We start from the raw sequence: 56958 nt of genomic DNA on the forward strand, positions 1-56958 counted from the left end.
CGAAGACAGGTGTGGCGAAGAGGACGAACGTGACGGCGAAGGTCCCGGCGGAGACAGGCTCAGCGGAGACGGGTTCGGCAGAAGAAGTCGCGGCGGTGACGGGCAGCACGAGGAAGGCCGTGACCAAGAAGGCCGCAGCCAAGAAGGGCGCCGGAAAGAAGAGCTCGTCGAAGAAGGGCCTGGCCAGGAAGACGATCGCGGCCGACGAGAAGTCCACACGGAGGACAGTGACCGCCGACACGGGCATGGATTCAGAGGCTGCTTCTCCCGAACCGGAGAAGGCGGATTCTCCCGCAATGGAGAGGGCCGGCTCTTCCGCACCGGAGCAGACGGCTGCCGCCCCCGAGACCGTGTCCACCCCGGAACCGGGCCCCACCTCGGAGCCGGCCATGCCGCCGATGCCGGCCGAGGCCGCAGAGCCGACCACGTCCTCGACCGCGCGCACCGCACCAGCTCCGGCCGTATCGCCGACTCCGGCCGACACCTCGGAGCCAGCCACACCGCTGCCCCCGTCCAACGGCCCAGAGCCGACCACGCCTCCGAACCCGCCCACACCCTCCGCACCGAACACCCCCACCCCCAGCTCCACTCCCACCCCCTCGGACATCGCCGTCTCCCCCGCCCTCGACGCCACAGACCGCGACCGGCTGCTCCGCGGAACCCACCACGCCCCCCACTCCGTACTCGGCGCCCATCCGGTCCCCGGCGGTGTCGCGTTCCGGGTGTTCCGGCCGTTCGCGCTGGGGGTGACCGTCGTGGCCGGGCAGTTGAAGGCCGAGTTGCACGATGACGGGGACGGGTTCTTCTCGGGGCTGCTCCCCCTGCGGGGCGTGCCGGAGTACCGGCTGGACGTGGCGTACGAGGGCACCGTCCAGGACACCGAGGACGCGTACCGTTTCCTGCCCGCGCTCGGTGATCTGGACCTGCACCTGATCGGCGAGGGCCGGCACGAGGAGCTGTGGCAGGCGCTCGGGGCGCGGCCGATGACGCATCAGGGAGTCACCGGCACCCGCTTCACCGTGTGGGCGCCGGACGCCCAAGGGGTGCGCGTCGCCGGCACGTTCAACTTCTGGGACGGAACAGGCGCCCCGATGCGCTCGCTCGGCGGCACCGGTGTCTGGGAACTGTTCATGCCGGGCATCGGCGAGGGCGAACTGTACAAGTTCGAGATCACCCGGCCCGACGGTTCGAAGACGATGCGCGCCGACCCGATGGCCCGCCGCACCGAGGTCCCGCCGAGCACCTCCTCGATCGTCACCGCCTCGCACTACGAGTGGAACGACGCCGAGTGGATCGCCCAACGACCCGAAGTCCCGGCCCACGAGGCGCCGTTCTCCGTCTACGAGATGCATCTCGCCTCCTGGCGCCCCGGCTTGACGTACCGCCAGCTCGCCGAGCAACTCCCCGCCTACATCAAGGACTTGGGCTTCACCCATGTCGAGCTGATGCCGGTGGCCGAGCATCCCTTCGGCGGTTCCTGGGGCTACCAGGTCACCGGCTTCTACGCCCCGACCGCCCGCCTCGGCACCCCCGACGACTTCAAGTTCCTGGTCGACGCGCTGCACCAGGCCGGTATCGGCGTCCTCATGGACTGGGTACCGGCCCACTTCCCGCGCGACGACTGGGCGTTGGCCGAGTTCGACGGCCGCCCCCTGTACGAGCACGAGGACCCGCTCCGGGCCGCGCACCCCGACTGGGGCACCCTGGAGTTCGACTTCGGGCGCCGCGAGGTCCGCAACTTCCTTGTGGCGAACGCCGTCTACTGGTGCGAGGAGTTCCACATCGACGGCCTGCGCGTGGACGCGGTCGCCTCGATGCTCTACCTCGACTACTCACGCGAGCCGGACCAGTGGACCCCGAACGAGCACGGCGGCCGGGAGAACCTCGACGCGGTCGCCTTCCTCCAGGAGATGAACGCGACGGTGTACCGCAGGGTGCCCGGTGTCGTGACGATCGCCGAGGAGTCCACCGCCTGGGACGGCGTCACGCGCGCCACGCACCACATCGGCCCCGGCGGATTCGGCGGCCTGGGCTTCGGGTTGAAGTGGAACATGGGCTGGATGCACGACTCGCTCGACTACATGTCGCACGAGCCCGTCCACCGCAAGTTCCACCACCACGAGATGACGTTCTCCATGGTGTACGCCTACAGCGAGAACTACGTCCTCCCCATCTCCCACGACGAAGTCGTCCACGGCAAACGCTCGTTGGTGTCCAAGATGCCCGGCGACTGGTGGCAGCAACGCGCCAACCACCGCGCCTACCTCGCCTTCATGTGGGCCCACCCCGGCAAGCAACTCCTCTTCATGGGCCAGGAGTTCGCCCAGGGCGCGGAGTGGTCGGAAACCCACGGCCCCGACTGGTGGCTCCTGGACCCGGCGTACGGCGCCGAAGCAGACCACCGAGGCGTACGCGACCTCGTCCGCGACCTCAACACGGTGTACCGCCACACCCCCGCCCTCTGGCAACTCGACACCGACCCGGCCGGCTTCCAGTGGGTCACGGGCGACGCCGCCGAGGACAACATCCTCGCCTTCCTCCGCTACGACGCCGACGGCTCCCCCCTCCTCGCCATCAGCAACTTCTCCCCCGTCGTCCGCCACGACTACCGCCTCGGCGTCCCCGACGACATCCCCGCCTGGCACGAAGCCCTCAACACGGACACCGCCCGCTACGGCGGCGGCGACGTCACCAACCCCGACCCCATCAAGCCCGAACCCCAACCGTGGCACGGCCGCCCGACCAGCATCCGAGTGACGTTGCCCCCACTGGCGACGGTGTGGCTGCGGCCTGCGTAGGCGTTGTAAGTGCCGGTCGGCAAAATCCAGCCCGTTGGGGGTCCCCCCTCTGGGGGAGTTTGAGGACGAGGCCCCTTCAGGGCCGATGGGGGTCTGGGGGCGCAGCCCCCAGGACGCCCACACCAACACCGCCCACCATCACACCGCCCCCGCTCCGGCCAAGCTCAGCGGCAGCGAACCCGTATGCAACACCCCCAACCTCTGCGTCGCCCGAGTCAACGCAACGTACAGATCACTCGTCCCATACCGCCCCGGCTCGACAACCAACACCGAGTCGAACTCCAACCCCTTGGCCTGCCGAGGATCAAGCAGAACGACACTCCGCGTCAGATCCGGCTCCGCACCCGCCGTCACCCCGTCCAGCCGCGCAGCCAACCTCCGATGCAGATCCCGCGGCGCGATAACGGCCAACCGCCCCTCGGAGGGGGCGAGTTCACTCACGGCCTTGGCCACCGCACCCGGCAGATCATCAGTGGCCCGCACCCAGGGCCGCACGCCAGTGGCCCGTACCGAACTCGGCGGCTCGAACCCCGGATTCTCCGCGCGGACGACCGCCGCCGCGAGGTCCATGATCTCGGCGGGGGTGCGGTAGTTGACACCGAGACGGCGGTGGTCGAAGCGGTCCTCGACATACGGGGCGAGGATCTCCGACCACGAGCCGACGCCCGCCGCTTCCGCCGTCTGCGCAGGGTCACCGACCAGCGTCATCGACCGCGTAGGACTCCGCCGCATCAACAACCGCCAGGCCATCGGCGAGAGTTCCTGCGCCTCGTCGACGATGATGTGCCCGAACGCCCAGGTCCGGTCCGCCGCCGCACGCTCGGCAGCACTCCGGTGATCCTCCTCCTCATGACGCTCCGCGAAGCGTTCCGCGTCGATGATGTCGTGCGCGGACAGCACCTCGGAGCCCTCGGGGTCACCCTCCTCCTTGTCCTCGAACTCGAAGGTCCGGGAGGCGAAGGACACGTCCAACACGCCCTGCGCGAACGACACTTGCTCCTCCCGCTCGCGCTGCGCCCGCGCCCGCCGCACCCGGTCGTCCCGTCCGAGGAGTTCCGCGGCCTCGTCGAGCAGCGGTACGTCCGCCACGGTCCACTCGCGCGTCACCGGGCGGCGGATGGCGTCCGCGTCGTCGTCGGAGACGTAGCCCACGGGGTCGGCGAGGAAGTCCGCGACGAGGTACTGCGGGGTCAGCCGCGGCCACAACTGGTCGATGGCGGCCCAGACTTCGGGGTTCTCGGCGAGTTCGTCACGGATCTGGGTGATGTCGCTGGGGTCGAGCAGGTTGCTGCCGTCGAAGGGGTCGGTGCCGATGCGTTCGGCGACCATCTCGGTGAGCGTGTTGAGGATGTGGCCTTCGAAGTGCTCCCGGGCCTCGTTGTGCGGGAGTTGGGCCTCACGGGCGCGGTCCCGGGCCACCCGTACCAGGCCGTCGTCGAGCATGAGGATCTCGCGGTCGTGCTCGATCGCGATCACCGGGTCGGGCAGCGACTGCCAGTCGCGTACGACCGCGGCGAGGACGTCGGCCATGTCGGCGCGGCCCTTCACGGAGGCCGCCGCCCGGCTGTCGGTCGCCGTCGCCCTCACTCCCGGGAACAGCTCGCCGACGGTCGCCAGCAGCACTCCGGTCTCGCCGAGGGAGGGCAGCACCTCGCCGATGTAGCCGAGGAACGCGGGGTTCGGGCCGACGATGAGGACGGCGCGCTTGGCGAGCAACTCCCGGTGTTCGTAGAGGAGATACGCGGCCCGGTGCAGCGCGACGGCCGTTTTGCCGGTGCCGGGGCCGCCCTCGACGACAAGCACCCCGCGATAGGGCGCCCGGATGATCTCGTCCTGTTCGGCCTGGATGGTCTGCACGATGTCGCTCATCCGGCCGGTGCGCGCGGAGTTGAGCGCGGCGAGCAGGACCGCGTCGCCGCTCGGGTCCTCGTGGCCGGTGCGGGTGGCGTCGCCGAGGTCGAGGATCTCGTCGTGCAGGGCGGTGACGCGGCGCCCGTCGGTGGTGAGGTGCCGGCGGCGGCGCAGGCCCATCGAGGTGTGGCCGGTGGCCAGGTAGAAGGGGCGTGCGACGTCGGCCCGCCAGTCGATCAGGATCGGGGTGAGGTCGGCGTCGTCGGAGCGGATGCCGATGCGGCCGATGTGGTGGCTGACGCCGGAGGTCAGGTCGATCCGGCCGAAGCAGAGCGAGCCGTCCACGGCGTTCAGCGCGGCGAGCAGCCCCGAGCGCTCGGCGACCAGGATGTCCCGCTCCAGCCGGGCCTGCATGGGTGTGTTGCCCTGCCCGAGCGCGTCCGTGACGGAGTCCTCGGTGGCACCGCGCAGCACGTCCACGCGTGCGTACAGACCGTCGATGAATTCCTGCTCACCGTGAATTTCATCGCTGTTTGACAATTCCACTCCCGGACCTATATACTGTGCTCACTGAGCCTCTTTGCGACTCAATTCCCGTGAAGTCGCGAACCATTGAATATACGCAAAGAAATCCCCCGAGCGCAATTGCTCGGGGGATTTCTTTGCGTATGGGTCGGACTCACAGCACGTCGGAGAGCTCCTCCAGCAGCCGGCGCTTGGGCCGGGCCCCCACCATCGCCTTCACCGGCTCACCGCCCCGGAACACCATGAACGTGGGCATCGACAGAACCTTGTAGGCGTTCGTGGTCTCCGGGTTCTGGTCGACGTTCAGCTGCACCACTTTCAGCCGATCCGCCTCCTCGGTGGCGAGGGCGCGCAGCACCGGTGCCATCTGCCGGCACGGAGGACACCAGTCCGCCGTGAACTCCACCAGCACCGGCAACTCGGCCCCGATCACCTCTTCCGCGAAATTCTCGTCCGTCACTTCCATTACGTGCGTCACGTCGATCACAGTTCATGCCCTCCCAGTTCGCACAATGGTGGTGGCTCCTCGACCGTCGCCAGCCGTACCCCGATCTCCGCCCGCACCGCCTGCAACTCCCCGATCAGGGAATCCAGTTCGGCCAGCTTCCGCCGGTAGACCGCGAGCGACGCCGGGCACGAGTCGCCCTCCGGGTGCCCGGCCCGCAGACACTCCACGAAGGGCCGCGTCTCCTCCAGGTCGAACCCGAAGTCCTGCAAGGTCCTGATCTGCCTGAGCAGCTTCAGGTCAGCCTCGTCGTACGTCCGGTACCCGTTGCCGCCCCGCCGCGCGGGCAGCAGCCCCCGCGACTCGTAGTACCGCAACGCCCGCGTCGTGGTCCCGGCCCGCGCGGCCAGCTCGCCGATTCGCATGTCTACGACGGTAATCCTTGACGTCGGCGTCAGGGCAACAGCGGTTTCCGCTCCACCGGGGAGGTCAGCACGACGGACGTCGTGGTGCGCCCGAGCGCGGAGACCGCTTCGAGGACTTCCTCCAGGTGGACGGTGTCCCGGACGGCGACCTTGAGGATCCAGCAGTCCTCACCGACGACATGGTGCACCTCGGTGATCTCGGGCCGCTCGATCAGGTCCAGGGTCCTGGGGTGCTTCAGGGTGTAGCCGCCGTGCGGGTCGACCCGGATGAACGCCTGGATGCCGTAGCCGAGCCGGCCGGGGACGACATGGGCGCCGTAGCCGCTGATCACGCCCGCGGCCTCCAGTCGGCGCACCCGCTCGGTGACCGCCGCAGGGCTCAGCCGGACCTGTCGCCCCAGCTCGCTGAGCTTGATCCGGCCGTCGGTCTGGAGGAGGTGGAGGATCTGCCGGTCCACCGCGTCGAAGGCCACCGGTGTTTCGGCGGCGACGGCTCGCGGATGCCGTGGTTCTTTCGGTGCGGTGGCCTGAACTCCCATGTCTCCCCCTTCAGATCCTGCGGGTACGCCCGAAGAATTATGGTCATGGAGAAGGCACGGGACGTACTGGTCATCGGCGGCAACCGCTACTTCGGCAAGCGGCTGATCGCGCGGCTGCTGGCCGCCGGGGACCGGGTCACGGTTCTCAACCGGGGCTCGTCGGCGCCGCCCACCGGGGTGGTGCACCTGATCGCCGACCGCGACGACGAGGACGCGCTGCGCGCCGCTCTCGGCCCGCGCACCTTCGACGTCGTCGTCGACCAGGTCTGCTACACCCCGCGCCAGGCGGCGATCGCCCGTCGCGTCTTCACCGGCCGCACCGGCCGCTATGTGATGACCTCGACGGTCGAGGTGTACGAGCACGAGGACTCGCCCGCGCTGGTGAGCGAGGCCGCCGTCGATCCGCTCGACGTGACCGTCGATCTCCAACTCCCCTGGGACGACCCGGAGTTCCTCGACACGCACTACGGCGAGGGCAAGCGGCAGGCGGAGGCGGTCTTCGCGGCGGCCGGACCGGAGTTCCCGTACACGGCGGTCCGCGTCGCCCATGTCCTGGGCGGTGCCGACGACTTCACCGGCCGCCTGGAGCATTACACGGACCGCATCCGCACCGGCACACCGATCGCGGTCCCCCGCACCAACCACCCGGCGACCTACATCCACGTGGACGAGATCGCCGACTTCCTCTTCTGGGCGGCCGGCCAGGACTTCACCGGTCCGGTCAACGCAGCCTCCCACAACCCGCTGACCACAGAGGACCTGTGCGAGGCGCTCGCCGCCCAACTCCCGTCCGGCAAGGTGGTGTTCCGGACGGCGGAGGAGGGCGAGACCGTCTCCCCTTTCTCCTTCGCCCGCTCCTACGGCATGGACAACTCCCGTGCCACGCGGCTCGGTTACCCGTTCACACACGCCCGGGAGTGGCTGCCGGGGGCGGTTCGGTAGCCGAGGACGACACCCCGAGCAACCTGCGCGTCAACTGGTCGTGGTCGGAGAGGAGTTCGTCGAGGGCCGCGCGGAGGTCGGCTGGTTCCGTGCGTGCCGACTCGCGCTCGGCCGCGATCAACACGGACCGGCGTACCAGCTCCTTCGTGAAGGACGCGGTCGTGCCCTCCGTGCGGGTGACGACCTCGTCCGCCACCTCCTTGTCCAGGTCCAGGGCGGTGCCGTAGAGGTCGAGGAGGCGGGCGCGGCCCGGGGCGTCCGGGAGGGGGATCTCCACGGCGAGGTCGACGCGGCCGGGGCGTTGGACGAGGGCCGGTTCGAGGAGGTCGGCGCGGTTGGTGGTGAGGAGGAAGGCCACGTCGGCGTCGTCGCCGAGGCCGTCCATCTCATTGAGGATCTGGAAGAGCAGGGGCTGTTCGCCGCTGCCGTGGTCGCGGGCCTCGGCGATCAGGTCGCAGTCCTCCAGGACGACGAGCGCGGGCTGGAGCATCCGGGCCAGGGCGCAGGCGGGGCCGATCAAGTCGATGCTGGTGCCGGAGAGGATGACGACCGTGAACTGCGGGAGGTGGGAGAGGAGATAGCGGATCGTGTGGGTCTTGCCGGTGCCGGGCGGGCCGTAGAGGAGGAGGCCGCGGCGCAGGTGCTGGCCGGCCGCGCGGAGTTGCTCACGGCGGCGGGCCACGCCGACGACCTGGCGTTCGACGCGCTCCAGGAGGCCCTCGGGGAGGACGATGTCGTCGCGGGTGAGAGTGGGGCGGCGGTGGAAGCGGAACGGGCCGAGGCCGTGGCCGAACTCGGAGCCCTCGAAGGACAGCACCTGGCCGCGGAAGATGTTGTGCTCGCGCACCAGCACGTCGATCTCGGCGAGCAGCCGGTCCGCGAACTCCTTGTCCTGCGCGAGGACTTCGATCTCGACCTTGTCGCGCCCGTACTCGTCGGCAGGTCCGCGCAGCAGCACGGCGAACCGGTCCTCGCCCTCCGCACCGAGGTAGAACCCGCAGGAGACACAGGCGAGTTCCTCGTCGGGCGAGACCGGCAGGTGCGCGTAGTCGACCGCGCCGATCGTGAACCGGTCGTAGCGGTCGGCGGCTTCGAGGATGTCGCCGAGGGTGAGATCGCCGCGGTTCTGCGCGCCGCGCATGCCGACGAGCTCGTAGGAACGGCCGTCCGCGGCGAACCAGTGCTCCAGCGCGAGATGCACGTTCGGGAGGTCGTACGGCGGATACGCGGCCTTGACGACAGGCCGGTCGGCGGGGGCCGTGCCGAGGTGGTCGCGGAGGCGTTTCGTGAGATTGCGGGCGGCGTCCTGTTCGTCGCGTCGAGGGCGGGCCACCGCGGCGAGGAACTCCTGGAACAGGGTGCCGATCTGCTCCGTCGACAGGGGCGAGGGCTCCCGGCCCGCGCCGTACCTGCGCTCGTACTCCGCCGCGCTCACGATCTCCAATCCGCCCGGTTCATCCATGTCTGCCTCCATAGTGCGGAAGTTCTGGCGTTTCGGACCAGAGTGTCAGACCATGACCCCGGCCGATGTCTCCACTTCCAGCAGAGACGCGCTCTCCCGCTCCTCGTCGAAGGCCTTCCGCCCGCCCCGCAGCCCGAACAGCCGCTTGGCCAGGGCGATGTAGACGACGGCGAGGATGTTGAGGACGAGGGTGGCGATCTTCAACCAGCTGATGTGTTCGGTGAGTTCGTAGATCTCCAGCGGCAGGAACGCGGCAGTGGCGACCACCGTCAGATACTCCGCCCAGCGCTTGGCGTACCAGAGTCCGCCGGCCTCGACGAGTTCGATCAGCGCGTACGCCAGCAGCAGTACGGCGACCAGGACCAGCGTGGAGTGCTTGTAGCCGAAGGTCTTCTGGATGCTGCCGACGATCGGCGAGTGGTCGAGGTCGTAGTGGAAGTGCTTGAAGACGGGCCGGAAGACGTTCAGATAGTCGTCGAAGAGCTTGCGCACCGCGTCCTGGCTGTTGCTGAACTTCCACACCGCGGCGGCGACCAGCACGATGAACACCCCGCGCACGGCCCGCTCGATCGCCAGGAACCGCAGGATGAACAGGTCCCGCAGCACCTTGCCGCGCGGCACCAGCGGGGCGTGGTCGGCGGGCCCCGAGCCGTGCGGCTCGCCGAGCACGAAGTCGCCGCAGCGCAGGCAGCGCCAGGCGACGCCGAACCCCGTCTCGACGCGCAGCCGTTCCCGCAGCGCCGGCTCGTCGGGCGCGTACGTCGCGTGCCCGTGCCGTGCGCAGGTCCGCCGGTCCCAGTCGATCTTCATGCCCATGGCCCCCGTGACTCCCACCGAACGCGAACGTGCCGTGCGCGCCGGAGATTTCCGGCACGGCACGGCACGCTAGTACATCCCTGGTGCGTCCCTGGTACATCCCTGCTGCATCCCTGTAAGGACCGGGCGGCTGAGCGACGGGGGGACACCCAGCCGCCCGGAGTCGTCGGGCGTCCGGACCGTGTTCAGGTCGGCCCGGACGCCACGCTCAGGAGGGACGCTCAGGCCTTGGCGAGTTCCTTCTCGCCGCCCTGCTCGGGCACGCCGTCGAGGTGGTCGTCGCCATCCTTCTCGTCGAGCAACGTCTTCTCGTCGAAGGGCAGTTCACCCGCGAGCACCCGGTCCACCCGCTCCTTGTCGACCTCGCCGGTCCAGGTGCCGATGAGCAGCGTGGCGACGGCGTTGCCGGCGAAGTTGGTGACCGCGCGGGCCTCGCTCATGAAGCGGTCGATGCCGATGATCAGGCCGACACCGTCGACCAGGGCCGGCTTGTGCGACTGGAGACCACTGGCCAGTACGGCGATACCGGAGCCGGAGACACCGGCCGCGCCCTTGGAGGCGACCATCATGAAGAGCAGCAGCCCGATCTGCTGACCGATGCTCATCGGCTGGTCCATGGCGTCGGCGATGAACAGCGAGGCCATCGTCAGGTAGATCATCGTGCCGTCGAGGTTGAAGGAGTAGCCGGTCGGCACGGTGATGCCGACGACCGGGCGGCTGACACCCAGGTGCTCCATCTTCGCGATGAGCCGCGGCAGCGCGGACTCGGAGGAGGACGTGGAGACGATCAGCAGGAACTCACGGCCGAGGTACTTCAGCAGCTGGAAGAGGCTGACCTTGGCGACCAGCTTGGTCAGCGTGCCGAGCACGATCACGATGAACAGGAAACAGGTGACGTAGAAGCCGAGCATGATCGTGCCCAGCGCCTTGAGCGCGTCCATGCCGGTCTCGCCGATCACCGCGGCCATCGCGCCGAAGGCACCGACGGGCGCCGCCCACATGATCATGCCGAGGATGCGGAAGACCAGCTTCTGGATGTACTCGACGCCACGCAGCACCGGCTCACCGGTCCGGCCCATGGCCTGCAGCGCGAAGCCCGAGAGCAGCGCGATCAGCAGCGTCTGGAGGACCTGGCCCTCGGTGAAGGACGACACGAAGGTGGTCGGGATGATCCCGAGGAGGAAGTCGACGGGGCCCTCGGCGGCGGCCTTGGCCTGGTCGTGCCCGACGCCCTTGACGGCCTCGGTCAGGTGCATCCCGCTGCCCGGGTGGATGATGTTGCCGACGACCAGGCCGATGGCCAGCGCCACGAACGACATGGTGATGAAGTAGCCGAGCGCGAGCCCGCCGACCTTGCCGACCTGCGCGGCCTTCCGTACGGAGCCGACGCCGAGCACAATCGTGCAGAAGATGATCGGCGAGATCATCATCTTGATCAGCGCGACGAAGCCCGTACCGAGCGGCTTCAGCTCCTTGGCGAAGTCCGGCGCGATGAACCCGACGGCGATACCGAGGGCGACCGCGATGATCACCGCGATGTAGAGGTAGTGGGTGCGGTCCCGCTTCGCGGGGGGTGCTGCGGGTGCGGCAGGTGCGGGTGCGGGGGTGCTGGCCACGGCTGCCCTCCTTGACGACGTCGTCGGCATCATCCGGCGTGCGGCTCACGACCGGCGGAACCCGGGTGGCGAGTGCGGCTCACGTCCGGGGGTTCATGGGATTCATGGGTCTTACGGGTCTTACGGGTCTTACGGGTCTTACGGGTCTTACGGGTCTTACGTTTTTACGGGTTCTACGGCGGTCCACACTGATCCGATGCGATGTGCGGCCTGCTCCGGGAGGCGGCTGCTTCCGGGGGTTGCGGTGACTATCTCCCGGCTTGTGAGGGCGGTCACCCTTACGTTCATTTAGTTCGTGCGGATCGGGAGAGGCACACTGACGGCATGCGCCTCCCGCACGTCCCCCGACCCCGCAGCCTCGCCGGCCAGCTCTTCGGCATGCAGGCCGTGCTGATAGCGGTCGTCGTCGCCGGGTACGCACTGTTCACCTACGTCAGCGACCGCAGCCAGGCCGAGGACGCGGCGGGCCGTCAGGCCATGGCGGTGGCGCGCTCGGTCGCGGACTCGCCGTCGGTGGTGGCGGCGATCGGTACGTCCGACCCCACCGCCCACCTGGAGGCGTACTCCGTGCGCGTCCAGCGGCACACACAGGTGGACTTCGTCACGATCATGAATCCGCAGGGCATCCGCTGGACGCACCCGGACAGGAACCAGATCGGGAAGAAGTTCCTCGGCCACATCGGTCCGGCCCTGAAGGGCGACTCCTTCACCGAGACCTACACCGGCACCCTCGGCGCGTCCGTCCGCGCGGTCACCCCCATCGAGAGTGGCGGCAAGGTCATCGGCCTGGTCAGCGCCGGCATCCGGGTCGAGGCGATCACCCAACGGGTCCAGGACCAGGTGACGGCTCTGATCGGGGTGGCGGCCGGTGCCCTGGCACTGGGTGCCGTAGGAACGTACGTCGTGAACGCCCGTCTCCGCCGCCACACCCACGGCATGAACGCGGCCGAACTGAGCCACATGCACGACTACCACCAGGCCGCGCTGCACGCGGTGCGCGAAGGGCTGCTGATGCTCGACGGGCAGTACCGGGTGGCGCTGATGAACGACGGCGGGCGCGAGCTGCTGGGGGTCGGCCCGGAGGTGGACGTGGTGGGCCGCTCGGTCGCGAGCCTCGGCCTGCCCGCACCGTTGACGGGCGCGCTGCTGTCGTCGGAGCCGCGCGTGGACGAGGTGCATCTGACGGCGTCCCGGGTGCTGGTGGTGAACACGTCACCGGTGTCGGGCGGTGAGCGTCGGGGAACAGTGGCGACTCTTCGGGACGTCACCGAACTCCAGTCCCTCATGGGCGAGTTGGACTCCGAACGCGGCTTCACCCAGGCGCTGCGATCACAGGCGCACGAAGCGGCGAACCGGCTGCACACGGTCGTCTCCCTCATCGAGTTGGGGCGCGCGGAGGAGGCGGTGGACTTCGCGACGGCCGAGTTGGAGCTGGCCCAGACGCTGACGGATCAGGTGGTCTCGGCGGTCAACGAGCCTGTGCTGGCTGCCCTGTTGCTGGGCAAGACGGCCCAATCGAACGAGCGGGGCGTGGAGTTGGTCGTATCGGAGGACAGCGCCCTGGACGACGGCCTGCTGCCGGATTCGCTGTCCGCGCGGGACTTGGTGACGATCCTCGGGAACCTGATCGACAACGCGGTGGACGCCGCGCAGGGGAGCCTGCGGGCGCGGGTCACGGTGACGGCGTGCACGGAGGCCGGCGCGGACGGCTCCGCGCTGGTGCTGCGGGTCGCGGACACGGGAGCGGGGGTGGATCCGGCGCACGCGGAGGCGGTGTTCCAGCGGGGCTTCTCGACGAAGCCGGCGGGGCCCGGTGGTCGGGGGCTGGGGCTGGCGTTGGTGCGGCAGGCGGTGAACCGGCATGAGGGGACGTTGACGGTGGCTGAGGCGGAGGGGGGCGGGGCGGTGTTCGAGGTGCGGTTGCCGTTGTGGGGGGACGGGTCGGGGACAGGGGTCGATTCGGGTGCGGATGCGAGTTCGGGTGCGGATGCGGGTGGTGCCCGGGCGTCGTCCCAAAGTTTCTTTTCCAAAGGTGGCGACTCATGACTACGGCCGAGCCGATCCGCGTCCTCATCGTCGAGGACGATCCCGTCGCCGCCGACGCGCATGTCATGTACGTCGGCCGGGTGCCGGGCTTCGTGGCGGTGGGCAAGGCGCACACCGGGGCGGAGGCGCGCCGGGCGCTGGAGCGTACGCAGGTGGACCTGTTGCTGCTCGACCTGCATCTGCCGGATGCGCACGGGCTGCAACTCGCGCGGTCGTTGCGGGCGGCCGGGTATCACGCGGACGTGATCGCGGTGACGTCGGCGCGGGACCTGGCGGTGGTGCGGGAGGGCGTGTCGCTGGGGGTCGTCCAGTACGTACTGAAGCCGTTCACGTTCGCCACGCTGCGGGACCGGCTGGTGCGGTACGCCGAGTTCCACGCGGCGGCGGGCGAGGCGAGCGGGCAGGACGAGGTCGACCGGGCGTTGGCTGCTTTGCGCGCGCCTTCGCCCGCGGCGCTGCCCAAGGGGCTGAGCGCGCCGACGTTGGAACGGGTGACGGTCACTCTGCGGGACTGCGGGGAGGGGCTCACCGCGGCCGGGGTGGCGGAGGCGGTGGGGATCTCCCGGATCACTGCTCGCCGGTACCTGGAGCACTTGGTGGAGGCGGGGAGGGCGGCGAGGAGTCCTCAGTACGGGACTGTGGGGCGGCCCGAGTTGCAGTACCGGTGGGTCAAGGGGTAGACGGGCGGGGCGAGTTGAAGGGCCGCGCGTAACTGAGGACCTGGTGGCCGAGGCCGACGACGATGAGCGCCTCGCCGACGGACAGGGCGAGCAGGCCGGGCGACGTCTGACCCGCGGCCCAATACACAACGAGCCCGGCGAACGGAACGACGCAGAACGCCAGCAGGTCGATCACACACTGGATGACCTTGCGGGAACGCCGGCGGGTGTCGGAACGGTGGGTGCTCTCCCACGCGAACACCCCCTCGGCTTGGGCGAGTTCGGCGAGCCGGGGCGCCAGGTCATCCCGTACGTACGTCCCGATCGAGGAGATCTTCTCGTCGTTCACGAGGTAGGTCCAGCCGAGCACGACACACACCGGCGGCAGCGCGAGCAGCATCTCGGACTGCTTGGCCTGGGCCGCGGCGGCGATGACGGCGGCGACGACGGTGAGGGTGACGTAGAGGAGGTTGTCGCGGAAGCCGATACGGGTCTTCTGCTCGTCCTTGACGGTCTGGTACTCGGCGAGGAGCAACTGGCCCACGGTGACGTCACGTTCCGGCATTGCCCTAGCCTCTCCCCCCACTGGTGCCAACACAGCAGCTGCGCAGGCGACTTGGAAGTACCTTAAGGGAGTGTCTGAGATGCCTGAGTTGCCACCCACTGTCGCGGTGCTGACCGCGCTGCCGCTGGAGTACAAGGCCGTGCACGCCCATCTCACGGACGTACGGAAGCGGGAGCATCCGCGAGGCACCCGGGCCGCGATCGGCCAACTCCCCGGAACACCCTGGTCCGTCGCCCTGGTCGAGATGGGCGAGGGAACCCTGACGGCCGCCGCGCTCACCGAGCGCGTGATGACGTGGCTGGAGCCGCAGGCGGTGCTGTTCGTGGGGGTCGCCGGGGCCCTGAAGAGCGACATCGATCTGGGCGACGTCGTGGTGGCGACGAAGGTGTACGGCATCCACGGCGGCAAGGAAACCCCGGAGGGTTTTCTCGTACGGCCGGAGGCGTGGCGGGCGTCGCACCGGCTGGCCGCGGCGGCCCGGGAGGCGCTGCGGGACGACCCCCATGCCCACCTGAAGCCGATCGCCGCGGGCGACGTCGTCCTGGCCGCACCCGAGTCCGCGCTCGCGGAACACCTGCGGAGGCACTACAACGACGCGGCGGCCATCGAGATGGAGGGCTCGGGGGTCGTCAGCGCCGTGGATCTCGCGGGTGGGGACGCGCTGGTGATCCGGGGTATCAGCGACCGGGCCGACGCGGGCAAGTCCCTTGCGGACGGGGAGGGTTGGCAGCCGCGGGCCGCGGAGAACGCGGCGGCTGCTGCGGTGGCGGTGTTGCGGGAGTTGCGGCCGTTCCGTGGTGGGCGGGTCGGGGGGTCCGACAGGGAGGTCGAGGACTCCGAGGAGGGGCCCCATCGGGGGGCTACGGGGGCGACGGGGGACACGTACGGAGGGGATCACCTCGACTTTCGGGGGAGCACTTTCAACGGGCCGTTCGTTGCCAAGCGGGTGGGACGGCAGGACGGGGAACGGTAGTACCGGGCGGGGTTCTGTGCATGGGCCCGTGCCGGTGGCTACGGCCGCGTTGCCTGCGGTGCCTGCGGGGTTCACCGGGCGGGACGAGGACTTGGCGCGGCTGTTTCCGGTACTGGATCCGGCCGCCGAGTCCGATCTGCCGGTGGTGATCTGTGCGGTGTCCGGGCTGGGCGGGATCGGGAAGACGTCGCTGGCGTTGTGTGCCGCGCATCGTGCGGTGCGGGACGGGTGGTTTCCGGGCGGGACGTTGTTCGTCGACTTTCGGGGGTACGACGAGGATCCGGTCACGGCGGATCAGGCGGTGGTCGCGCTGCTGGACGGGATGGGGGTGCGGGGGCCGGATCTTCCGCAGACGGCGGCGGGGCAGTACGGGCTGTATCGGCGGCTGTTGGCGGAGGAGCGGGGGGCGATGTTGCTGGTCCTCGACAACGCGTCGGATGCGGGGCAAGTGGTGCCGCTTGTGCCGGGGACGGATCATCACCGGGTGCTGGTCACCTCCCGGGATCGGCTCACCGAACTGGACGCTCAGCTGATCGACCTCAATGTCCTCAACGCGGAGGATGCCACCGACCTCATCGACAGATCCTTGCGGCTCAGCGACCGCAGCGACGATCGGGCGACGCGTGAACCGGAGGCTGTGTCGGAGCTTGCCATGCTCTGCGGCCACCATCCGCTCGCGCTGAGGATCACCGCGGGCATGCTGCGCAAGCGCCGACACCGGTCCGTCGCATCCCTCGTGGACGAGTTGCGCGGTGCTGAGGATTGGACGGCGGCTGTTGGACTCCGCCCGGTCTTCGACGCGGCGTATCGGCAACTGCCGCCTGAGCAAGCCCGGTTGCTGCGTCTACTGGCTCTGGCTCCGGCGGCCGAAGTCGGCAGTGAAATGGCCGCCGCAATGGCAGACCTCGACGTCGACCGGACGTTCGACCTGCTCGAAGAAGTCGCGGCAGCCCACCTTGTTACGCCTGTTCCGAGAGGGGCGGATGTGCGGTGGCGGTTGCATGACTTGGTGCGGGCGTTCGGGGTGGGTGTGGTCAAGGGGGATGCGAGGTTGTGGGGGGAAGGGGAGGCGGCGCGGGGGCGGGTGCTGGGGTTCTACGACCGGTGGGCGGGTGCGGCGGATGGCTGGCTGCGATGGCTGCCGGGGATGCCGGTGCCGGAGCAGTTTGTGGATCGGGCGGGGGCGTTGGCGTGGCTGGATTCGGAGCGGTCGGGGCTGGTGGCGGCGGTGCAGTGGGCGCGGGAGGAGCGGTACGCGGACACGGCGGTGCGGCTGTCCCAGTGTTTGGCGGAGTACTTGGGCTGGCGGCGCTTTTTCGACGACGGGATCACGGTGTGTGGTGTCGCGTTGGAGGCCGCTCACCGCGCCGGTAACCAGGTGGGGGAGGCCATCACGTGGAACAACCTCGGCGGCGCCCTGCTGGAAGTGGGTAGGGCGGGGGAGGCGGTCGATGCCCACATCCGCGCCCGCGACCTATACCGGGCTGTCGGGGACCGCCACGGCGAAGCTTTCGCGTGGGGCAACCTCGGCATCGCCCTGGAGGAGGCGGGTCGGGCGGAGGCAGCGATCGACGCCCACACCCGCGCCCGCGACCTCCTCCAGGCGGCCGAGGATCGCCCCAGCGAGGCCAGGGCATGGGACAGCCTCGGCAGCGCCCTGCGGGCGGCGGGCCGGGCGGGGGAGGCCATCGACGCTCACACCCGTGCCCGTGACCTATACCAGGCTGTCAGGGACCGCCTTGGCGAGGCCATAGCGTGGAACAATCTTGGCTTCGCCCTGCGAGAGACGGGTCGGGTGGAGGAGGAGGTTGAGGCGTACGAGAAGGCCCTGGAGGGCTACCGGGAGTTCGAGGACTGGTACGGGACGGGCCAGACCCTCTCCAACCTGGCTCGCGTCCGCCAGGATGCCGCCCGCCCCGCCGAAGCCCGCGCCCACTACCTCTGCTCCGCCGACGCCTACACCCGAGCCAACGCCCCCACCCAAGCCGCCGACGCCCAATCCGCCGCAGACGCATTGACCTGACTAGACCACTCCACTTACCTTCACCGGGCAGCCATCCGCCCAGGCCACAACGTAGTGAGCCCGTAGGAGGTCATGCCCGTGCGCCCCACCGCCGCCCTCCCCCACCGAACTGCCCTACTCACGCCCCTAGTTGCTCTCGCCGCTCTCTCCCTCGCCGCAACCACCCTCACCGCCTGCGGCAGTGGTTCCGGCAGCAGCCCCGACACCGTCAAGATCTCCTTCAAGCAGTCGACGGACAACTCCATCAAGGTGATGGACACCTACCTCGCCGACATGAAGAAGCAGTTCGAGAAGCAGTACCCGGGCAAGAAGGTCGAGCTCGTCCCGATCAAGGCCCCGGACTCGGAGTACTACACCAAGCTCCAGCAGATGCTCCGCTCGCCGAAGACGGCCCCGGACCTGGTGTACGAGGACACGTTCCTCATCAACAGCGACATCACCTCCGGCTACCTCAAGCCCCTCGACTCCTACCTCTCGAAGTGGCCGGACTGGAACCAGTTCATCGACACGTCGAAGTCCGCTGCCAAGGCCGAGGACGGGAAGACGTACGGCGTCCCGGACGGGACGGACACGCGCGGTCTCTGGTTCGACAAGGGGATCTTCAAGAAGGCGGGCCTGCCCGCGAATTGGCAGCCGAAGACGTGGGACGACGTCCTCGCCGCGGCCCGCACGATCAAGCAGAAGGTTCCCGGCGTCACCCCGCTCAACGTCTACACCGGCAAGCCGGCCGGTGAAGCAGCCACCATGCAGGGCTTCGAGATGCTGCTCTACGGCACCAACAACGGCACCACGGACCCCCTTTACGACAAGTCGTCGAAGAAGTGGATCGCCGGCAGCCAGGGTTTCAAGGACGCGCTCTCCTTCGTCCACACGGTCTACAAGGAGAAGCTCGGCCCGGACGTGTCCGACGCCCTCGACCCCAACATCCAGACCTACGTGGCCGGTGACCTCCTCCCCAAGGGCAAACTCGGCATCGCGCTCGACGGATCCTGGCTGCCCCAGGCCTGGTTGAAGGGCAGCGGTCATGAATGGCCGCAGTGGTCACAGGAGTTGGGCCTCGCGTACATGCCCACACAGAACGGCCAGGCGCCCGGCAAGGTGAGCATGTCCGGCGGCTGGACCTGGGCGATCCCCTCCAAGGCCGGCAACCCGGACCTGGCCTTCGACTTCATCAAGACGATGCAGACGAAGGCGAACGCGGAGAAGTGGTACATCGCCAACTCCGGTATCTCCGTACGGAAGGACGTCGCCGCCGACCCCGCCTACGCGACCGCCCAGCCCGGCATCAAGTTCTTCACGGACCTGGTCGCGAGCACGCACTACCGCCCCGCCTACCCGGCGTACCCGAAGGTCTCCACCGCCATCCAGGAGGCGATGGAGGGCGTGACGACGGGCGACATGTCGGTGGACAAGGCGGCGAGTTCGTACGCCGACGAGCTCAAGTCGGCCACGGACAACCAGGTCACCGAGAAGTGACCACCGCACCCCGGCAAGCGCCGGGCCCGGACCTGACGACGTCCGCCCCGGGCCCGGCGCCGCAACAGCGCGCGCACCAGCGGCACCCCCGCAACGACCACCGCGTCCTCCGCCGCGTCCTCACCCACCTCCTCCCCCTCTCCCCCGCCCTGGTCCTCCTGCTCCTCTTCCTGGCCGTCCCGATCGGCTACTGCGCCTACATCGCCTTCACCGACCTCCAACTCACCGGCCAGGCCCACTCGTCGTTCGTAGGCTTCGCGAATTTCCGTACGGCCTTCAAGGACTCGGAATTCCTCAACGCGGTCTGGCTGACGCTGGTCTTCACGGTGTTGTCGTCCCTGGTCGGCCAGAACACCCTCGGCCTGGCGCTCGCGACCCTCATGCAACGCGCCTCGAAACCGATCCGCACGCTCACGGGCGCGATCGTGATCACGGCATGGGTCCTCCCGGAGGTGGTAGCAGGCTTCCTCCTCTACGCCTTCTTCCGCCGCGAAGGCACGCTGAACGCCATCCTGGACTGGCTCCATCTCCCGTCCCAGAACTGGCTGTTCACGCTCCCGATCCTGGCGGTGTCGTTCGCGAACGTGTGGCGGGGAACGGCGTTCTCGATGCTGGTGTACTCGGCGGCCCTGAACGAAATCCCCCAGGAGATCACGGAAGCGGCCGAGGTCGACGGCGCCGGCGGCTGGCGCCGCATGTGGCACATCACGCTGCCGATGATCCGCCGCTCGATCGGCACGAACCTCATGCTCAACACCCTCCAGACCCTCTCCGTCTTCGGCCTGATCTGGGTGATGACGAGAGGCGGCCCGGGAAACAAGAGCCAGACCCTCCCCCTCTACATGTACGAACAGGCCTTCCAGAACAGCATGATCGGCTACGCCACGGCGGTCGCGCTGCTCCTGCTCCTGGTCGGCTCGCTCTTCTCGGTGATCTACATGCGCCTGCTGCGAACGGAGGTCTGACCCATGGCACTCACCCTCTCCTCCCGCCGCACCAGCCGACGCCTGGCCGCGGATGCGGGACTTCTGGTGGTCGCGGCGACCTTCGCGCTCCCACTCCTCTGGGTGGTCCTGTCCTCCCTCGACGCCCACGCGGACCTCAAGGTGAAGGCCCCCGACGGCCTGACCCTGGACAACTTCCACGCGATCCTGAACTCGGACATCACCTTCACGCCCCTGCTCAACAGCCTGATCCTGTGCGGCTTTGGGACGCTGCTGACGGTGGCGTGCGCGGCGCTGGCGGCGTATCCGCTGTCCCGCTTCCGCTCGCGCCTGAACCGCCCGTTCCTCCTGACGATCCTCTTCGCGACGAGCCTTCCGATCACGGCGATCATGGTGCCGGTGTACGCGTTGTTCGTGCAGGTGAATCTCATCGACACCATGCAGGGCACGATCTTCTTCTTCGCCGCGTCCCAACTGCCGTTCGCTATTTGGCTGATGAAGAACTTCATGGACGGCGTACCGAAGGAGTTGGAGGAGGCGGCGTGGACGGACGGGGCGTCGTCGTTTCAGTCGCTCGTGCGGATCGTTCTTCCGCTGATGGGGCCGGGCGTCGCGGTCGTGACCGTCTTCTCGTTCGTGATGATGTGGGGGAACTTCTTCGTCCCGTTCATGCTGCTGCTTACGCCGGATCAGATGCCGGCGAGCGTGAGCATCAATGAGTTCTTCGGGAATCGGGGGATGGTGGCGTACGGGCAGCTGGCGGCGTTTTCTGTTGTTTATTCGACGCCGGTGATTTTGTTGTATGTGCTGGTGGCGCGGCGGTTGGGTGGGGGGTTTGCTTTGGGTGGGGCGGTTAAGGGGTGATCTCTTCGGCCCGGGTGCGGGCTCGGGCGGCTTCGGTGGGGGCATTGGCTCGGGTGTAGGCGTCGGCGGACTGGAGGTAGTGGGTGCGGGCCTCGGCGGGGCGGCCGACGTGCTGGCGGGCGAAGGCCAGGTTGGAAAGGGTGCGGCCCGTCTCATACCAGTCGTCGAACTCCGAGTAGCTCTCCAGGGCTTTCTTGTATGCCTCAATCGCCTCCTCCACCCGGCCCGCTTCCCACAGGGTGGCACCGAGGTTGTTCCACGCCATGGCTTCGCGGAGGCGATCCCCGACGGCCTGAAACAGGTCGCGGGCCCGCGTATGCGCGTCGATCGACTCCCCGGTCCGGCCCGCCTCCCCCAGAGCGAAGCCGAGGTTGTTCCACGCGCTGGCCTCGCGGTGGCGATCCCCGGCGGTCTGGAAGAGGTCGCGGGCGCGAGTGTTGGCGTCGATGGCCTCCTCCGCCCGGCCCGCATCCAGCAGGGCGCTGCCGAGGTTGTCCCACGCGCTGGCCTCGCGGGGGCGCTCCCCAACGGCTTGAAACAGGTCGCTGGCCCGGGTATGCGCGTCGACCGCCTCCTCCGCCCGGCCCGTCTCCCGCAGGGCGATGCCGAGACCATCCCACGCGATGGCCTCCCCCACCCGGTTACCGGCGCGGTGGGCGGCCTCCCGCGCGGCACCGCAGACCGTGATCTTGTCGTCGAAAGAGCGCCGCCAGTCCAGATACACCCCCAGACACTGCGACAGCCGCACCGCCGTGCCCGCGAACCGCTCTTCCCGCGCCCACTGCACCGCCGCCACCAACCCAGCCCGCTCCGAGTCCAACCACGCCAACGCCCCCGCCCGATCCCCGAACCGCTCCGGCACCGGCATCCCCGGCAGCCACCGCAACCAGCCATCCGCCGCCCTCGCCCACCGCAGATAGAACTCCAGCACCCGCCCCCGCGCCGCCTCCCCCTCCTCCCACAACCCCACATCTCCCTTGGCCACACCCACCCCGAACACCCGCACCAAGTCATGCAACCGCCACCGCCCACGCCCACTCCCCCGCTCAACAAGATGGGCGCGGCACAACGCATCAAGCACACGCACCGGCGCAGCATCCGCCCCATCCAGCACGGCGACAACCTCGGCGGTCACCTCCGGCCCCGGAGCCAGAGCCAACAGCCGTAGCAACCGGGCCTGATCAGCCGGCAGACGCCGATACGACAGGTCAAAGGCAGCCCGCACGCTGCGCTCACCGTCGTCGAGATGCAGAAGCCGATCACCGGACTCGGCAAGCTCCACCACGAGTTCGGCCACGGACTTGTCCCTGTCGAGGACGAGCAAGGCCGCGGCGATCTGAAGGGCCAGCGGCAAATACCCACACAGCAAGGCGAGTTCGGCAGCCGCCCCACTCTCATTCGCCACCCGCGCATCACCCGGAGCCGCGATCCGCAACGCCCGGTCCAGAAGGTCGTACGCCTCCTCCGGACTCAACTCCCCCAACGGCAGCAGCCGCGCCCCCAGTTGAGGCAACTTGCTCCGCGAGGTGACAAGCAGCCGGTGCCGCACACCCCCGGGATGCAACGGCCGCACCTGCTCCACCGAGGACGCGTTGTCGGCCAGGACCAGCACAGCCCCCAACTCCCGTTCCCGCGCCGCAAGCACCGAGCGATACAGAGCCGCCCGCGCATCCACCCCGTTCGGAATGTGCTCCGGAGGCGTCCCCAGCCCCCTCAACAGAGTCTCCAGCGCCTGTTCCGCCGTAACGCGATCATCGTCGTACCCATGGAGATTGACGAAGAGCACCCCACCCGGGAACCACCCCTTGTCACTGGCCTCGTGCGCCGCCTCCACCGCCAGCGCGGTCTTGCCGATACCGCCGAGCCCGGACACCGCGGCGACCAACACAGCTCCCGACGCTCCACCCCCATCCGGGTCGAACGCGCCGAGCAGCTCGCCGAGTTGGTCACCGCGACCGGTGAACCCGGCCACCTTCGGAGGCAGGGCATCCAGCGCGGTGGGCGCCGGCCCGTGCTGGTGGTACTCCACCTTCTTCGCGGTGAAGGGCCCTTTGAACTCCCCGCCCCGGAAATCCTGGTGATCCCCGCCGTACTGCTCGCCCATCGTGCCGTCCCCGTGCCGCTGCCCCCGGATCGCGTGCCAACACGGTACGCCCAGGGCCACCGCCCAACACCCGCTCTGGCCAGGCGACTTGGCAGTACCGTGAAGAGGTGCCGTTCCGACGGCTGCGTGGAGGTTGCGAACTGCCCCTCCACCCCATCCACATCCGCGACTCCAAGAACCAGCAGGGCCCCCGACTCACCCTCTCCCCCACTGCCCGGGCCGAGTTGATCCGCAAGGTCAGCCGACCGGGAAGCTGTCCGCCCCGAGAACGTTCAACAGCGCCAGCTTGTCGTGGCTTTCGGTGCCCGGCGTCGCGGTGAAGACCAGCAGGGTCTGTGACTGGTCGGGCTCCTGCAGGTTCTGGCAGAACAGGTCGATGCGCCCGACCTGCGGGTGGACGAACCGTTTGGCTTCGCTCCAGCGCAGGCCGACCTCCTGCCGGTCCCACAGCGACGCGAACTCGGCGCTCAGGCGCAGCAGGCTCGCCACGAGCCGGGCGGCCTGCGAGCGGGGCCCTTCCCTCGTGGCCGCCGCCCTCAACATCGCGACGTACACACGGCTGTTGAGGCCGTAGTCGTCAGGGAGGTACCGCTCGCGGGCGGCCGGATCGGTGAACCAGCGGTAAGGGGCGCTGCGGGCGTCCCCCGTGTAGTGGGTCTGTTCGCCGAGCAGGGCCACGGCGGGAGGCGTCTGCAGCAGGGTCTCGCCGAGGGGGCCCATGACCTGTGCCGGGGTGTCCTGCAGCCGGTCCAGGATGCGCATCAGCGCCGGGTTGACGTGCTCGCCGCGCAGCCGCCGGTGCGGTGTGCGGTGCCCGCACAGCAGGAACAGGTGGTCGCGTTCGTCCGGGGTGAGGCGCAGGCCGCGGGCGATCGCCGCCGCCATCTGCTGCGAGGGCTGCGGCCCGTCACCACGTTCCAGGCGGGCGAAGTAGTCGGCGGACATGTCGCACAGCTCGGCCACCTCCTCTCGGCGCAGGCCGCGGGCGCGCCGACGTGTGCCGCGACGCAGTCCCACGTCCTCCGGTTGCAGGGCCTCCCGCCGGGCCCGCAGGAAGGCGCCCAAGGACGCGCGGTCCACCGTGTGCTCCATGAGCCCATCGTCGCAGCCTCCGCCGGCCTCAACCACGGCCTGCGAGTCAGTGGATCGGCGGGTCCTTCATCCGCGCGGCCGAGTGTCGTCGACTGGTCCTCACGGATCACGGATCACGGATCACCTATGACAGATCACGGATCAACGACTCGGACGAGAGCGAGACGCCATGGCCAGCTGGACAGCGGCCGACCTGCCGGACATGACGGGCAGGACGGTACTCATCACCGGAGGCGGCAGCGGGATCGGCCTGATCACCGCCCGTGAACTCGGGCGGGTCGGCGCCCGCGTCGTGCTGGGGGTACGCGACACGGAAAAGGGCCGGAGGGCGATCGCCGGGATGCCCGGCGACTTCGAGGTCCGGCGCCTGGACGTCGCCGACCTGGGATCGGTACGGAGCTTCGCGCAGGCGTGGAGCGGCGACCTGGACATCCTCATCAACAACGCCGGCGTCATGGACGTGCCGCCGGCCCGGACCGCGGACGGTCTCGACGTACAGACCGCGACGAACTACACCGGCCCGTTCGTCCTGACCAACCTGCTCCTGCCGCACCTGACCGACCGCGTCGTCAGCGTCACCAGTCAGCTGCACCGCCAGTCCAAACTCCACGTGGACGACTTCGACTGGCGGTCGCGCACGTACCACCGGATGCACGCCTACCGGGACTCCAAGCTCGCGGTCGTGCTGTTCTCCCTGGAGCTGCAACGGCGGCTGACAGCGCAGGGCAGCCCCGTCCGCTCGGTGCTCGCCCACCCCGGCATCGCGACGACCTCGCTGGCCGCCCACTCCTCGGCGAACGTCATCAACCGCTTCACTTTCCTGCTCAACGACCCCGAACACGGCGCCCTGCCCACCCTGTACGCCGCGACGCAGGACGTGCCCGGCAACGCCTACGTCGGCCCGGACGGTTTCGGCAGTATCAAGGGCCATCCCACCGTGCGCAGGCCCGGCAGGGCCGGTCTGGACGAGGCGAAAGCCCAGGACCTGTGGCGAGCCACCGCCGAGTTGACGGGAGCAGGCCGGTGAGCGGCTACCTGGAGGCGGCCGACCGCGCCGACGTCTTCGTCCCCCACGCCTTCACCGAGCGGACCGTCGACCTCGGCGAGATCCGCATGAACTACGCCGTGGCCGGCGACGCGTCCCACCCCGCGCTGCTCCTCGTCCCCGCGCAGACCGAGTCGTGGTGGGGCTACGAGGCCGCGATGCGACTCCTTGCCGACCGCCACCAGTACCAGGTCTACGCCGTCGACCCGCGCGGCCAGGGCAGGTCGACCTGGACGCCCGGCCGCTACAGCCTCGACCTCGTCGGCGGCGACCTCGTCAGGTTCATCGACCGCGTGATCGGCCGCCCGGTCGTCGTCAGCGGCCTGTCCTCGGGCGGGACCGTCGCCGCCTGGCTGTCCGCGTTCGCCGCGCCCGGGCAGGTGCTGGCCGCGGTCTACGAGGACGCTCCCCTGTTCGCCTCCGAGGCCGACCCCGCCGTAGGGCAGTCCATCAGCCAGGCCATGGGGCCGGTGTTCCGGCTCTGGCACAAGTGGCTGGGGCCTCAGTGGTCGATCGGCGACCTCGCCGGAATGCAGAAAGCGATGGCCCGCGAAATCCCGGACCGGATACTCGCGGCACTGCATCGGATGACCGGGGCCGAACCCCCCGTAGGCCCTCCGCAGGACCTTCTGGAGTACGACCCGGAGTGGGGCGACGCCTTCGCCTCCGGCCGGGCCACGCTCACCTGCGACCACGAGACGATGCTGCGCCACGTCAAGGTGCCGGTCCTGTTCACCCACCACTTCCACCACATCGACCCGGAGACCGGAAACCTGGTGGGCGCGATCTCCGACCAGCAGGTCGAGCACGTCCGGCACCTGGTCGAGGGCGCCGGAAACACCTTCACCTATCGCGCCTTCCCGACCATGCCGCACGCGATGCACACCCATGCCCCGGCGACCTACGTCTCGACGATCACGGAGTGGCTGACCGCCCTCCCCTCCCTTCACTGACCGCCGCCCACACCCACACCCACGGAGCACCCCATGAATCCCACTGGCAACACCGTTCTCATCGCCGGAGCGACCTCCGGAATCGGCCTCGGCCTCGCACTGCGGCTGCACGCGGCAGGCAACCGGGTCATCGTCTCCGGACGCCGCGAGGACAGGCTGAGGCAGGTCGTCGCGGAGAACCCCGGCATCGAGTCCGTCGTACTCGACACCGCGGACCCGGTCGCCGTCCAGGAGGTCACCGCACACCTCCTGCGACGCTTCCCCGACCTCGACGTCCTGATCGCGATGGCCGGCATCATGCAGCCGGAGGACCTGCACACCGGCGGTTTCCTGGCCACGGCCGAGGCGACGGTGACGACCAACCTCCTCGGTCCCATCCGCCTGGTGGCCGCGCTGACCGAGCACCTGGCCGCCCGCCCCCGGGCGACGATCATGACCGTGTCCTCCGGGCTGGCGTTCGTCCCCCTCCCCGCCACCCCGACCTACAACGCGACCAAGGCCGCCGTCCACTCCTTCACCGAGAGCCTGCGCGTCCAACTCGCGGACACGAACATCGACGTGCTCGAACTGGTGCCCCCGGCAGTACGCACCGCCCTGATGGGGCAGGAGGAGTCACCTGCCGCCATGCCCCTCGACACCTTCCTCGACGAGGTCATGGCCATCCTCGACTCCCCCGAGCAACCGAACGAGATCCTCGTCAAGACGGTGGAACCCCTGCGCTTCGCCGAGGCCCGGGGCCAGTACGCCAACGTCCTACGGATGCTGTCCAGCCACTGACAAGCCCCACCGACGGTCTACCGGCGCCCAGCCCGCCTACGCCGCTCCCGTCGCCGCAGTTCCCTCCGCTGCTTGCCGGGCAGGACACCGGCAAGCTCCCCCACCAGGGCCAGGTCGTGGCAGTAGACGCCGCGATGCTACCGCCGGGGGGCTGGATGAACGGGTCGTGGTGCTTGTACCGGCCGTCGTTGTACAGGCGGCAGATACCGAACCGGACGAGCGCGTCGAGGATGCGTTCGGTCATGTCACGGACCATGGTGTGGTCCCTCAGAAGCAAGGCCGTCTCGCGGTCCCAGATGCTCATGTCCGAGTCGAAGATGTTCACGGTCAGCTCCGTGATGTGTGGAGCGACGGCGTTGAGGAGTGCTTGCGGATCCCGGGTGCGAGTACCTGCGGGCTGGTCGAGGGTGACGGTCATGAACATTCCCTTCTTGTGAGAGAGGCTTGGGTGCGGCGCGGCCCTGACCCGAAGCGGCCGCCGTCGGGCCCCGTCCGGGGCAGGTCGGGATCAGGTCCCGGGCTTGTCGGAGCTGTGGCAGGAACAGCCGCAGCGGGGCTGGAGCAGGATGCGGGTGGTCCCCGGTAGCGGAATGTCCTTGGTCTCACGGCATTCGCCATGGAGCCCCTCGTACTCAGGGCGTTGGGCGAGCGTGCATTCCGCCGACAATGACCGGGCCTCGGCGGCGGGCTCGGTCATGATTCGTCTTCGTGGGCCAGGCAGTCGCCCGCCATCACGAGAGCCAGAACGTCCGCGGCGGTGCACAGGCTACTCGGCCGGGCCATCGGCACCGACCAGTACGACGCCCTCGTCCTGCCGTTCAACTCGACTCGGTCGGCGCGCGGTACGCCCAGGTAGGTGCCCTCAGCGAGGCATTCCGCAGCCCGGGCCCGCCAGAACTCCGCGGTGCCGGGTGGTACGAGGGCGTAGTAGCGGCTGAATCCGGGGGCGTGGATGACCGGGCCGTCGTTGAGGTGCTCGGCGAGACGGGCGCTCACCGTGGGCGGGTCGTCGGCGCCCACAAAGTCGTGCACGATGTCTTCAGGGATTCGGACGGCCTCGAAGTTCCTTCCGAGGGGGATCAGCGCGAGCTGCGCGATGCTGCCCCATTCGTCGCACACCGTGTTCGGCGATGGGTGGGCGGAAGCCAGCCACTCTTCAACAGTTCCGCAGGCCGGTCGGATTCTCGATGAGGTTCGCATTCCTTGAAGGCCCCTGGTCCCGGCCATGTCGGTTTCCCATCTGCTGGTTTCTGCGCGTGCGACAGATGGTGAAGGCGTGGGAAGGCCACAAGTACCCCGAGGAGGGGTAGTTGGGGTGGTTCGCTCAGGTGGCGGCACACCATTCGGCGAAATTGGTCAGGGCCTCAGAGTCGGCCCGCTTCAACCGGCGTAACGTCGCGGCGTCTTCACGGACCCACGGGTGCTCGCGGGTGTGTTGCGGGGCGATCCGTCGGGCGGCCTTCAAGGACTCGAAGGCGTCATCGGTAAGGCCGGACCAGAGTTGAGCGCGGGCGAGTTCAATGTAGAACCCGGAGCGTCGCTCGGCCGGCAGGTCGAGGGGCGGTTTCCACTCGTTCGCGATGTCGAGCGCGCGACCGACATGTCCGTCGCCGAGGCTGACAGCGACGGATACCTCGTGGATGCGCACGGAGTCAGGGCCGAACGCGGTGCCGTAGTACACGTCCTCGGTGACCTGATCCGCGAAAGCGCGGGCTTCCGTCAGGTGAGTGGCCGCCGCGGCGGCATCGCGCGCCCGGCCGGCGATGACCGCGGCCCTCATGTGGAGCGCGCCCCGAGCCGCGATCTCGGGCGGCTTGTTGGGGGCGGGTGCGGAGTCGAGGGCGAGTTCCAGGGCGCGCAGGCCGGGTACGTGGGCGCGGGCCGCGAAAAACGTCTCGGTGCGGACATACGCAACAGACGCCGTCAGCAACGGATCTCCGCCCTCTGGAGCAGCCCACCTCATCAGTTCGACGAGGCGCGCCGACAGGTCGCGGGCACCGGACTTGTAGGCAACGGCATCGGCGGAACGATAGGCACCGACCAGGAGGCCGGCCAACTCGGACCGCTCGTGAGCGGAGGCCTGGTGGTAGGCACGGGCGAGTTCGGTGAGCAGATCGGGAAGCGTGCGGACGATGCGCGTGTATTGGGCACTCAGTCGCCAAGTGAGAGCTTCGTTCACTGCCATACGCAGACCGAGCAGCGAGCGCGTCGGACCGTCGTCGGGCACGTCGTAGTCGGCGATCGCGGCGGAAAGCGCGGGCAGCGCATCGTGGACGGCCCTGAAGGCAGAACCTCGGTCGGCCCGCAGCCGGGTCGGGTCAACGCCTAACGCGTGCGCGATGGCTTCGAGCGTGGCGTCCGTCACGCCGCGTTCACCGCGTTCGATCTTGCGGATAGTTCCGAGAGCGATACATGCCGCATCGGCGAGCTGTTGCTGCGTCATCTTCGGACGGACCACGCTGCGGTAGTAGGCGATCCGCTTGCCTACTCCGTCACTCGCAAACACGGTCATACAGGCTCCAGTTGAGAGCGTCCACTCCGAACCGTACCCACGGCGATACGCCGCGTGTGCGCGAACGGCCCCACCGGCCAAAGCTGGTGGAGCCGCAACGTTACGGTCGGTCCGCCACGATCGACGTGAGCTGGCCAAGACTGTCGATGCGCCAGTCGGCCGCCGCCACGACCTCGGCGTCATCCGCCCACAGGTGTCCCCACGGGCCACGGCGAATGTGCGCGACGCGCAGCCCGGCCGACTTGGCGGGGAAGATGTCGTTGGCCGGATGGTCGCCGACGTAGACCGTCCGGTCCGGCGCCGCCCCCGCCACCTCAACCACCCGCGCGAAGAACTCCGGCTGCGGCTTCGCCACCCCCCAGTCCCCCGACGTGACGACGAGATCCACAGGCAGGTGGAGAGCACGCAGCAACTCGCCCGCGCGGGAGGTCTGGTTCCCGGCGACGACGACTCGCACCCCGAGTTCGCGAAGCGCGGACAAGGCCGGGCGGACGTCGTCGTAGAGGTCGCTCTCGTCGAGGCACTCGCCTCGCCCAGCCGTTTCGCGAGCGCGGTACTCAGCAGCGACGTCGATACCCGGCCGGACGAGCCGAAGCGCCTCCGCGTTGTCCTGCCCCCTGGCCACCACAGCCCCGACAAGCGCGGAGACAGTGTGGCGGGGAACGTCGAGCCAGTCGGCCCATGACGCCCAGTACCGGTCGTCTCGGGTGATCGTCTCGCCGACGTCGAACACGATGGTCTCAATCACTCCGCGAAGCCTAGGCCGTCGCGACACATCAACGCTGGTTGCCCCGTGATCGGATGGCCCCCATGACGACCACCCCCCGCGTCCTCTACCTCTTCGCCTCCGCCGCACCCCCAGCCCTAGACATCGCGAAGGTCATCGAGAACGCCCAGTCCCGCGGCTTCGACGTCTGTCTCGGTCTCACCCCCACCGCCGCCCACTGGCTCGAACCCCAACTCGGCGCCCTGGCACGGCTGACGGGCCACCCCGTGCGCAGCGAGTACAAGATGCCGGGCGAGCCGGATGTCTGGCCGAAGGCCGACGTGATCGCGTTCGCGCCGGTCACCTTCAACACGGTCAACTCGTGGGCCCTGGGCCTCACCCACGACTTCGTGGTCGGCGTCGTCGCCGAGGGCATCGGCAAGGGCATCCCCATCGTCGCCATGCCCTGCGTCAACGCGGCCTACGCCCAGCACCGCCAGTTCGACCGCAGCGTCGCCGAGCTGCGCGCGATGGGCGTCCAACTCCTGTACGGCGAGGGCGGCTTCATGCCGAACCAGCCCGGGCAGGGCAGGCCGAAGGAGTTCCCCTGGGGACTGGTGCTCGATGCGGCGGAGGACATCACACGCACCTGAGCGACCAACCCGCCGACCCCCTCCTCCCCCGTCCCCACCACCACCGCGGCCCCCAGCGCGACCCCCGCAGCCCCCGACCGACGACTTTGCGCCACCCCCCACTTCCCCCCACACCCGATCACCGCCCCCACCACAAACGCACTCCCCTTCGACCCCCGCCCACACGCCCGACGCCGATCGAACAGCCCCCGGCAGTCCCGAGCCCCCGCCGCTCCGACGAATGGCAAGGTAGGGAGGCATATTCACCGCGCCTCGGCCGCCACCGGCCACTCCCGGCCACCACTCAGCGTCACCACGCACCCCTGCCCAACCCCCGCCCAACCCCCGGGCGATCTCTCCCCACCCACCCCTACCCGGCCGTATCCGTACGTTCCTACAATCCGTAATCCTGGCCGAACAGACCGTAGTCACCGCACCCAGCCGCCCCTAACTTGTGCCCCGTGCGCCGACCCCCAGCTCAACCCAGCCAGTCCACGCCGCCCACGCCGCCGTTCAACGCCCCCGCCGCCCGCCGGCTCCGCACCGCCCTCAACATGGGCCCCGAGCATGTCGCGTACGGCATGCGTGCCTCGTTCGGGCTGCCGTACGTCACGCCTGACCTGGTCATCGCCTGGGAGCGTGGGCTCACCGCGCCCTCCAGTCCCGAACTCACCGCACTCGCGGGCGTGTTGTGGTGCTCCGCGGGCGAACTCATCGGCAAGCCACGCACGCTGCGTGAGCACCGCCTCGCCCATGGCCTCGCGCCGGAGGACATCGCCCGTGCCGTCGGGCTCGAACTCCTCGTGTATCTGCGGATGGAGGAGCACGACGAGTGGCGCGGCACCGAGCGCCAGTCCTCCGCGCTCGCCGACCTGCTCGACCTCTCGCTCCCCGATTTCATCAGCGTCACCGGACGCGACACCCGGCTCGCGGAACTGCTGCGCAGCGCCGTGACCACACGCTGGCAGGCCTACGTGCGCCCGATCGGCAAAATGGTGCCCCTGGACCGGCGTCTCCTGGAGGACTCCCTCCAGGAACTGCACGAGGACTACCAGGGGCAGATGGTCGCCACCCTCAGCTGGGCCGGCGGCAACTCGGTCGTCGACGCGAGCGAGGCCGGCCGCGACTTCCTCGACCAGATCATCGACCGCTTCTGGACCATGGTGGAGAGGAGCACGTACTGAGCAGGCCGACCCAGAACCCGCCGATCCAGAACCCGTCGGCCCGGAACCCGCCCGCTCAGAACCCCTTGAACGAACCGGCTAGAAAACCGACTCCGCCTCGTCCATCCGGTCCTTCGGCACCGTCTTCAGCTCGGTGACCGCCTCCGCCAACGGCACCATCACCACGTCCGTCCCCCGCAGCGCCGTCATCCGTCCGAAGTCCCCCCGGTGCGCCGCCTCCACCGCGTGCCAGCCGAACCGCGTCGCCAACACCCGGTCGTACGCGGTCGGTACGCCGCCGCGCTGGATGTGGCCGAGGATGACCGGCTTGGCCTCCTTGCCGAGGCGGCGCTCCAACTCGTAGGCCAGTGCCGTGCCGATGCCCTGGAAGCGCTCGTGGCCGAACTGGTCGATCGCGCCCTTGTTGTAGTCCATGGTGCCCTCGGCGGGGTGCGCGCCCTCGGCCACGCAGACGACGGCGAACCTCTTGCCGCGGGCGAAGCGTTCCTCGACCATCTTGACCAGGTCGGCCGGGTCGAAGGGGCGCTCGGGCAGGCAGATGCCGTGCGCGCCCGCCGCCATTCCGGACTCCAGCGCGATCCAGCCCGCGTGGCGGCCCATGACCTCGACGACCATCACCCGCTGGTGCGACTCCGCCGTCGTCTTCAGGCGGTCCATCGCCTCCGTCGCGACCCCGACCGCCGTGTCGAAGCCGAACGTGCGGTCCGTCGACGAGATGTCGTTGTCGATCGTCTTGGGGACGCCTACGACGGGCAGGCCGGCGTCGCTCAGCATGCGCGCCGCCGTCAGCGTGCCCTCGCCGCCGATCGGGATCAGCGCGTCGATGCCGAAGTCGCGCGCGATGTCCAGCGCGTTCTCGCAGGCCTCGCGCAGCCGGTCCCGTTCCAGTCGCGACGAGCCGAGGATCGTGCCGCCGCGGGCGAGGATGCCGCTGACCGCGTCGAGGTCGAGGGTGCGGTAGTGGCCTTCGAGCAGACCGGCGTAGCCGTCCTCGAAGCCGATGACCTCGTCGCCGTAGTTGTCGACCGCTCGGTGCACGACCGATCGGATCACGGCGTTCAGGCCGGGGCAGTCGCCACCTGCGGTGAGAACTCCGATGCGCATCGTGCTGTGTCTCCTGCTCGCTGTTGATACCGGTGAGCCGGATCCGATTGTTTCACGTCCCTCAGGGCGACGCCGCTTCCCTCGGACTGACGGGCGTCTTATCCACCCCCGGAGGTACTGTCAAGAGCGTTCTGCTCACATCGGTGGGCGATCTTCACGGCCGCCGAAACGCACTCACCAGAAGCCCGAAAGCACTGCCAGACAGGGAGACCACGCGTGACCCGCAGCGTGTACGTGACCGGGATCGACCGCGGCGACGGCCGTCAGGTCGTCGAGCTGGGGGTCATGGAACTCCTGACCCGGCAGGTCGACCGGGTGGGGGTGTTCCGTCCCCTCGTCCACGACGGTCCCGATCGGCTGTTCGAGCTGCTGCGTGCCCGCTACCGGCTGTCGCAGGACCCGGCGACCGTCTACGGCATGGACTACCACGAGGCGTCGGCCCTCCAGGCCGAGCAGGGGACCGATGAGCTGGTGTCGACCCTCGTCGACCGGTTCCATCTCGTCGCCCGCGACTACGACGTCGTCCTCGTCCTGGGGACCGACTTCGCGGACACCCAGTTCCCGGACGAGCTGGCCCTCAACGCCCGCCTCGCGAACGAGTTCGGCGCGTCGGTGATCCCCGTCGTCGGCGGGCGCAAGCAGACCGCCGAGTCCGTGCTCGCGGAGACGCGCAACGCCTATCGCGCCTACGACGGCCTCGGGTGCGACGTCCTCGCCATGGTCACCAACCGGGTCGCCCGCGAGGACCGCGACGAGATCGCCCAGCGCCTCGCCAGCCGGCTGCCGGTGCCCTGCCACGTCGTACCGGACGAGCCCGCGCTCTCGGCCCCGACCGTCGCGCAGATCACCCACGCGCTCGGCGGCCGGGTGCTCCTCGGGGACGAATCGGGGCTCGCCCGGGACGCGCTGGACTTCGTGTTCGGCGGGGCGATGCTGCCCAACTTCCTCAAGGCGCTGACCCCGGGCGCGCTCGTCGTCACCCCGGGCGACCGCGCCGACCTCGTCATCGGCGCGCTCGCCGCGCACAGCGCCGGCACCCCGCCGATAGCCGGCGTACTGCTCACCCTGAACGAGGTGCCGGGCGACGAGATCCTCACCCTCGCCGCGCGCCTCGCGCCGGGCACCCCGGTGGTCTCGGTGGCCGGGAACTCCTTCCCCACCGCCGGCGAACTCTTCGCCCTGGAAGGGAAGTTGAACGCGGCCACCCCGCGCAAGGCGGAGACCGCGCTCGGTCTCTTCGAGCGGTACGTCGACACGAGCGACCTGCTCAAACGGGTCTCCGCGCCGAGCAGCGACCGGGTCACCCCGATGATGTTCGAGCACACGCTCCTGGAGCGGGCCCGCTCCGACAAGCGCCGCATCGTCCTCCCCGAGGGCACCGAGCCCCGCGTCCTGCACGCCGCCGAGGTGCTACTGCGGCGCGGTGTCTGCGAGTTGACCCTCCTCGGCCCGGAGGACCAGATCCGCAAGAAGGCCGCCGACCTCGGCATCGACCTCACCGCGGCCCAGCTGATCGACCCGACCACCTCCGAACTGCGCGACCGCTTCGCCGAGAAGTACGCCGAACTCCGCGCCCACAAGGGCGTGACCGTCGAGCTGGCCTACGACGTCGTCGCCGACGTGAACTACTTCGGCACCCTGATGGTGCAGGCGGGGCTCGCCGACGGCATGGTCTCCGGCGCCGTGCACTCCACGGCGGCCACCATCCGGCCCGCCTTCGAGATCATCAAGACGAAGCCGGACGCTGACATCGTCTCGTCCGTCTTCTTCATGTGCCTCGCCGACAAGGTGCTGGTGTACGGCGACTGTGCCGTGAACCCCGACCCGAACGCCGAGCAGTTGGCCGACATCGCCATCCAGTCCGCCGCCACCGCCGAGCAGTTCGGCGTCGCGGCGCGGATCGCGATGCTGTCGTACTCGACCGGTACGTCCGGCTCGGGCGTCGACGTCGACAAGGTGCGCGAGGCGACCGAACTGGTCCGGCTGCGGCGGGCCGACCTGCGGATCGAGGGGCCCATCCAGTACGACGCCGCCGTCGAGCCCACCGTCGCCGCCACGAAGATGCCGGACTCCGAAGTCGCGGGCCAGGCAAGCGTGTTGATCTTCCCCGACCTCAACACCGGCAACAACACCTACAAGGCCGTGCAGCGTTCGGCCGGCGCCATCGCCGTCGGGCCGGTGCTGCAGGGGCTGCGCAAGCCGGTCAACGACCTGTCCCGGGGCGCCCTCGTCTCGGACATCGTCAACACCGTCGCCATCACGGCGATCCAGGCACAGCACCCGAACGAGAAGGCCTCCCAGCAGTGACCGCGACCCGCGTCCTCGTCCTCAACTCCGGCTCCTCGTCGGTGAAGTACCAGCTGCTCGACATGCGCGGCGGCGAGCGGCTGGCCATGGGCCTCGTCGAGCGCATCGGCGAGGAGACCTCCCGGCTCAAGCACACGTGCCTCACGACCGGTGCCGTAAGGGAGTTCACCGGCCCGATCCCCGATCACGAGGCCGCCCTGAAGGCCGTAGCGGATGAACTGACCAGGGACGGGCTCGGATTGGACTCCCCCGAGCTGGCCGCCATCGGGCATCGGGTCGTGCACGGCGGGCAGACCTTCACCGCGCCCACCGTCATCGACGACGCCGTGCTCGCCGAGATCGAACGGCTCATCCCCGTCGCGCCGTTGCACAATCCGGCGAACCTCGTCGGGATCCGTACCGCGATGGCGCTGCGGCCCGATCTGCCGCAAGTGGCCGTGTTCGACACCGCGTTCCACACGACGATGCCGGAGTCGGCCGCCCGCTACGCGATCGACGTGGCGACCGCCGACGCGTACCGGATCCGACGGTACGGGTTCCACGGGACCTCGCACGCGTACGTGTCCCGGGCGACGGCGAAGCTGCTGGGGAAGGCGCCCGAGGACGTCAACGTGATCGTGCTGCACCTCGGGAACGGGGCGTCCGCGTCGGCCGTGGAAGGTGGGCGGTGTGTGGACACCTCCATGGGGCTGACGCCGTTGGAGGGGCTGGTGATGGGGACCCGGTCGGGAGACCTGGATCCGGCCGTCATCTTCCATTTGATGCGTGTTGGCGAAATGTCCACCGATGAGATCGACACTCTTCTCAACAAGAAGAGCGGTCTGATCGGACTGTGCGGGGACAACGACATGCGGGAGATCCGGCGCCGGATCGACGAGGGTGACGAACAGGCGGAACTGGCCTTCGACATCTACATTCACCGTTTGAAGAAGTACATCGGTGCCTACTACGCGGTACTCGGCCGGGTGGACGCGGTCGCCTTCACGGCGGGAGTCGGGGAGAACGCGGGCGCGGTGCGGGAAGCCGCCGTCGCGGGCCTGGAGCTGCTGGGGCTTGAGGTCGACGGCGTGCTGAACGCCGTACGGAGTGACGAGCCGCGGCTGATCTCGCCGGCGTCCGGGCGGGTCGCGGTCGCGGTGGTGCCGACGGACGAGGAATTGGAGATCGCCACTCAGACGTATGCACTGGTCGGAAATTCCAACGCCTGAGCGCATGCCCGCCCATTTGTATCTTCCGCCAGACGGAATATTCCGCAGCGAAACAAACCGATAGGATCGTCCCATGCGCCGTTCGAAAATCGTCTGTACTCTCGGCCCCGCGGTCGACTCCCACGAACAACTGGTGTCGCTGATCGAGGCCGGCATGAATGTGGCCCGCTTCAATTTCAGCCACGGCACCCACGCCGAGCACCAGGGGCGGTACGACCGCGTCCGTGCCGCGGCCAAGGAGACCGGCCGTGCCATCGGCGTCCTCGCCGACCTGCAGGGCCCGAAGATCCGCCTGGAGACCTTCGCGGAGGGTCCCGTCGAGCTGGTGCGCGGTGACGAGTTCACCATCACCACCGAGGACGTTCCGGGCGACAAGACCATCTGCGGTACGACGTACAAGGGCCTGCCCGGTGACGTCTCCCGCGGTGACCAGATCCTGATCAACGACGGCAACGTCGAGCTGAAGGTCCTCAGCGTCGAAGGCCCCCGCGTGAAGACGATCGTCATCGAGGGCGGCGTCATCTCCGACCACAAGGGCATCAACCTGCCCGGCGCGGCGGTGAACGTGCCCGCGCTGTCCGAGAAGGACGTCGAGGACCTGCGCTTCGCCCTGCGGATGGGCTGCGACATGGTCGCCCTGTCCTTCGTGCGCGACGCGAGCGACGTGTACGACGTCCACAAGGTGATGGACGAGGAGGGCCGCCGGGTCCCCGTCATCGCCAAGGTGGAGAAGCCGCAGGCGGTCGCCAACATGGAGGCCGTGGTCGCTGCGTTCGACGCGGTGATGGTGGCCCGCGGCGACCTCGCCGTCGAGTACCCGCTGGAGAAGGTCCCGATGGTGCAGAAGCGCCTCGTGGAGCTGTGCCGGCGCAACGCCAAGCCGGTGATCGTGGCGACCCAGATGATGGAGTCGATGATCACCAACTCCCGCCCCACGCGCGCCGAGGCCTCCGACGTGGCCAACGCGATCCTGGACGGCGCGGACGCGGTCATGCTGTCCGCCGAGTCCTCCGTGGGCGCCTACCCGATCGAGACCGTGCAGACGATGTCGAAGATCGTCCAGGCGGCCGAGGAGGAGCTGCTCAGCAAGGGCCTGCAGCCGCTCGTGCCGGGCAAGAAGCCGCGTACGCAGGGCGGTTCGATCGCGCGTGCCGCGTGCGAGATCGCCGACTTCCTCGGCGGCCGGGCCCTGGTGGCCTTCACGCAGTCCGGTGACACCGCCCGCCGGCTGTCCCGCTACCGCGCCTCGCAGCCGATCGTCGCCTTCACCATGGACGAGGGCACCCGCAACCAGCTGACGCTCAGCTGGGGTGTGGAGTCGCACGTGGTGCCGTTCGTGAACAGCACCGACGAGATGGTCGACATGGTCGACGCGGAGATCGCCAAGATCAACCGCTTCAACCCGGGCGACACCCTCATCATCACCGCCGGCTCGCCCCCCGGCGTCCCCGGCACCACCAACATGCTCCGCGTCCACCACCTCGGCGGCGGCGAGCGCAACTGACGCACCGCTGAAGGCTCTTGTACGGCGCTGAGGGCGCCCCCTGGGAAAGGGGGCGCCCTCAGTTCGTGCGCGGCTCCCGAACGGGCTTGTGGGGGCGTTCAGTCCTGGTAGCTGCGCAGCCCGGGGACGGTCAGCGTGCCGCCGAACTGGCCGGCCTGGACCACCTTCACGTTGGTGAAGTAGATCAGCGGGATGTTCAGCGGCGGCGGGTTGTCCGGGTCGAACGTGATCGGGATCAGTCCGAACAGGTTGCCCGAGATGGACTCCGTGTACATCACGGTGTCGCCGTCGCGGATGGTGGATGTCGAGCCGGCGGCCGCCTGCACGTGGTAGGTCTTGCCCGACTGCTTGTCGTCGACCGTCTGGTGGAGGTCGCCGATGTCGGTCCCGCTGGAGATGACGTACTTCAGGACCTTCTTGATCTTGCCGCTGGCGGTCTTCACCTCGACGACGCCCTTGTAGTCGGCACCCTTGAGCAGCAGCGAGCTGGCGTTCAGGTACCACGGGTCGTCCGGCAGCAGGACCTTGTTGTCGACGCCGCTGGTGTCGTCCGTCGCGGCCGGGCAGTCCGAGGTGTCGGTGCTCGCGCTCGCGGACGGGGTGGCCGTCGCCGCGGCCGCAGCCGCCTTGGTGGCGGCCTCGGCCGCCTTGGACGCGGTGTCGGTCGTGTCCTTCACGGTGTCGTCGACCGTGTCGGTGACCTTCTTCGTCGTGTCCTTGACGGTGTCGGACACGCTGGAGGAGGCGTCCGAGGACGCGTCCTTCGTGGCGCTCGCCGACGCGGACGCGGTGGGCGTCGGCGTGGCGGTCGCCGTGGAGTCGGAGCTCGACGAACCGCCGGTGAGGATGCCGGTGATGGCGTCGCCGATGGTGTCCAGCAGGTTGCCGCTGCTGGCGGACGCCGAGGGCGTCGCCGTGGCGGTGCTGCTCGACTCCGTCGACTTGCTCGCGGAGGCGGACGGCGTGGGCGTGGCCGTGTCGTCGGAACCTGAATCCGACGAAGAGGACTTGCCCGAGTCCGCCTTCGCTCCGTCCGTGGCCGTGGCCGAGGGCGTCGCGTCGTCCTTGGACGAGTCGGCGGACTCGCTCGCGCTGGTGGACGGCGAAGCCGAGGGCGTCGCGCTCGCCGTCGAGTCGGCCAGCGCCGCGACGCAGTTCTTGTACTCGTCGGCCGTCAGGCTCTTCGACGACGGTGAGGTCGTCGAGCCGTTGTCGGCGAGTGCCAGGGAGGACGTGAAGCCCATCCCCATGATGACGGCGGTAGGCATCGCCACCGTGGCTATCGCCTTGCCGGCGGGCATGTGGAGCCTGGTGAACAGCGGCTTCTTGGGTGCCGCATGCCGCGGCCCGGTTCTCACACGGGACTCGTCCACATCAGTCCCGTGGGTCACCTCGTCAGCCGGCACTGTGCCTCCCGTTCGCCCCGTTGTTCACCGGGCTCGTTCCTGACAGATCGTTCGGCTCGCCCGCCTCGTCGGCGGTCCGGTACGGCGCGGCCTCGTGCGGCGCGGCCTCGTAGTACGAGGCGGACTCGTGCGGTGCGGCCTCGTACGGTGCGGCCGCGGGTGCGCCGCCCTCTCCCTTCGTGTCCTCCTGTACCGCCTGCGGCTCCGGCGGTGTGCCCGGCACCCACGACACGGCCAGCGCCCCGCCGACGAGGGCGAGGAGGAAGCCGACGAGGAAGCCGCCGAGGTTGGACACGGGGATGGACACCAGCGCCAGCAGAATCGCCGCGACACCCGCGAAGGTGCGCACGTGCTTCTGGAACCAGAGGCTGAAGCCCAGGACGACAAGCAGCACGCCGATGATCAGGGACCCGGCGCCCGCGGTGGTAGCCATCGCCAGGGTCAGATGACCCACCTGGAGATGTGCGTACGGGAAGTAGGCGATCGGGATTCCGCCGAGCATGACGAACAGACCGGCCCAGAACGGCCTCGTGCCACGCCAGGCGCGGAACTGCAGCCTCCGGCGGGTGAACTGGCCGGGTGCGGCAGGAGTCTCGGCGCTCATGGAAAACAGCTCCCTGGTACGGCGTAACTGTGGTGGAGAGTTGCACCTCGTGTGAAGGTGCGGGTGGAAGGTGGACGGGCGGGGGCGCCACCGGCTCCCCCGCCCGCCATCAAGTGCCTAGTAGCACTCGTGGGTGCCCGCCGACACCGACATCTTGAGCCCGCTGAGCTTGAAGGTTCCGGCAGTGGTGGCCCACGCCGTCTGCTTCACGCCGGTCAGCGTGACCGACTCGGCCTGCTGGGCGAACCCGTAGGGGTTGGCAGCCTCGCTGCCGCCCTTCATGCCCGGGCCCTTGGAGGCGTTGCCGGCCGCAACACCGATGTCGATGTTGTGGAACACGGCATCGGCGCTGAGGTCCTGGACGTCGATGTACAGGTTGTCGGCCTCGACCGGCGTACCGCTGCCGCCCGCCTTCAGCACGAGGCTGACCGATCCGAGCAGCGGGATGTTCGGGGTGACCACCGACTGGCACATGTTGGTGATCGACGCGGACTTGAACGCCGAGACAGCGACGGGGTGAGCCGTCTTGCTGCCGTCGAGGTTGTACCCCGAGTCAATGGCTCCGTACTGAGAGAAGCCCGTGCCGTCGAGCTCGTCCGCCGTCACCTTGAACGACTGACCCGACACACTGAACGACGCGGCGAGAGCACCCTGCGCGAGGGCGACACCTATACACGCCGTGGCGGCGACGCTGGGCACCATGACCACAGCGAAGCGCTTCCATCTCGTCCCGCCACGCACCTGGGACTCCATATTTCCTCCTTCTCGGACGTACATCTCCGGCCCTGACTGCCCCCAATTGGCGGCTCAGCCGGGCAGGGATGGGAGAAGTGCTACGTCCTCGGGAAGGGGAGCGCCCGTCTTCGGAGGCGCGAACCGCGCACCGATCACCGGCGATCACCCCCGAGCGACAACCACTGGTCGCGCCTGACGCACATCACGCACAACCTTGCTGGACAGGCTCCGCCGTGCGGCGAAGACCCCCCTGCCCAAGAGCCGGCTCCATTGTTTCCGGCTCTACTCGGTGGGGACCCAGGAGACTCCATGGACCCGACCGGCTGTCGGGGCGTACGGAAATGGACCGAGCGTCGCCGATCGTGGTGCATTCTCGCCGCCCGCACAAGGGGCTTCGTTACTGGGTAGTAACGGCCGGATAACCGAACAACGACCCGCCGGTATCGGTCGACGACGCTGGGTGTCATCGTGGGCCAGGACAAAACCGGTGATATTCGGACGGGATCCGACAGAAGAACGCCCCTGACTTACTCCAAGTAACAGCGGCCGCGATTACCAAGATTTGGTAAAGCGCGGCCGCAGTGACACTCCGTCGGCAAATCTTTCACTCCGGCAACACAGGTCACGAGGTTTACCGACTGGTCAGAACCGGCCTCGCGCCCCGCTCAGAACAGCGCCCGCGCCAGTGCCCGCCGGGCCGCGGTCACCCGCGGGTCGTCGCCCCCGACGACCTCGAACAGCTCCAGCAGCCGCAGTCGTACGGTGTCCCGGTCGTCACCCACCGTGCGCCGCACGGTGTCGATCAGCCGGCCGAACGCGTCCTCGACATGGCCGCCCACCAGATCCAGGTCGGCGGCGGCGATCTGCGCCGTCACGTCACCCGGCTTGTCGGCCGCCTCCGTGCGCACCCGCTGCGGGTCGAGCGTCGACACGCGCTGCAGCAACTCGGCCTGGGCGAGCCCCAGTTTGGCCTCGGTGTTGGCGGGGTCGTCGCTCAGCACGTTCTTGTAGGCCTGCACGGCCCCGCCGAAGTCCCCCGCGTCCAGGGCCTGCACGGCGGCTTCGAGCAGTCCGTCGTACGGTCCGGCCGGCGCCTCGGCGACGACCTCGGGCCGGTCGCCGGGCCGGGCGTCCGGGTCGACGTCCAGGCCCGTGAGGCCGAAGCGCTGCTCGGCGACCTGGATCAACTGGTCGAGGGTCTCGCGGATCTGCGACTCGGCGGCGGCACCCTGGAAGAGCGGCAGCGCCTGACCGGCGACCACCGCGAAGACGGCCGGGATCCCCTGGACCCCGAACTGCTGCATCAGCATCTGATTGGCGTCTACGTCGATCCTGGCAAGGACGAAGCGCCCGTTGTAGTCAAGGGCGAGCCGCTCAAGGATCGGGCTCAGCTGCTTGCACGGCTCGCACCACTCGGCCCAGAAGTCGATGACGACCGGGACCTCGGTGGACCGCTGCAGGACCTCGCTCTCGAACCCCGCCTCATCTACGTCGATGACAAGATCGGCCGGCGAGACGGCACCGCCGCCGCCCTGCCTGGCGGTTTCGGCGCGCGCCTGCTCCGCCTTGGCCTTGGCCTCCTGGGCCGCCTTCACCGCGGCGAGGTCGACGACTCCGCTCATGGACATGTTCCGTGGCTGCATGCGTCTATCCTCCCCCGTCCGCCCGTGTGAAGGAAAAGCGTTGTGAAAGCCGGTCTGCTACGAGCTGTTCGGCGCCGGGTCCCCACCCCGCGCCCGTGGTTTCGCTACGAGTCGTAGCGTAATGGTGTCGGGTGCCTCCCGGATACAGGTACCCAGTGATCTCCCTCACTGCACCACAGGAACCGCCGGTTATGGTCAAGGGATGCAGAGCAGCACTCCCGTCCCACGCGCCGCGGGACGCCCCCGCAGCACCACCGCGGACACCGCTATCCTCGCGGCCACCCGGGAGGCCCTGGTCGAACTCGGCTGGTCCAAGCTCACGTTGGGAGACGTCGCCACGCGCGCGGGGGTTGCGAAAACGACCCTCTACCGCCGCTGGGCGGGCAAGAACGAACTCGTCGTCGACGCGGTCGCCGAACTCTTCGACGAACTCCACCTCCCCGACCGTGGCACCCTGGCCGCCGACATCGAGGGCGTCGTCCTGCAGTTCGCGGCGATCCTGGCCCGCCCGGAGGCCAAGAGCGGACTGATGGCGGTGGTCGCCGAGTCGACCCGTGACGAAGCCCTGCGGGAACGCATCCGCGAGTCGATCGTCGACCGGCAGAAGTGCCTGGTCGTGGAGGGCCGGGAGCGGGCCCAGGCGCGCGGCGAACTGCCCCCGGAGACCGACCCGGAGGAAGCCGCGCGCACGGCCGACCTGATCTTCGACGTGGTGGCGGGCGCGGTGGTGCACCGCACCCTGGTGAGCGCGGAACCGGCCGACGAACAGTGGGTCCGCAGCTTCACCAAGGTGCTGCTGCTCGGCCTGACGTCGATCAGCGGCACGTAGGTGTATTGACCCGCAGGATTGTTGGCGCGGGGCCGAGCACGCACTCCCCCGCTGCCTCAGAGGCGTGCGGAACCCCCAGCCGCGTTGCCGTCGCTCACCGGCACCGATCAGGCCCGCCGATCTCCTGCGACCTGACCAGCCCGACGGGGCCCAGGTCGTGTCCGCAAAGTCACTCCCCCAGAGGGGGTGCCCCCAGCCGCGCGACGCCCGGCACGCTCCCCCACTGCCTTAAGGGCGTGGGAGGTGCCCCCACTCGCCGCACCGGACGCCGCGGGGCCCGCCCTTCGGGCGGACGACGGGATTTCGCGGACACGGCCTAGAAGCCCGCGGGCTCGGTGTACACCCCCCACTCGTCCCGCAGCACTCCGCAGATCTCGCCCAGCGTCGCCTCGGCCCGGGTCGCGTCCAGCATCGGCCCGATCATGTTCGACCCGTCACGCGCGGCGGCGAGCATCGCGTCCAGCGCCGCCGTCACGGCCGCCTCGTCCCGGGCGCCCTTGCGCGTCCCCAACTCCCGTACCTGGTCCCGCTCCACCTCGTGGCTGACCCGCAGGATCTCCAGGTCTCCGGTGACGGACCCGTGGTGCACATTCACGCCGACGACCCGCTTGTCGCCCTTCTCCACGGACCGCTGGTACTGGAAGGCGGCCTCGGCGATCTCGCCGGTGAACCAGCCGTCCTCGATGCCGCGCAGGATGCCGGAGGTGATCGGCCCGATCGGGTGCTGCCCGTCCGGGTGGGCCCGCAGCCCCCGCTCCCTGATCTGCTCGAAGATCTTCTCGGCGTCCGCCTCGATGCGGTCGGTGAGCTGCTCGACGTACCACGAACCGCCCAGCGGATCCGCCACGTTGGCGACCCCGGTCTCCTCCATCAGGACCTGCTGCGTGCGCAGCGCGATCTCCGCGGCCTGCTCACTCGGCAGCGCGAGGGTCTCGTCCAGGGCGTTGGTGTGCAGCGAGTTGGTCCCGCCGAGCACGGCCGCGAGCGCCTCGACTGCCGTACGGACCACGTTGTTGTACGGCTGCTGCGCGGTCAGCGAGACGCCGGCGGTCTGGGTGTGGAAGCGCAGCCACTGTGCCTTCTCGGACTGCGCGCCGTAGACGTCCCGCATCCAGCGGGCCCAAATGCGGCGCGCCGCGCGGAACTTGGCGATCTCCTCGAAGAAGTCGACGTGCGCGTCGAAGAAGAAGGACAGGCCGGGCGCGAAGACGTCCACGTCGAGGCCGCGGGACAGGCCGAGTTCGACGTACCCGAAGCCGTCCGCGAGGGTGTACGCCAGCTCCTGCGCGGCCGTGGAGCCGGCCTCGCGGATGTGGTAGCCGGAGACGGACAGCGGCTTGTAGGCGGGGATGCCGGTCGCGCAGTACTCCATGAGGTCGCCGATGAGGCGGAGGTGCGGCTCGGGCTGGAAGAGCCACTCCTTCTGGGCGATGTACTCCTTGAAGATGTCCGTCTGGAGCGTGCCGTTGAGGACGGCGGGGTCCACGCCCTGCCGCTCGGCCGCCACCAGGTACATGCAGAAGACGGGGACGGCGGGCCCGCTGATGGTCATCGACGTGGTGACGTCACCGAGCGGGATGTCCTTGAAGAGGACCTCCATGTCGGCGGCGGAGTCGATGGCGACCCCGCAGTGCCCGACCTCGCCGAGCGAGCGCGGGTCGTCGGAGTCGCGGCCCATGAGGGTCGGCATGTCGAAGGCGACGGACAGTCCGCCGCCGCCGTTGGCAAGGATCTTCTTGTACCGCTCGTTGGTCTGCTCGGCGTTGCCGAACCCGGCGAACTGCCGGATCGTCCACGTCCGCCCCCGGTAGCCCGTGGCGTGCAGCCCGCGCGTGTAGGGGTACTCGCCGGGCCACCCGATCCGCTCGAAGCCGTCGTACCTGTCCCCGGGGCGAGGCCCGTACACCGGCTCCACGGGATCGCCGGAGAGCGTAGTACGTGTCCAATCTCTTGGGGGCTGCGCCCCCAAACCCCCGGCGGCCTCACGCGTGCGTGCGGCGTCGAACCGGGCCTGCCAGCGTCGGCGGCCCTCTGCGATGGCGTCAGCGTCCATACTCTCGAATTTACTAGGACGTCCTAGTAAATGTCGATGGGCAACCGCCGTACGCGACCCGTACGGCGGTGAGGTTCAGGCCTTGGCGGCGACCGGAGTCGGCTCGACGATCTTCGACTCCAGCTCGTGGCTGATCTTCCGCTCCACGAAGAAGGCGGCCGTCGGGATCGTCCCCGCCAGCAGCACCCAGAGCTGCTTGCCGACCGGCCACTTCGCCTTGGAGCCCAGGTCGAACGCGAAGAGCAGGTAGACGACGTACAGCCAGCCGTGCGCGATGGCGACGACCTCGGTGAAGCTCCCGGCACCGTCGATCTTGAGCAGGTACTTGGCGATCATGCTGAGGCACAGCAGGACCAGCAGGACACCCGTGACGTAGGCCATGACGCGGTAGCGGGTCAGCACGCTCTTTTTCATGAGGACGAGCGTAACGACCGGTTCGGGGCGATCTTTCCCCGGGTCGGCCCCGGGGTCAGTCCTCGTCGAAGTCCGCGGCGGCGACCCTCAGCGGGCGCAGCATCGCGAAGATCTCCCCGCACTCCTCGGCGTCGTAGGCACTCAGCCCGAAGTCCATCTCCATGAGGTCGCGGGTGGCCGCGTCGCAGACCTCGCGGCCCTTGTCGGTGATGGAGGCGAGGGTGCCGCGGCCGTCGTTGGGGTTGGGGCGCCTGGCGACGAGACCGGACTTCGCCAGCCGGTCCACGGTGTTCGTCACGGACGTGGGATGCACCATGAGCCGCTCGCCGATCTTGGACATCGGCAGCTCGCCCGCCTTGGAGAAGGTGAGCAGCACCAGCGCCTCGTACCGCGCGAAGGTCAGTCCGTACGGCTTGACGACCGCGTCGACCTCGGCGAGCAGGATCTGCTGTGCCCGCATGATCGAGGTGATGGCGGCCATCGACGGCACGTTTCCCCAGCGCTGTTTCCAGTGTTCGTCGGCGCGGGCGATGGGGTCGAAAGGGAGACTGAGGGGCTTTGGCACGGCACCAGACCTTACCGGCCGGTCACATCGTGGTCAGCCCCGTCTCGCCTTTCGGTCCTGCGGGCCTCCGCGGCCAGCAGCCCGCAGCACACCGTGCCGAGCACCCCGGCCCCCACGACCGCCCCGCGCACCCCGACGAACTCGGCGGCGACGCCCGCCAGGGCCATGCCCACGCCCTGGATCGTCATCAGTCCGGCGGAGAGCAGCGTCATGGCCCGTCCGCGCAGTTCGTGCGGCACGGCCCGGACGAACCACTGGTCCACGCCGAGCGCGTACGCGGCCCCGGCGCCGGAGACGACGAGCAGCAGCAACGAGACGGCCAGGCCCGGGCGCAGGGCGTAGCCGACGTACGGCAGCAGCGTGCAGCAGACGAGCGGGAGGGCGATCCGCTCCCGGGTGGCGGGGCGCAGCCGGGAGCCCGCGTACACCTCGCCGACGACCGTGCCGACGGGCAGCGCGCACATCAGCAGCCCGAGCCCGGTCGAGCCGGCGCCGAGCCCGGCGGCGTACGGGGCGGACAGGGCCTCCGGGGCGACGGAGAACATCGACGGCAGCCAGAAGAGAAGGAGCAGTGCCCGGGTCCGCCGGTCGGCGAGCACCTGCCGGGCGCCCCTGAGGGAGTCCGTCAGCAGCGCGCCCCTGGCACCGGTCCGGGCGGCCCGGTGCCGGGTGCCGAAGCGCAGCAGTGCGGCCGAGGTGAAGAAGGTGCCCACGGTGATCAGCAGCGCGTGGCGCGGGGAGACGACGGTGAGCAGCAGCCCGCCGAGTCCGAAGCCGACGAGCTGTGCGCTCTGCGACACGATCCGCAGCAGGGAGCGGCCGAGGACGAAGAGTTCGCCGTCGCCGAGGATGTCGGCGAGTGTCGCCATCCGGGTGCCCGCGAACACCGGCGAGACGACGGCCAGAGCGCAGCGGAGCAGCAGCAGTACGGCGATGTCCGTGCCCGGCGCCACCATCGCCGCGACGCATCCCGCGCACACCAGGTCGCACAGCACCAGCACCCGCCGGGCCGGAAACCGGTCGGCGACCCCGGCGAGGAGCGTCCCGCCGATCAGGTACGGCAGGAAGCCCAGCGCGAAGGTGAGCGCGCTCATCAGGGGCGAGCCGGTGAGGTCGTAGACGAGCACGGAGAGCGCGATCTCGGTGACGATCACGCCGAGCAGCGACAGCGCGTGGGCGAGGAAGACGATGCGGAACTCGGGGACGGCGAAGACGCGGCGGTAGCCGGTGGGAGGCGCCGGCGGGGCTTGGAGCATGACCGGCAGCGTGCCCGTCCGCGCGCCCGCGCCCTAGAGTTTCGGGTACGGCCGAATCTTCCGGAGGTGGGGCATGCCGTCGCGGCTGTATTTCGGGGAGGACGACTTCCTCAGGTGCCGGTTCGCCGTGTCTCCGCTCTGGGAGACGCAGGAGGTGGTGCGTACGCTCAAGCGGCCCGAGCGGCACGGCTATCACACGCGCTGGCTGCGGCGGACCGGCGCGGCGGCGGCCGGCCTGGACCTGGCGCCGCTGTGGCTGCTGATGCCGCGGTCCGGCCACTGTCCCGACTGGCTGTGCCCGCCGCCGCTCGTCCCCGCGGCCGGCTTCGAGGAGGAGATCGCCGCCGTCCGTGCGACCGATCCGGCGGCGGCCCGGGAGGACACGGCCAAGTCGCTGGCGGACACCCCGGGAGCCCTGGAGTCGGCGCGCGGCCGGGCCTGGCTGCGTGACCCCGCCCGCATGATCGAGGAACTCGCGGACGCGATGGAGGCCGTCTGGCACGCCCTCGTCGCACCGGACTGGCCACGGCTGCGCGCCCTGCTGGAGGCGGACATCGCCTTCCACTCGCGCCGGCTCGCCGAGGTCGGCCTGGGCGGACTCCTGCCGGAGATCAACCGGCAGTGCGGCTGGGACGCGGGGACGCTGACCGTCCGGTTCCGGGGCGAGCACGAGCGCCGCCTCGGCGGCCAGGGCCTGGTGCTGCTGCCGAGCGTCTTCATCTGGCCCGACGTGGTCAGCACCTTCGAGCACCCCTGGCAGCCGACGCTCGCCTACCCGGCCCGCGGCATCGGCGGCCTGTGGGCCGAACCCGCCGACCACACACCCGACGCACTCCTACGACTGCTGGGGCGCGGCCGGGCCGCGGTACTGGTCGCACTCGACGAACCCGCCACGACGACCGCCCTCGCCCACCGCCTCCGCCTCGCGCCCTCCTCGGTGTCCGCGCATCTGACGGTGCTGCGCGACGCGGGCCTGCTCACCGCGCGGCGCTACGGCCACCAGGTGCTGTACGAGCGGACACCGCTGGGGATCGCGCTGGCGTCCGGGGGCGGCTGACCGGCGCGCCAGGGCCCGGCACGGTGACGAATCGTCCACAATTACTGACGAATCGTCACTGAACGTCACCCTCGCGCAAGGGAGCAGCATGTCCCGGCTGATCCACACGTTCGCGGTGCTCACGGTGTTCGGGCTCGCGGTGGGCTGTTCGTCCGCGTCCGACGTCGACGAGGCCTCCGTCGCCGGTGCCCGGTCCAAGGGGCCGGTGGCCGACATGACCTTCTGGGTCGACCCGGTGAGTCCGGCGGCCGAGCAGATCCAGATGTGGGAGCGGGAGGGGCGCAAGCAGGACGCCGCCCTCCTCAAGCGGATCGCCGACGAGCCGGCCGCGCTGTGGCCGGCCGGTGAGATCGACCCCGGCCCGGTGGTGCGGGCGGCGACCGCGTCCGCGCGTCAGGAGGGGCGTACGGCGCTCTTCGTGGCGTACGACATTCCGCACCGGGACTGCGGTCAGCACTCGGCCGGCGGGGCCGCGGACGCGGACGCGTACCGGGCGTGGATCGGGAAGTTCGCCGAGGCGCTGGGCAACTCCAAGGCGCTGGTCGTGCTCGAACCGGACGCCGTCGCGCACATGGTGGACGGGTGCACTCCCGGCGAATACCAGGGCGAGCGGGAGCAGTTGCTGAGCGAGGCGGTCGTCCGGCTGAAGCAGCAGTCGGGTACGAAGGTGTATCTCGACGCGGGCAACCCGGCCTGGATCCGGGACCCTTGGCAGCTCGTGGAACCGTTGAAGCGGGCCGGTGTCCAGGAGGCCGACGGGTTCTCCCTCAACGTCTCCAACTTCCAGACGGACGCCGTGACCAAGAAGTACGGCCTGCGTCTGTCGCGGGACCTCGGCGGCAAGCACTTCGTCGTCGACACCAGCCGCAACGGCAACGGGCCGCTGGCCGGCGCCTGGTGCAATCCGCCGGGCCGGGGTCTGGGCACCCGGCCGACCACCGACACCGGCGAACCCGCCCTGGACGCCTACCTGTGGATCAAGCGGCCGGGGGCGTCGGACGGAACCTGCGAGGGCGGTCCGGACGCCGGGCAGTGGTGGCCCGAGTACGCCTTGGAGCTGGCACGCAACTCCAAGGCGTAGTCGCCGACTTCAGTTGACCTGGATCCACTTCGCCTCCGACGGCGTGCCCTGCGCGTCCGTCACGAACAGCATGTACCAGCCGGGCGGCACCAGCGCCTGGTCCTTCGGGACGTCCACCGTCACCGACTTGCCGTCCTTGACGAGGCCCAGCTCGATGGAACGCTGCTCGACGTCCGTCGTGTGCGTGACCGAACTCGGCCGCATCAGGCGGGCCTTGACGACCCGCTCGGGGTGGTCGGTGCGGAACGTCGCCCGGTGGTGGCGGTCCAGGCTCTCCGGACCGTCCTGCAGTACGGGCCTGTTGCTGCCGTTCTTGTGCAGCGCGGGCGGGGTGAAGATCTCCATGCGCTGCTCGAAGTGGCCGAGCTTGGTGTTGGCCTGGTCGTCGAAGAGCGGGTCGGAGCCGAAGGTGACGACCCTGCCGTCGGGCAACAGCAGTGCCTCGGAGTGGTAGTTGCGGCCGACCATCGGGGCGGCGGCCTCGTGGAAGGCGTTGCCCTTCGGGTCGTAGAACTGCGCCTTGAAGATGTTGCTGGCGCTGCGACCGCGGTAGTCCGAGGAGCCGTTGGTGGTGAAGACCGAGTCGTCCGGCATGATCACGCTGTTCAAGTACCGGGTGCCCTGCGGGAGGTTGGGGCCGTCCTTGAAGGCGGGGCTGTCCTGCTTGAGGTCGACCACGGCGGTGCGCGGGGTCGACTTCTTGGACTCGCCGACGCCTCCGCCGCCGAGGATCATCACCTTCTGGTCCTGGGCGGGCGGGAGGAGAAGTGAGGACGAGGTCTCGGTCTCGTCGGGGTCGCGCAGTCCGGCGACCTTGGTGAACTTGTTGGTCTTCAGGTCCCAAAGGCCGGGCTCACGGCCCTTGTTGGCGGGTCCGTAACCGGCGTTGGAGGCCGGGTAGAAGAGCTTGCCGCCCTTGGTGAGGAAGAGGGCCGGGTAGGTGGGGAAGTACCGCTTGGGGCCCGGGGTCCACTTCTTGGTCTTCGGGTCGTAGATCTCGTTGTCGCCCTGGTCGATGACACCGACGTCGTCCAGGCCGGAGACGGCGAGGACGCGGCCGTCGTCGAGACCGACGAGGGTCGGGTACCAGCGGGCCTTCTCCATCGGGTCGACGGCGATGTACCGCTCGGCCCTGGGGTCGAACTCGTAGGCGGCGCGGATGCCTTGGTAGTCCTGCTTCTCCAGGGTGATCTTCTCGGAGAGACCGTACGTGTTGTTCGCGTCCTTGCCCTTGAGACCGACTACGTCGTACTGCGCCTGCTTCTCGGTGACCGACATCGGGCCCGCCTCGGCGGCCTCGACGAAGACGCGGACCTCGCTCGCGGTGACCTGGGTCTGCCAGGGCTGCATCACATGGCGGGCGTTGTACGTCACCTTGAACTCGCGCTTGGCCCTGGGGACGGTGACGTCGAACTTGCTGACGTAGTCGACGCCGGCCGGGGAGCGGAAGACGGTGCCCTTCTTGAGGAACATCGCCTTGTTGGGGTTCTCGTTCTTGACGCGCATACCGCCGCCGGCCCGCTTGACCTCGCCGTCGAGCAGCTCGTAGCGGGCGGTGCCACCGGCCACCAGCAGGTTGCCGCTGGGGAGTTGGCTGTGTCCGCCGCAGAAGAAGTCGACCGGGGTGGGGATCTTCTTGAAGGTGTTGGCCTTCGGGTCCCACAGCACGGTGTCGAAGGACCCCGCGTTGAACTTCTTCTGCTCGTTGCCCGAACCGGCCACGATCAGGACCTTGCCGGTGTGCAGGAGCGAGGCGTGGATGGCGTTGGTGCGGTACTCCTTCGGGATGTCGACCTGGTCCCAGGAGCCGTACTTGGCCATGTACTCGGGCCGCGTGATCTTGTAGTCGTGGTACTGCTCGCTCGCGAAGTCGAAGGCGGCCGGGGCGTTGAGACCGGCCAGGACCGCGACGCCGCCGATGCCGAGGACGGTCTTCCTGGTTTTCTGGGACGGCTGGAAGGCCATGGTCTAGTTGCCCCCTGTCGTGGTGCTGGAGACGGACGGACCGGCCCCGGTGGTGGCGAGCGCGGGCTCGGCGGTGTCCAGGGTGCGCGTACCGCCGAGCAGCGACCGCCGTTCCCGGCGCTCCTTGAGCAGCGAGCCGACCCAGACCCCCAGCGGCGCAAGGGAGATGACCATCGCGAGGACGGCCCAGGTGCGCATGGCCGCGTGGGTGTGGTCGAGGACGACGGAGGCGGCCAGCGAGGTCGCCAGGAGGATCGCCCAGAAGAGATGGATGCGGAAGGTCATCACCCGGTCAGGGCTGGCGTCGCCGCCCTTGGGGGTGACGACGAACCGGCTCGGCCGACGGACGAGCGCCTCACCGAAGGACTTCAGATAGATCGGCGCGGAGAGCGCCGACATCGCCATGCCCGCGAGCCCGCCGGACCCTTCCGGCTCGTGCGGGGAGACGTTGTGCCGCCGGTTCCAGAGATAGAGCCCGATCTGGAGGGCCGCGGCATCGCTGTAGAGCATCAGCCACACGGACGCGGCGACCTGCGTACCGGAGGCCCCGAACCACAGGAACAGGAAGCAACTCATGATGCCCAGCAGCCAGTTGACGGCCGTCATCGGGTAGTAGACGAGCATCAGCGTGTACGAGAACAACCGCCCCGGAGGCATCGTGAACGGCGCCTTCCAGTACTGCTTGATGAGCGTCTCGTACGTGCCCCGCGACCACCGCATCTGCTGCGTGAAGAAGTCGGTCCAGGAGGCGGGCCCCTCCCCCACGGCGAGCACGTCGGGGGTGTAGACGGACCGCCAGTGCGTACGGGTCAGGGGATTGCGGTGCCGGTGCAGTTCGAACCCGGTGGCCATGTCCTCGGTGATGGAGTCGTACAGCCCGCCGATCTGCTTGACGGCGGCGATCCGTACGACGTTGTTGGTGCCGACGAACATGGGGGCGCGGTAGCGGTTGCCGGCGCGCTGGATCAGCGCGTGGAAGAGGAACTGCTGCGACTCGGCGGCCTTGGTGACGGGGTTGTGGTAGTTCCCGTACACCTGCGGTCCTACGACGAAGGCGACGTCCGGGTCCCGGAAGTAACCCATCATCCGCTCAAGGAAGTTGGGGAGCGGGACGTGGTCGGTGTCGACGGAGGCGAAGAACTCGTAGTCGCCGCCGTGCATCGCGATCCAGGCGTTGTAATTGCCGTGCTTCGTACGGGCCTTGTGGACACCCTTGGGGCGGTTCCACTCGGGAACTCCGTGCCGCGTGAAGTGCCGTACGCCCAACTCGGCGCACAGGGCCTTGGCTTGCTCGTCGTCACCTTCGTCGAGGAGCCAGACGTCCACCGGGCCGGCGTGGGTGACGTTGACTGCGCCTTCCAGCGTGGCGCGGACCATGGAGAGGGGTTCCTTGCCGGGGACGTACGTCGTGAGGAAGGCGACGCGGGTGCCGGGGGCGGAGACGACGGGGATCGGGTCGCGAGCGACCAGCGTGGCGTGGGCGACGGAGGCGACGTTGACGACCATGAACAGCTCGATGAGGCCGATGGCTATCAGCATCGTGACGTCGAGCCCGACCATCCACTCCTGACCGCCCTCGCGCTCCACCCAGTGGGTGGGCCAGACGAGATAGACGAGCAGGGCGGCGGTGAGCACCGGGGCGAGGCTCATCAGGAGGACAGCGCGTATTCGGTGGGGCTCGCGCGCGAGGAGCGAGGTGTACTGCACCTGGTACGACGCACCGGACGGCTCGGTGAGCGGTCCGGCCAGTCGGCTGTAGGTGTCGTAGTCGTAGCCCTCCGGCCGCACAGCGCCCTCCAATGATTGAGGAGTGATCGACGCCCGGGGACCGAGGAACGGTGGGGTTCCGAAGATCGACCGAGCCGATACTCACACACAAGTGGACATATAGGGGCATGTCGAACTGGGTGCGTCCAGGTGGGTGGGGAGTTGCCCCTGGCGGCGGAACCCCGCCCGACGAGCGGCTCGGCGAGAATGCCGCCGTTGGTGATCTCCGGCGCTCCGAAAGGCATCCGTATGCACGACACCGCCGACCTCGTCGCCGAGACCTACGCGCTCGGCACCGGACCGTGGACGATGACACCCGTCACCCGGGGCGCGCTGGGCCAGATCTGGAAGCTGTCCGGCAACGGTTCCTCGTGGGCCGTCAAGGAACTCCTCTTCGGCTGCGACGAGGACCAGATCCGCCGGGAGGCCGCGTTACGGGAGGCCGCGGAGAAGCTGGGCATCGCGTCGCCACGACTGATGCCCAATCGGGAGGGGACGCACGTCTCCCACCTCCCGTCACCTTCCGACGGCTCCCACGTCAAGCTGTACGACTGGATCGACGGCACCCCGGCGGACACCTCCGATCCGGGCGTCCTGGACTGGTTCGGGCGGACCATGGCGTTGCTGCACAGGGCGGGCGAGGGCGAGACCAGGATGCCGAGCTCGTGGTACGAGCGGTGCCCGCAGGACGCCGAGTGGAAGGAGCTGCACGGGAAGGTGCGGCGGGCGGGGATGCCGTGGGCGGACGCGCTGGGCCGGTTCATCGCCACCTCCGCAAGGGAGTTGGCGCACTGGGTGACCCCGTCCGACCCCGGAGACCTGGTGACGTCCCATCTCGATCTGCAACCCCAGAACGTTCTGGTCGGCCAGGACGGTCCCGTCCTCCTCGACTGGGACAACGCCGGATCCGCTTCGGCGGAACGGGAGTTGGCCCGCGCCTTGTTCGTATGGTCGGGCGGCAACGAGGGGGACGTCGAGGCCGGCGTGCGAGTGGCGCGGGCCTATCGGGGCGCCGGTGGGCGTGCCGTCGTACGGGGTCCGCAGTCGTTCGCGATGCTTTTCGCCACCGCGCTGAACTATGTGCGGGTACAGGCCGAGTGCGCCATCGACCCGAAAGTGACCGCCGAACAACGGGAGTTCGGGAGCGGTCAGGTCGTCGCCACTCTGGGCTCAGTGCCGGAGTTGGCGGTGGTGTCGCGGTTGAGTGCGGCGCTGGCGCGGGTGCGGTGAGCGACTGCGGGGCTGGAGTGGGGAGTTGGCGGTGACGGTGCTGGTGTCGGTGTGGGGAGCGGCTCCCGGTGTGGGCAAGTCGACGCTGTGTGCCGGGCTGTCCCGGTCGCTCGCCGGTGCGGGGCTGCGGGTGGATCACTTCTGTGAGGAGGAGATCCTGAGCCGACCCCAATTCGCCGCAGTAGCAGAGGAGTTCGGGGCGAGCGGAGCTGTCGGACTGGAGACGTTGGTCGCGACGACGGAGCGGTTCGTCGAGTCGGTTCTGGCGCGCGGCGACGACGTGGTGATCGCGGACGCGCTGGTGCCGTTCGTGCCGACGTTGCTGGCGATGGGGCACGGCGAGGAGGCGATCGACGCGTTCATGGCCGAGCTCACGGGCGTGCTGGCGGCGGTCCGCCCGGTCGTGGTCTTCCTCGACGGGGATGCCGGGGCGGCGCTGTCCCGGGCCGGGGAGCGGGAGGGGCCGGAGTGGCTCGACCGGTACGTCGGAAAGCTCGCCGCCTACGAGGTGAGCCCGCCCGTGGCCGACCTCGCGTCGGCGGTGACGTATCTGCGGCGCGAGCGCGCGGTGACGCTCGACGTGGTGCGCCGGCACGGGTGGGGGCTCGTCGTGGTGGAACGAGCGGATGAGCTGACGCCGGGTGAGGTGTTGGGGGCAGCGGGGCAGGGCCTCAAGCCCTGGCTCCCCTGACTCCCCCGGCTCGGCGGTGTCCGCGCCGGGCTACTGCGCCAAGTGCCGTTCGACCGTCTCCACCTTGGAGGTGAGGCCGTCCGTCACCCCGGGGCGGATGTCCGCCTTGAGGACCACGGAGACGCGCGGGGCGCGTGCCTCGACGGCGGCGACCGCGCGCTTGACGACGTCCATGACCTGGTCCCAGTCGCCCTCGATGGACGTGAACATCGCGTCCGTGCGGTTGGGCAGGCCGGACTCGCGGACCACGCGGACGGCGTCGGCGACGTACTCCCCCACGTCCTCGCCGACACCGAGCGGCGTCACGGAGAAGGCGACGATCATGCGTTCACGATTCCTTCCTGGCGGGCGCGCGCGGCGATGATCGCGTCCTGGCTCGCGCGGTGCAGGCGTCGTTCGGCAACGAAGCCACCGCCAGGAATGATCGAGTACGCGAAGTACCAGGCGGCGGTCTTCCGGTCCCACTTGGTGCGGTTCCAGGCATCCAGCCAGAAAATCACGTACAGGATGAACAGCACGCCGTGAATCGGCCCGAGCCAGCGGGCGACGTCGACGCCGGAGTCGACCGTGTACTTGATGACCGTGCAGGTCGCGAGCACGAGCCAGGAGATGCCCTCCGGCACGGAGATCAGGCGGAGGCGGCGGATGGCTGAGGCGGTCTTGATGTCCACGGGTCACCTTCGGTGGGAGGTACGTCGACGGTTTGTGAACGCGAGCACAAACGTTCACCCATTGTGGCAAACGGCTGAGCGTGCGGAGACTGGGGGTCCGCCGCCGAGCCCCCGGGAGTGCCCGTGCAGTTCGTTTTCTTCATGACGCTGCCCGGACTGGTGGTCCTGCTGACCGCGCTCGCCTTCCTCGACCAGCTGCTCCTGAAGATCGGCCGCGCCGGAATGCTCCCCTGGCGGAACGCCGGCCGGCAGGGGCAGATATCCGCGACCGGGTTCGAGCAGCTGCACGCGAGCCTGTCGCCGGGGAAGCAGACCGAGCTGAAGGAACGGCAGAGCGCGCTGGTGATGAGGGACGACGAGGAGGACGGGGCGCCGCCCTGGTCCACCGTCGACCTGCGCGCGGGCACCGCCGTGATCCGGCTGAACGCGTCCCGCGACACGCTCTAGGTCTGCCCTAGGGGGCAGGTCAGGGTCGTTCTCCACCCACGGGCCCTGTCCTCGACCGCGCCCCTGCGGTTACCTTCGCACCGTGGCGATGTTTCGACTCCAGGGCAGCAAGGTGCTCGCCGTCGACATGACCGGGGACGCCGTGAAGGCGAAGAACGGCTCGATGGTCGCGTACGACGGGCAGATGGCCTTCAAGAAGATGACCGGCGGCGGTGAGGGCATCCGGGGGATGGTGACCCGGCGGCTCACCGGTGAGCAGATGACGGTGATGGAGGTGAGGGGGCAGGGGACGTGCTGGTTCGCGGACCGGGCCTCCGAGATCAACCTCGTGAGTCTCCAGGGGGACAAGCTGTACGTGGAGTCGAGCAATCTGCTCGCGACCGACGCCGGGCTGCGGACGGGGACGACCTTCACCGGCCTGCGCGGCGCGTCGCAGGGCAACGGGCT

At 69.3% G+C, this 56958-nt stretch carries 51 protein-coding genes and 1 pseudogene (2 of these 52 cut by a window edge); 25 read left to right on the forward strand and 27 right to left on the reverse strand.

Features of this window, described 5'->3' with window-relative positions; translation table 11 throughout:
* Positions 1-2798, forward strand: the 3' portion of a protein-coding gene (gene glgB / locus AB0I69_RS20335; RefSeq protein WP_363097016.1) for a 1,4-alpha-glucan branching enzyme. The gene continues 277 nt to the left of window position 1, outside the view; only the last 2798 of its 3075 coding nucleotides appear in the window; its start codon lies beyond the left edge, outside the window; it ends in the stop codon at positions 2796-2798.
* A gap of 138 nt (positions 2799-2936) precedes the next feature.
* On the opposite strand, the gene AB0I69_RS20340 is transcribed toward glgB, so the two are convergent.
* The 4 genes from AB0I69_RS20340 to AB0I69_RS20355 all read right to left on the reverse strand — a co-directional run bounded on the left by AB0I69_RS20340 (position 2937) and on the right by AB0I69_RS20355 (position 6583).
* On the reverse strand, positions 2937-5171 hold the full coding sequence (locus tag AB0I69_RS20340; protein WP_363097125.1) for a UvrD-helicase domain-containing protein: 2235 nt from the start codon (positions 5169-5171) through the stop codon (positions 2937-2939).
* Between the two features lie 157 nt (positions 5172-5328).
* A complete protein-coding gene (gene trxA / locus AB0I69_RS20345) occupies positions 5329-5640 on the reverse strand; it encodes a thioredoxin (protein WP_363097126.1) in 312 nt (103 codons plus the stop codon).
* A gap of 17 nt (positions 5641-5657) precedes the next feature.
* On the reverse strand, positions 5658-6044 hold the full coding sequence (locus AB0I69_RS20350; protein WP_019060807.1) for a MerR family transcriptional regulator: 387 nt from the start codon (positions 6042-6044) through the stop codon (positions 5658-5660).
* A gap of 29 nt (positions 6045-6073) precedes the next feature.
* Positions 6074-6583 (reverse strand): Lrp/AsnC family transcriptional regulator, encoded by a 510-nt coding sequence (locus AB0I69_RS20355; protein ID WP_363097017.1) that lies wholly within the window; start codon positions 6581-6583, stop codon positions 6074-6076.
* A 39-nt stretch (positions 6584-6622) separates the two neighbouring features.
* Here AB0I69_RS20355 and AB0I69_RS20360 point away from each other — a divergent pair, with 39 nt between their 5' ends.
* Positions 6623-7525: an NAD-dependent epimerase/dehydratase family protein gene (locus AB0I69_RS20360; RefSeq protein WP_363097018.1), complete on the forward strand. Its 903-nt coding sequence runs from the start codon at positions 6623-6625 to the stop codon at positions 7523-7525.
* Here the strand turns inward: AB0I69_RS20360 and AB0I69_RS20365 are convergent.
* From AB0I69_RS20365 to AB0I69_RS20375, 3 genes are all read right to left on the reverse strand, one after another.
* Positions 7485-8987 (reverse strand): ATP-binding protein, encoded by a 1503-nt coding sequence (locus AB0I69_RS20365; protein ID WP_363097019.1) that lies wholly within the window; start codon positions 8985-8987, stop codon positions 7485-7487. The two genes, AB0I69_RS20360 and AB0I69_RS20365, sit on opposite strands and share 41 nt — an antisense overlap.
* Before the next feature lie 45 nt (positions 8988-9032).
* Positions 9033-9797, reverse strand: coding sequence for a DUF2127 domain-containing protein (locus AB0I69_RS20370; RefSeq protein ID WP_363097127.1), 765 nt, complete (start codon positions 9795-9797; stop codon positions 9033-9035).
* Positions 9798-10024: 227 nt separating this feature from the next.
* On the reverse strand, positions 10025-11449 hold the full coding sequence (locus AB0I69_RS20375) for a cation:dicarboxylase symporter family transporter (RefSeq protein WP_363097128.1): 1425 nt from the start codon (positions 11447-11449) through the stop codon (positions 10025-10027).
* A gap of 294 nt (positions 11450-11743) precedes the next feature.
* Between AB0I69_RS20375 and AB0I69_RS20380 the strand changes: the two genes are divergently transcribed.
* Positions 11744-13465 (forward strand): sensor histidine kinase, encoded by a 1722-nt coding sequence (locus AB0I69_RS20380; RefSeq protein ID WP_363097020.1) that lies wholly within the window; start codon positions 11744-11746, stop codon positions 13463-13465.
* On the forward strand, positions 13462-14145 hold the full coding sequence (locus AB0I69_RS20385) for a response regulator (protein WP_363097021.1): 684 nt from the start codon (positions 13462-13464) through the stop codon (positions 14143-14145). The genes AB0I69_RS20380 and AB0I69_RS20385 overlap by 4 nt, the downstream gene beginning before the upstream one ends.
* On the opposite strand, the gene AB0I69_RS20390 is transcribed toward AB0I69_RS20385, so the two are convergent.
* Positions 14135-14689: a hypothetical protein gene (locus AB0I69_RS20390; protein WP_363097022.1), complete on the reverse strand. Its 555-nt coding sequence runs from the start codon at positions 14687-14689 to the stop codon at positions 14135-14137. The two genes, AB0I69_RS20385 and AB0I69_RS20390, sit on opposite strands and share 11 nt — an antisense overlap.
* 79 nt (positions 14690-14768) lie before the next feature.
* Here AB0I69_RS20390 and AB0I69_RS20395 point away from each other — a divergent pair, with 79 nt between their 5' ends.
* The 5 genes from AB0I69_RS20395 to AB0I69_RS20415 all read left to right on the forward strand — a co-directional run bounded on the left by AB0I69_RS20395 (position 14769) and on the right by AB0I69_RS20415 (position 20969).
* Positions 14769-15662: a 5'-methylthioadenosine/S-adenosylhomocysteine nucleosidase gene (locus AB0I69_RS20395; protein ID WP_363097129.1), complete on the forward strand. Its 894-nt coding sequence runs from the start codon at positions 14769-14771 to the stop codon at positions 15660-15662.
* A 34-nt stretch (positions 15663-15696) separates the two neighbouring features.
* Complete coding sequence (locus AB0I69_RS20400; RefSeq protein WP_363097023.1) at positions 15697-17685, forward strand: tetratricopeptide repeat protein; 1989 nt, start codon at positions 15697-15699, stop codon at positions 17683-17685.
* 72 nt (positions 17686-17757) lie between these two features.
* A complete protein-coding gene (locus tag AB0I69_RS20405; RefSeq protein WP_363097024.1) occupies positions 17758-19161 on the forward strand; it encodes an extracellular solute-binding protein in 1404 nt (467 codons plus the stop codon).
* A 32-nt stretch (positions 19162-19193) separates the two neighbouring features.
* Complete coding sequence (locus AB0I69_RS20410; protein WP_363097130.1) at positions 19194-20126, forward strand: sugar ABC transporter permease; 933 nt, start codon at positions 19194-19196, stop codon at positions 20124-20126.
* Between the two features lie 3 nt (positions 20127-20129).
* Positions 20130-20969 carry a carbohydrate ABC transporter permease gene (locus tag AB0I69_RS20415; protein ID WP_363097025.1) on the forward strand — a complete coding sequence of 280 codons (840 nt, stop codon included), beginning with the start codon at positions 20130-20132 and terminating at the stop codon, positions 20967-20969.
* Here AB0I69_RS20415 and AB0I69_RS20420 read toward each other — a convergent pair.
* Complete coding sequence (locus AB0I69_RS20420; protein ID WP_363097026.1) at positions 20959-23073, reverse strand: tetratricopeptide repeat protein; 2115 nt, start codon at positions 23071-23073, stop codon at positions 20959-20961. The genes AB0I69_RS20415 and AB0I69_RS20420 overlap by 11 nt on opposite strands.
* 107 nt (positions 23074-23180) lie before the next feature.
* Between AB0I69_RS20420 and AB0I69_RS20425 the strand changes: the two genes are divergently transcribed.
* On the forward strand, positions 23181-23393 hold the full coding sequence (locus tag AB0I69_RS20425) for a DUF397 domain-containing protein (RefSeq protein WP_363097027.1): 213 nt from the start codon (positions 23181-23183) through the stop codon (positions 23391-23393).
* Here AB0I69_RS20425 and AB0I69_RS20430 read toward each other — a convergent pair.
* The gene (locus AB0I69_RS20430) at positions 23311-24165 is read right to left on the reverse strand and encodes a helix-turn-helix transcriptional regulator (protein ID WP_363097028.1); all 855 of its coding nucleotides are present in this window, start codon (positions 24163-24165) and stop codon (positions 23311-23313) included. The two genes, AB0I69_RS20425 and AB0I69_RS20430, sit on opposite strands and share 83 nt — an antisense overlap.
* Positions 24166-24334: 169 nt before the next feature.
* Here AB0I69_RS20430 and AB0I69_RS20435 point away from each other — a divergent pair, with 169 nt between their 5' ends.
* The 3 genes from AB0I69_RS20435 to AB0I69_RS20445 are packed head-to-tail and all read left to right on the forward strand — an operon-like array spanning position 24335 to position 26940.
* Positions 24335-25192, forward strand: a complete 858-nt coding sequence (locus AB0I69_RS20435; protein ID WP_363097029.1) for an SDR family NAD(P)-dependent oxidoreductase — start codon at positions 24335-24337, stop codon at positions 25190-25192.
* Positions 25189-26163: an alpha/beta hydrolase gene (locus AB0I69_RS20440; RefSeq protein WP_363097030.1), complete on the forward strand. Its 975-nt coding sequence runs from the start codon at positions 25189-25191 to the stop codon at positions 26161-26163. Before AB0I69_RS20435 ends, AB0I69_RS20440 begins: the two co-directional genes overlap by 4 nt.
* A 33-nt stretch (positions 26164-26196) precedes the next feature.
* Positions 26197-26940: an SDR family NAD(P)-dependent oxidoreductase gene (locus AB0I69_RS20445; RefSeq protein ID WP_363097031.1), complete on the forward strand. Its 744-nt coding sequence runs from the start codon at positions 26197-26199 to the stop codon at positions 26938-26940.
* Between the two features lie 151 nt (positions 26941-27091).
* Here AB0I69_RS20445 and AB0I69_RS20450 read toward each other — a convergent pair.
* The 4 genes and pseudogenes from AB0I69_RS20450 to AB0I69_RS20465 all read right to left on the reverse strand — a co-directional run.
* Positions 27092-27358: pseudogene (locus tag AB0I69_RS20450) on the reverse strand (hypothetical protein); the annotation flags it as partial.
* A gap of 275 nt (positions 27359-27633) precedes the next feature.
* Complete coding sequence (locus AB0I69_RS20455; RefSeq protein WP_363097032.1) at positions 27634-27972, reverse strand: hypothetical protein; 339 nt, start codon at positions 27970-27972, stop codon at positions 27634-27636.
* Between the two features lie 292 nt (positions 27973-28264).
* Entirely contained in the window at positions 28265-29452 is a 1188-nt protein-coding gene (locus tag AB0I69_RS20460) for a helix-turn-helix transcriptional regulator (protein WP_363097033.1), read from the reverse strand.
* 100 nt (positions 29453-29552) lie between these two features.
* Positions 29553-30200 carry an HAD family hydrolase gene (locus tag AB0I69_RS20465; protein ID WP_363097034.1) on the reverse strand — a complete coding sequence of 216 codons (648 nt, stop codon included), beginning with the start codon at positions 30198-30200 and terminating at the stop codon, positions 29553-29555.
* Positions 30201-30262: 62 nt separating this feature from the next.
* Between AB0I69_RS20465 and AB0I69_RS20470 the strand changes: the two genes are divergently transcribed.
* Positions 30263-30811, forward strand: a complete 549-nt coding sequence (locus AB0I69_RS20470) for a flavoprotein (RefSeq protein WP_363097035.1) — start codon at positions 30263-30265, stop codon at positions 30809-30811.
* A 533-nt stretch (positions 30812-31344) separates the two neighbouring features.
* Complete coding sequence (locus tag AB0I69_RS20475) at positions 31345-31974, forward strand: XRE family transcriptional regulator (protein ID WP_363097131.1); 630 nt, start codon at positions 31345-31347, stop codon at positions 31972-31974.
* Between the two features lie 78 nt (positions 31975-32052).
* Here the strand turns inward: AB0I69_RS20475 and AB0I69_RS20480 are convergent, their stop codons facing one another.
* Positions 32053-33078: an ATP-dependent 6-phosphofructokinase gene (locus tag AB0I69_RS20480; protein WP_363097036.1), complete on the reverse strand. Its 1026-nt coding sequence runs from the start codon at positions 33076-33078 to the stop codon at positions 32053-32055.
* Between the two features lie 216 nt (positions 33079-33294).
* On the opposite strand from AB0I69_RS20480, the gene pta reads away from it, so the two are divergent.
* The 3 genes from pta (at position 33295) to pyk (ending at position 38097) form a co-directional block, all read left to right on the forward strand.
* The gene (pta, locus tag AB0I69_RS20485; protein WP_363097037.1) at positions 33295-35385 is read left to right on the forward strand and encodes a phosphate acetyltransferase; all 2091 of its coding nucleotides are present in this window, start codon (positions 33295-33297) and stop codon (positions 35383-35385) included.
* The gene (locus tag AB0I69_RS20490) at positions 35382-36593 is read left to right on the forward strand and encodes an acetate kinase (protein ID WP_363097038.1); all 1212 of its coding nucleotides are present in this window, start codon (positions 35382-35384) and stop codon (positions 36591-36593) included. Before pta ends, AB0I69_RS20490 begins: the two co-directional genes overlap by 4 nt.
* Positions 36594-36666: 73 nt before the next feature.
* Positions 36667-38097, forward strand: a complete 1431-nt coding sequence (gene pyk, locus AB0I69_RS20495; RefSeq protein ID WP_363097039.1) for a pyruvate kinase — start codon at positions 36667-36669, stop codon at positions 38095-38097.
* Positions 38098-38195: 98 nt separating this feature from the next.
* Here the strand turns inward: pyk and AB0I69_RS20500 are convergent, their stop codons facing one another.
* The 4 genes from AB0I69_RS20500 to AB0I69_RS20515 all read right to left on the reverse strand — a co-directional run bounded on the left by AB0I69_RS20500 (position 38196) and on the right by AB0I69_RS20515 (position 42485).
* Positions 38196-39503, reverse strand: a complete 1308-nt coding sequence (locus tag AB0I69_RS20500) for a hypothetical protein (RefSeq protein ID WP_363097040.1) — start codon at positions 39501-39503, stop codon at positions 38196-38198.
* Positions 39493-40107 carry a DUF6114 domain-containing protein gene (locus tag AB0I69_RS20505; RefSeq protein WP_363097041.1) on the reverse strand — a complete coding sequence of 205 codons (615 nt, stop codon included), beginning with the start codon at positions 40105-40107 and terminating at the stop codon, positions 39493-39495. The genes AB0I69_RS20500 and AB0I69_RS20505 overlap by 11 nt, the downstream gene beginning before the upstream one ends.
* 117 nt (positions 40108-40224) lie before the next feature.
* The gene (locus AB0I69_RS20510; protein ID WP_363097042.1) at positions 40225-40860 is read right to left on the reverse strand and encodes a DUF6230 family protein; all 636 of its coding nucleotides are present in this window, start codon (positions 40858-40860) and stop codon (positions 40225-40227) included.
* Positions 40861-41507: 647 nt separating this feature from the next.
* A complete protein-coding gene (locus tag AB0I69_RS20515; RefSeq protein WP_363097043.1) occupies positions 41508-42485 on the reverse strand; it encodes a tetratricopeptide repeat protein in 978 nt (325 codons plus the stop codon).
* Positions 42486-42687: 202 nt separating this feature from the next.
* Here AB0I69_RS20515 and AB0I69_RS20520 point away from each other — a divergent pair, with 202 nt between their 5' ends.
* Entirely contained in the window at positions 42688-43314 is a 627-nt protein-coding gene (locus tag AB0I69_RS20520; protein WP_363097044.1) for a TetR/AcrR family transcriptional regulator, read from the forward strand.
* 316 nt (positions 43315-43630) lie between these two features.
* On the opposite strand, the gene AB0I69_RS20525 is transcribed toward AB0I69_RS20520, so the two are convergent.
* The 4 genes from AB0I69_RS20525 to AB0I69_RS20540 all read right to left on the reverse strand — a co-directional run bounded on the left by AB0I69_RS20525 (position 43631) and on the right by AB0I69_RS20540 (position 47602).
* Positions 43631-45367 (reverse strand): methylmalonyl-CoA mutase family protein, encoded by a 1737-nt coding sequence (locus AB0I69_RS20525; RefSeq protein WP_363097045.1) that lies wholly within the window; start codon positions 45365-45367, stop codon positions 43631-43633.
* Positions 45368-45442: 75 nt separating this feature from the next.
* Positions 45443-45781 (reverse strand): DUF3817 domain-containing protein, encoded by a 339-nt coding sequence (locus AB0I69_RS20530; protein WP_200715382.1) that lies wholly within the window; start codon positions 45779-45781, stop codon positions 45443-45445.
* Between the two features lie 55 nt (positions 45782-45836).
* Positions 45837-46346 (reverse strand): MarR family transcriptional regulator, encoded by a 510-nt coding sequence (locus tag AB0I69_RS20535; RefSeq protein ID WP_363097046.1) that lies wholly within the window; start codon positions 46344-46346, stop codon positions 45837-45839.
* Positions 46347-46357: 11 nt separating this feature from the next.
* On the reverse strand, positions 46358-47602 hold the full coding sequence (locus AB0I69_RS20540; RefSeq protein WP_363097047.1) for an MFS transporter: 1245 nt from the start codon (positions 47600-47602) through the stop codon (positions 46358-46360).
* 73 nt (positions 47603-47675) lie between these two features.
* On the opposite strand from AB0I69_RS20540, the gene AB0I69_RS20545 reads away from it, so the two are divergent.
* A complete protein-coding gene (locus AB0I69_RS20545) occupies positions 47676-48659 on the forward strand; it encodes a DUF5937 family protein (protein ID WP_363097048.1) in 984 nt (327 codons plus the stop codon).
* Positions 48660-48747: 88 nt separating this feature from the next.
* Positions 48748-49740, forward strand: a complete 993-nt coding sequence (locus tag AB0I69_RS20550) for a glycoside hydrolase family 6 protein (RefSeq protein ID WP_363097049.1) — start codon at positions 48748-48750, stop codon at positions 49738-49740.
* A 9-nt stretch (positions 49741-49749) separates the two neighbouring features.
* Here the strand turns inward: AB0I69_RS20550 and AB0I69_RS20555 are convergent, their stop codons facing one another.
* Both AB0I69_RS20555 and AB0I69_RS20560 read right to left on the reverse strand, forming a co-directional pair.
* Positions 49750-51705: a kelch motif-containing protein gene (locus tag AB0I69_RS20555; protein ID WP_363097050.1), complete on the reverse strand. Its 1956-nt coding sequence runs from the start codon at positions 51703-51705 to the stop codon at positions 49750-49752.
* A 3-nt stretch (positions 51706-51708) separates the two neighbouring features.
* A complete protein-coding gene (locus tag AB0I69_RS20560; protein WP_363097051.1) occupies positions 51709-53493 on the reverse strand; it encodes a cellulose synthase catalytic subunit in 1785 nt (594 codons plus the stop codon).
* A gap of 228 nt (positions 53494-53721) precedes the next feature.
* Between AB0I69_RS20560 and AB0I69_RS20565 the strand changes: the two genes are divergently transcribed.
* Both AB0I69_RS20565 and AB0I69_RS20570 read left to right on the forward strand, forming a co-directional pair.
* Complete coding sequence (locus AB0I69_RS20565) at positions 53722-54702, forward strand: phosphotransferase (RefSeq protein ID WP_363097052.1); 981 nt, start codon at positions 53722-53724, stop codon at positions 54700-54702.
* A gap of 31 nt (positions 54703-54733) precedes the next feature.
* Positions 54734-55393 (forward strand): hypothetical protein, encoded by a 660-nt coding sequence (locus tag AB0I69_RS20570; RefSeq protein WP_363097053.1) that lies wholly within the window; start codon positions 54734-54736, stop codon positions 55391-55393.
* 30 nt (positions 55394-55423) lie between these two features.
* Here the strand turns inward: AB0I69_RS20570 and AB0I69_RS20575 are convergent, their stop codons facing one another.
* Both AB0I69_RS20575 and AB0I69_RS20580 read right to left on the reverse strand, forming a co-directional pair.
* On the reverse strand, positions 55424-55717 hold the full coding sequence (locus tag AB0I69_RS20575) for an MTH1187 family thiamine-binding protein (protein ID WP_363097054.1): 294 nt from the start codon (positions 55715-55717) through the stop codon (positions 55424-55426).
* Entirely contained in the window at positions 55714-56064 is a 351-nt protein-coding gene (locus AB0I69_RS20580; protein WP_363097055.1) for a DUF3817 domain-containing protein, read from the reverse strand. Before AB0I69_RS20580 ends, AB0I69_RS20575 begins: the two co-directional genes overlap by 4 nt.
* 123 nt (positions 56065-56187) lie before the next feature.
* Between AB0I69_RS20580 and AB0I69_RS20585 the strand changes: the two genes are divergently transcribed.
* Both AB0I69_RS20585 and AB0I69_RS20590 read left to right on the forward strand, forming a co-directional pair.
* Complete coding sequence (locus tag AB0I69_RS20585) at positions 56188-56511, forward strand: DUF6191 domain-containing protein (RefSeq protein ID WP_363097056.1); 324 nt, start codon at positions 56188-56190, stop codon at positions 56509-56511.
* 88 nt (positions 56512-56599) lie between these two features.
* Positions 56600-56958 carry the 5' portion of an AIM24 family protein gene (locus AB0I69_RS20590; protein ID WP_363097132.1) on the forward strand. 274 nt of this gene lie beyond the right edge of the window, so 359 of the gene's 633 nt are visible here — the first part of the coding sequence; the start codon lies at positions 56600-56602; its stop codon lies off the right edge, out of view.

This window comes from Streptomyces sp. NPDC050508 (assembly GCF_040655155.1).
Lineage (GTDB): Bacteria > Actinomycetota > Actinomycetes > Streptomycetales > Streptomycetaceae > Streptomyces.

Coding starts and splice junctions, on each gene's coding strand:
- AB0I69_RS20375 (WP_363097128.1), bottom strand. CDS start 11,449: ATGCCGACGACGTCGTCAAGGAGGGCAGCCGTGGCCAGCACCCCCGCA.
- AB0I69_RS20520 (WP_363097044.1), top strand. CDS start 42,688: ATGCAGAGCAGCACTCCCGTCCCACGCGCCGCGGGACGCCCCCGCAGC.
- AB0I69_RS20460 (WP_363097033.1), bottom strand. CDS start 29,452: ATGACCGTGTTTGCGAGTGACGGAGTAGGCAAGCGGATCGCCTACTAC.
- AB0I69_RS20445 (WP_363097031.1), top strand. CDS start 26,197: ATGAATCCCACTGGCAACACCGTTCTCATCGCCGGAGCGACCTCCGGA.
- AB0I69_RS20380 (WP_363097020.1), top strand. CDS start 11,744: ATGCGCCTCCCGCACGTCCCCCGACCCCGCAGCCTCGCCGGCCAGCTC.
- AB0I69_RS20420 (WP_363097026.1), bottom strand. CDS start 23,073: ATGGGCGAGCAGTACGGCGGGGATCACCAGGATTTCCGGGGCGGGGAG.
- AB0I69_RS20435 (WP_363097029.1), top strand. CDS start 24,335: ATGGCCAGCTGGACAGCGGCCGACCTGCCGGACATGACGGGCAGGACG.
- trxA (WP_363097126.1), bottom strand. CDS start 5,640: ATGGAAGTGACGGACGAGAATTTCGCGGAAGAGGTGATCGGGGCCGAG.
- AB0I69_RS20355 (WP_363097017.1), bottom strand. CDS start 6,583: ATGGGAGTTCAGGCCACCGCACCGAAAGAACCACGGCATCCGCGAGCC.
- AB0I69_RS20365 (WP_363097019.1), bottom strand. CDS start 8,987: ATGGATGAACCGGGCGGATTGGAGATCGTGAGCGCGGCGGAGTACGAG.
- AB0I69_RS20555 (WP_363097050.1), bottom strand. CDS start 51,705: ATGGCCTTCCAGCCGTCCCAGAAAACCAGGAAGACCGTCCTCGGCATC.
- AB0I69_RS20545 (WP_363097048.1), top strand. CDS start 47,676: ATGCCGTCGCGGCTGTATTTCGGGGAGGACGACTTCCTCAGGTGCCGG.
- AB0I69_RS20510 (WP_363097042.1), bottom strand. CDS start 40,860: ATGGAGTCCCAGGTGCGTGGCGGGACGAGATGGAAGCGCTTCGCTGTG.
- AB0I69_RS20395 (WP_363097129.1), top strand. CDS start 14,769: ATGCCTGAGTTGCCACCCACTGTCGCGGTGCTGACCGCGCTGCCGCTG.
- AB0I69_RS20515 (WP_363097043.1), bottom strand. CDS start 42,485: ATGCAGCCACGGAACATGTCCATGAGCGGAGTCGTCGACCTCGCCGCG.
- AB0I69_RS20370 (WP_363097127.1), bottom strand. CDS start 9,797: ATGAAGATCGACTGGGACCGGCGGACCTGCGCACGGCACGGGCACGCG.
- AB0I69_RS20525 (WP_363097045.1), bottom strand. CDS start 45,367: ATGGACGCTGACGCCATCGCAGAGGGCCGCCGACGCTGGCAGGCCCGG.
- AB0I69_RS20505 (WP_363097041.1), bottom strand. CDS start 40,107: ATGAGCGCCGAGACTCCTGCCGCACCCGGCCAGTTCACCCGCCGGAGG.
- AB0I69_RS20550 (WP_363097049.1), top strand. CDS start 48,748: ATGTCCCGGCTGATCCACACGTTCGCGGTGCTCACGGTGTTCGGGCTC.
- AB0I69_RS20480 (WP_363097036.1), bottom strand. CDS start 33,078: ATGCGCATCGGAGTTCTCACCGCAGGTGGCGACTGCCCCGGCCTGAAC.
- AB0I69_RS20405 (WP_363097024.1), top strand. CDS start 17,758: ATGCCCGTGCGCCCCACCGCCGCCCTCCCCCACCGAACTGCCCTACTC.
- AB0I69_RS20385 (WP_363097021.1), top strand. CDS start 13,462: ATGACTACGGCCGAGCCGATCCGCGTCCTCATCGTCGAGGACGATCCC.
- AB0I69_RS20575 (WP_363097054.1), bottom strand. CDS start 55,717: ATGATCGTCGCCTTCTCCGTGACGCCGCTCGGTGTCGGCGAGGACGTG.
- AB0I69_RS20530 (WP_200715382.1), bottom strand. CDS start 45,781: ATGAAAAAGAGCGTGCTGACCCGCTACCGCGTCATGGCCTACGTCACG.
- AB0I69_RS20430 (WP_363097028.1), bottom strand. CDS start 24,165: ATGGAGCACACGGTGGACCGCGCGTCCTTGGGCGCCTTCCTGCGGGCC.
- AB0I69_RS20470 (WP_363097035.1), top strand. CDS start 30,263: ATGACGACCACCCCCCGCGTCCTCTACCTCTTCGCCTCCGCCGCACCC.
- AB0I69_RS20390 (WP_363097022.1), bottom strand. CDS start 14,689: ATGCCGGAACGTGACGTCACCGTGGGCCAGTTGCTCCTCGCCGAGTAC.
- AB0I69_RS20350 (WP_019060807.1), bottom strand. CDS start 6,044: ATGCGAATCGGCGAGCTGGCCGCGCGGGCCGGGACCACGACGCGGGCG.
- AB0I69_RS20415 (WP_363097025.1), top strand. CDS start 20,130: ATGGCACTCACCCTCTCCTCCCGCCGCACCAGCCGACGCCTGGCCGCG.
- AB0I69_RS20565 (WP_363097052.1), top strand. CDS start 53,722: ATGCACGACACCGCCGACCTCGTCGCCGAGACCTACGCGCTCGGCACC.
- pyk (WP_363097039.1), top strand. CDS start 36,667: ATGCGCCGTTCGAAAATCGTCTGTACTCTCGGCCCCGCGGTCGACTCC.
- AB0I69_RS20360 (WP_363097018.1), top strand. CDS start 6,623: ATGGTCATGGAGAAGGCACGGGACGTACTGGTCATCGGCGGCAACCGC.
- AB0I69_RS20475 (WP_363097131.1), top strand. CDS start 31,345: ATGGGCCCCGAGCATGTCGCGTACGGCATGCGTGCCTCGTTCGGGCTG.
- AB0I69_RS20540 (WP_363097047.1), bottom strand. CDS start 47,602: ATGCTCCAAGCCCCGCCGGCGCCTCCCACCGGCTACCGCCGCGTCTTC.